This is a genomic window from Actibacterium ureilyticum (assembly GCF_002285435.1).
Lineage (GTDB): Bacteria > Pseudomonadota > Alphaproteobacteria > Rhodobacterales > Rhodobacteraceae > Actibacterium_C > Actibacterium_C ureilyticum.
Genome location: NZ_NSBT01000006.1, coordinates 113,490 through 167,873 on the forward strand (window position 1 = coordinate 113,490; position 54,384 = coordinate 167,873).

Below are 54,384 nucleotides of genomic sequence, written 5' to 3' on the forward strand. Positions count from 1 at the left end.
GGCGGTGTTCAGCGCCGCCGACCCCTGATTGTCGAGGTTCGAGTTCGGCTCGTCCAGCACCAGCAGGACCGGATCGCCATACATCGCACGGGCCAGGCCGATGCGCTGGATCTGGCCGCCGGACAGTCGCCCGCCCGACGCGCTGACGCGGGTGTCATAGCCCCCCGGCAGGCGCACGATCATGTCATGCGCGCCAGCCTTCTTGGCGGCGGCGACGACCGCCTCGGGATCGGGTTGCAGCGACAGTTTGGCGATGTTTTCGGCAATGGTGCCGTCAAACAGCGTCACCCGCTGCGGCAGATAGCCGATATGCTGGCCCAGCACGTCGGGGTCGTATTGATCCAGCGTTGCACCGTCCAGGCGAATGCGCCCGCCCGCGGGCCGCCAGACCCCGGTCAGCGCGCGTGCCAGCGTGGATTTGCCCGCGCCCGAGGCGCCGATGACACCGATCGCCTGTCCGGGGTCCAGATTGAACGACACCATCCGCAGCGCGGCCTGTTGTTCGCCCGGCGGCACCACGGTCAGCTGCGACACGTCCAGCTTGGCCTTGGGTTTGGGCAGCGGCATGCGTTCGGGCTCTTCGGGGATCTCGGCCAGCAATTCGCCCAGATCGCGCCAGCCACGGGTTGCCCGTTGCAGCATTTCCCACTGGCCGATGGTCTGTTCGACCGGCGCCAGGGCGCGGCCCATCAGGATCGAGCCCGCGATCATCGCACCCGGTGTCAGCTGGTTCTGCAGCACCAGCCAGGCCCCCAGCGCCAGCATCGCCGATTGCAGGAACAGCCGGAACGTCTTGGACATGGTCATGAAGCTGCCGGCATTGTCGGCGGCGGCCAGACGGTTGTCCAACGCCTCGACCCGGGCCTTTTCCCAGCGGGCAAACGCGGCGCCCTGCATACCCAGGCTGCGCACCATCTCGGCCTCGGACCGCAATTGTTCGGCCATATGCTCGGCCCGGGCCGAGCTGACATTGGCCTGTTGCATCGGGGCGCGGGTGCGCCATTGGTTCAGGATCGCCACCGCGATCAGCAGCCCGCCGCCCAGAACCGCAAGCGACCCCAGGAGCGGGTGGAAGATGAAGATCCCGAACAGGAAGAAAGGCGTCCAGGGGATATCGAAAAACGCCAGCAGCACCGGCGAGGACAGCAGCCGCTGCACCGCTTCCAGGTCGCGCAGGCCGGTTGGCGGCGCCTCGGGGCCCTTGGCCAGCGACGCTTTGCGCAGCACGGCGGAAAACACGCGGCTGTCCAGCAGGGTCTGGAACCGGGCGCCCGCCCGCGCCATCACGCGGCCCCGGGCGTAATCCAGCAGACCCATCATCAGATACAGGAACGCCACCAGCGCAAACAGGGCGGCCAGCGTCTCCTCGCTTCGGCTGCCCAGAACCCGGTCATAGACCTGAAGCATGAAGAGCGGTCCGGTCAGCATCAGCAGGTTCGTGAAGATGCTGAAGACGAAAACCGATCCGAACAGGCTGCGGCTGGCCTTGCGCGCGTCGCGCAGTTCTGTCAGGCCTTTATCAAGCTCAGATTGTCGCATCGCCATGGCTGGCGCTTCCTTTCAACGTCGGGCCGGTGCCCGGGGATGTCGCTTCTTCGCCACAGGGGGCAACATAGAGTCGTGAAGCCGTCTGGGTTTCCTTGGCGTCTCTACTATGTTGCAGTCGCGGAATGAAGACTATCTTAGGAACCGGATTATCTGTTCAGGGTCAATGATCAATGAATTTTGTGAATTCAAAACTTTGTTTAATTGCGGTTTGCGTGCTGACGGCTTGCGGCGCGCCCCAAGGCCCCGATGGTGTCTATGATCCGATCGAGCCCGTGAACCGCGCCGTGCACGGCGTGAATAAAGGGCTGGATACGGTGATTGTAAATCCCGTGGCGCAAACTTATGGCACGGTTCTGCCGCAGCCCGCCCGTCAGGGTGTGCGGAACTTTGCCGACAATCTTGGCCTGCCCTCGGCGGTTCTGAACAATCTGCTTCAGTTCAAGCTGCAGGACGCCTTCGTCAATTCCGCCCGTTTCCTCTTCAACAGCACCATCGGCATCGGCGGGCTGTTCGATCCCGCCAGCACGATCGGGGTCGAGGAACGCGATACGGATTTCGGCGAAACCCTGCATATATGGGGCGTGGGCGAGGGGGCCTATCTGGAATTGCCGCTGCTGGGGCCGTCGACCAGCCGCGATGCGGTGGGCACGCTTGTCGATTTCGTGACCGACCCGCTGAATGCCGTCGGATCGCATCCCGAAGCCGATGCAATCGTGGGCGGACGGGTCGGCGCACGCGTTGGTGATCGATATACCTACTCGGATTCCATAGATTCGGTCCTATATGAGAGTACGGACAGCTATGCCCAAAGCCGGTCGATCTATTTGCAGAATCGCCGGTTCGAGCTTGGCGGTGCCAGTGATGATGCGTATTTTGACCCGTATGAGGACTCCTATGCAGAATAATCTGAACAGACGTTCCGTTCTGGCCGGTATCGGTGCCGGAGCCGCGACCCTGGCCGTTTCCGGCCCGGCCCTGGCGTTGAACACCGATCAGGCGCGGGTGCTGATCGACCGGCTTGTCGGGGAAATCAACGGGGTCATCAATTCCGGCAAATCCGAATCCGCCATGCTGCGCGATTTCGAAAGGGTCTTTTCCCGCTATGCCGATGTGCCGATCATCGCACGCTCGGCGCTGGGTGTGGCCGCGCGCTCGGCCAGTTCCGCGCAGCTGCGGGCGTTCACGTCGGCGTTCCAGGGCTATATCTCGCGCAAATACGGGCGCCGTTTCCGTGAGTTCATCGGTGGCCGGCTCGAGGTGCAGGAGGCCCGCGCGGTCAAGAGCTTCTACGAGGTCAAGACCACCGCCTTCCTGCGCGGCTCGTCCCCGTTCGAGGTGATCTTCCTGGTCTCGGACAAAAGCGGGCGGGATCTGTTCTTCAACCTCTATATCGAAGGCGTCAACATGCTGGCGACCGAGCGCACCGAGATCGGTGCGATGCTGGATCGCCGCAAGGGTGACATCGATGCGGTGACACAGGATCTGGCCAAGGCGGGCTGATCGCCCGCCCGGCCGGGCATCAGTTCCGCCGCCCCAGCAGATTTTCCAGAACGTCGATCAGGATCTGTTCCGCATTGTTCTTGCGGCGCGGTTGTTCGCGCCGTTGGGCCTGTGCCTGGGGTTGTTGCTGCCGCACCGGGCGCGGGACCAGCATGGGCAATTCGTGCACCGGCTGGTCCTGATGGACGCGCAGCATGGTCTCGTGCCAGATATCGGCGGGCAGCCCGCCCCCCGTCACACCGGTCAGGGGCGTGTTGTCGTCATACCCCATCCAGACCCCGGCGACATAATCGGCGGTAAAGCCGATGAACCACGCATCGCGCGCCGCCGATGTGGTGCCCGTCTTGCCCGCGGCCGGACGCCCCGGCAGCTTGGCGCGATGGCCCGAGCCCTGTTCGACCACCTGGTTCATCATGTAAACCAGACTTTGAGCGGCGGTTTCGGTGATCACGCGCTCGCCCATCCCGCCTTCCTGGCCGATCAAGGGGGTATCGTCCCCCTGCAGCCGCAGCTCGATCAGGCCATAGGGCGTGACCGACCGTCCGCCATTTAGGATCCCGGCATAGGCGCCCGTCATTTCCAGCAGCGTCGATTCCGATGCGCCCAATGCCAGCGCAGGGCCCGCCGCCAGATCGCTTTCGATCCCGAAATCGGCGGCGATCTTGCGGACATTCTCGCGCCCGACCTCTTCCGAGATCTTGACCGCCGGCACGTTCAGCGAATCCGCCAGTGCCTTGGTCAAGGTGACCCGGCCATAGTGTTTCTTGGTATAGTTCTGGGGGCAATACCGCCCCGACCCCGGCACATTCATGCACCACGGCTCGTCCACCACCGTGGCGTTGGGGGTAAAGCCCAGATCCAGCGCGGCGGCATAAACGAAAGGCTTGAACGCCGAACCGGTCTGGCGCTTGGCCATGGTGGCCCGGTTGAAGGCACCCGCCACCTTGGATTTGCGCCCGCCCACCATTGCGCGCACCGCGCCGTCGGAGGACATCACGATGATCGCCGCCTCGGCCTTGGAACCGGCCTTGACCTTGGTCTCGAACACATAGGCCAGCGCGGATTCCGCCGCCTTTTGCAGCCGCCGGTCCAGGGTCGAGCGGATGATCACATCCTCGGTCGTGTCGCGGGTCAGAAAGGCCGGGCCGCTGTCCATCACCCAATCGGCGAAATAGCCGCCTGCGCGGGCCTCGGCCGCGGCTGAAAGCTGTGCGGGATTGGCGCGGGCCGACTTGGCCTCGGCCGCAGTCAGATAGCCCTGATCCTGCATCAGCCCGACAATCAGATCGGCGCGGTCCTGCGCCAGTTGCAGATTGTTGGTGGGGGCATAGGTCGTCGGCGCCTTGAGCAGGCCGGCCAGCATCGCGCCTTCGGCGATCGAGACCTTGTTGGCGGATCTGCCGAAGTAACGTTGTGCCGCGGCCTCGAACCCGCGCGTGCCGGCGCCCAGATAGGCGCGGTTCAGATAGATCGTCAGGATCTCGTCCTTGGAGTATTTCAGCTCCATCGCCATCGCAAAGACGGCTTCCTTGGCCTTGCGCCACAGGGTGGTGCGGCGGCAATCTGCCTCGTACTCGGCCTCGTTCTTCCAGGTGGCGGCGTCAAAGGGCACACCCAGGCACAGCAGCTTGGCGGTCTGCTGGGTGATGGTCGAGCCGCCATGGCCCGACAGCGGCCCGCGCCCCTCGCGCAGGTTGATGCGCACCGCGCTGGCGATCCCGCGCGGGCTGACGCCGATATGGCGATAGAACCGCTTGTCCTCGACCGCGACAACGGCGTTTTTCAGGGCAGGCGCCACGGTATCGGCGCTGATCTGGCCGCCAAACTGGTCGCCGCGCCAGGCAAAGACCTTGCCGTCGCGGTCCAGAATCGTCACCGACCCGCGGGTCCGGGCATCCAGCAATTCGGTGACCGGCGGCAGGGTCGATTGAAAATACAGCACCGCCCCGCCCACGACCAACGCGATGACGGTGGTAAAGGCCACCCCCGCCCGCAGGCCAAGCCGCAGAATCCAGCCGATCAGGCGCCTGATGCTGCGAAACAGGAAATTTCCCTTTGGGCGTTGCGGCTTGCGCGGTTTCGACCGTTTTCGGGGCGGCGCCTTTTTGGGCGCTGCCTTTTTCGGATACCGCCGCTCGGCAACCAGAGGGGGCCGTTTGCCACCGGTTCTGCTCATGTCTGGTCCAATGTCGGATACTGCTCTTTTTTCCCACAATAGCGCGGGCGAGTCGGAATGTTGAGCGCTTCGAAGCCCAAGTGCTGCCTTTTTTATTTGCTTATTTTTTAGGCTCAATGAGTAGTTTGTGCAATTTTTGTGCAAAAATGTCGGATTTGCGGCGGTATTTTAGGCCATGCTTTCTTGAACCCCAGGCGGCTTGGTCCCCTTAGTGCGGTCATTCCCGCAGTCGTAAACTGCCAACTTCGAGGGGACAGACGTGAAACTAATCATAGCAGCAATCAAGCCGTTCAAGCTGGAAGAGGTCCGCGAAGCGCTGACCTCCATCGGCGTGCGCGGCATGATGGTAACGGAAATCAAGGGTTTCGGCTCGCAATCAGGCCACACAGAGATCTATCGCGGCGCTGAATATGCCGTGAACTTCGTACCGAAGGTGAAGCTGGAAATCGTTGTTTCAGCTGCGATGGCCGACCAGGTCGTCGAAACCATCCAGACAACGGCCAAGACCGACAAGATCGGCGACGGCAAGATCTTTGTTCTGGATGTCGAACAGGCCGTGCGGGTGCGTACCGGCGAAACCAACGGCGACGCGCTGTAAGGCGTAGCGGGAAAGGAAAGAGATTAATGAAACGCTTCACCAAATATGGTCTTGCTGCGGCCGCGATCGCGCTTCCCAGCGTGGGTCTTGCACAGGAAGCCGAGGCCGTCGCGCCCGGGTTCGATGAGATCGGCCCCTATATCATGACCACCCTGCTGTTCTGCATGGCAGGTTTCCTGGTTTTCTTCATGGCCGCTGGCTTTGCCATGTTAGAAGGCGGCTTGGTCCGTTCCAAAAACGTCACCATGCAGATGACCAAGAACATCGCGCTCTACTCGATTGCAGCGATCATGTATTGGCTCATCGGTTTCAACCTGATGTATCCGGGCGATTTCAACGGCTATATCGGCAGCTTCTTCGTGCCGACCGTTCTTGATCCGGTTGGTGTTGCTGCTGCGGACGCCGCGCTGGACTATGCCTCGATCGGGTCGGACTTCTTCTTCCAGCTGGTATTCGTTGCCGCGACGGCCTCAATCGTTTCGGGTGCGCTGGCAGAACGTATCAAACTTTGGCCCTTCCTGATCTTCGTTGTCGTTCTGACCGGTATTCTGTATCCGATCTCGGGATCTTGGCAGTGGGGCGGCGGTTGGCTGTCCGAGAAAGGTTTCTCGGATTTCGCCGGTTCGACCGTCGTGCACTCTGTCGGTGGCTGGGCCGCTTTGGCGGGTGCGATCATCTTGGGACCGCGTATCGGCAAGTACAAGGACGGCAAGGTCACGCCCATGCCGGGCTCTAACCTTGCGCTGGCAACCCTGGGTACGTTCATCCTGTGGCTGGGTTGGTTCGGCTTCAATGGCGGCTCTCAGCTGGCCATGGGAACTGTGGGTGACGTCTCGGATGTATCGCGCATCTTTGCCAACACCAACATGGCAGCGGCTGCGGGTGCAGTTACCGCACTTATCCTGACGCAGGTCATCTACAAAAAGCCCGACCTGACCATGGTGCTGAACGGCGCGCTGGCCGGTCTGGTGTCGATCACTGCCGAACCCCTGGCGCCCAGCCTGTTCGGATCGCTCTGGATCGGTGCCGTCGGTGGCGTGATTGTAGTCTTTGCAGTGCCTCTGCTGGACAAGTTCAAGATTGACGATGTCGTGGGTGCCGTTCCGGTCCACCTGTTTGCCGGGATCTGGGGCACCATCGCGGTTGTGTTCTACAACTCCGACGCAAGCCTTGGCACTCAGCTGCTGGGTATTGTCGCCTACGGCGTGTTCACCTTCGTGGCATCGGCCATCGTTTGGTTCATCCTCAAGGCGATCATGGGCATCCGTGTCAGCGAAGAGGACGAGGTCAACGGTCTGGACATGTCCGAACTGGGCATGGAGGCCTATCCCGAGTTTACCAACGGCTGATTTCCTTCCTATCAGCCGCTGACAAACTGCCCGGGCGTTCGCGCCCGGGTTTTTTCATGCGCGGGGCACAAAAGAAAACGCCCGCGTCATCGGCGCGGGCGTTCGGAATTTCACTTGCGCGGCGGGGTTGGGTCAGCCGGTCGCCACCTTCAGATCGCCATACATTCCCCATTCGGCCCAGGACCCGTCGTAAAGCGTGTGGTCGGTCTTGCCCAAACGCTCCATCGCCAGGTTCAGGATCGCCGCCGTCACGCCCGAGCCACAGGTGGTGATCGCGGGTTTGGCGAAGTCGAGGCCGATGGCGTCGAAAGCCGCGCGCAGACCTTCGGCGTCCTTCATCGTGCCATCGTCGTTCAGCAGATCGCCAAACGGCAGGTTCAGTGAATTCGGGATATGGCCCGCGCGCAGGTTGGGCCGGGGTTCGGGCACCGCGCCACGGAACCGGTCGGCGGCACGGGCATCCACGATGGTATAGTCGCCCAGTTTCGATGCCGCGGCCACCTGTGTCACGTCCTTGACCAGATGCGCCTGTCGCTGGACGGTCATGTGCCGGTCCTTGATCACCGGCGGCAGATCCTCGATCGGGTGGCCTTCGGCCTGCCATTTCGGGAAGCCACCGTCCAGAACGGCGACATCGGTCTTGCCCATCAGGCGGAACAGCCACCAGACGCGGGCGGCCGAAAACAGGCCCATGCCGTCATAGATCACGACCTGATGCCCGTCGCCCACGCCCATGGCGCGCAGGCGGCTCATGAACTTTTCGACCGGCGGGGCCATGTGCGGCAGATCCGACCGCTGGTCGCTGATATCGTCGATGTCGAAGAACCGCGCGCCGGGGATATGGGCGGCGTCGTATTCGGCACGGGCATCGCGGTTCATGTCGGGCATGTACCACGATGCATCCAGGATGCGCAGATCGGGATCCGACAGATGCTTTCTCAGCCAGTCGGTCGAAACCAGTGTTTTGGGATCGTCCTGCATGCACACCTCGGCAGTTGAATGGTCTTTCTTCAATAGAAGCAGCCGTGCCGGGTGGCAAGTCCGGGGCGCTGCGGGGAGGAGGGTGCGCGCGCCCCGGGATCTGTCACGTTTTCACTCGTTACGCGGTTTCCGGCCTTTGTATCGCGGGTCAAACCGACCGCCGCCGGAAACATACCGCCCGGTGCAAACCTTTCGCATCCGGAACAAGGCAACCATAGCGGGAATCGCTGACCGGGTTGAGGGGATAAAACGGCGGCTATTCCCCGTGCCGCAACAGGCGCTGCTTTTCGCGGCCCCAGTCGCGCTTGGCCTCGGTCGCGCGCTTGTCGTGGGATTTCTTGCCCTTGGCGATGCCGATCTTCAGCTTGGCCCGGCCGCGATGGTTGAAATACAGCACCAGCGGCACCAGGGTCATGCCCTTGCGCTGGGTGTCCGACCAAAGCCGCGCCAGTTCCTTTTTCGATACCAGCAGCTTGCGCTTGCGCCGTTCCTCGTGCCCCCAGGTCTTGGCCTGTTCATAGGGCGCTATATAGCTGTTGATCAGCCACAGCTCGCCGTCTTCGACGCTGGCATAGCTTTCGGCGATGTTGGATTGCCCTTCGCGCAGGGACTTGACCTCGGACCCCATGAGCACGACCCCGCATTCGAGGTCGTCCTCGATCGCGTAATCGTAACGTGCGCGCCGGTTTTCGGCGATAACCTTGTAATTCGGATCTGATTTGGGTTTGGCCATCGCCGTTATGTATGGGGTGCCGGGGCGGCTGTCCAGTGGTGGCGGGGGAAGGGGCGTTGCCCCTCTGGGCCGTTGGCCCATTCACCCCAGAGTATTTGTGGAGCAATGAAGCCCGCGCCGTTTGTCAGGGCGCTCCGGGGGCACATCGACGCTGGGCAGCCACGGTTTGATGTCAATGAGCGGGGTGCCGTCGAAACAGTCGATGGCGTCGATGCCGATCTCGCCGGTTTCGGGGTTCAGCGCGGTGATGTGAACGGTGGACAACGCCACCGGGTTGGGCCGCACGGGCGAGCGCAGGGCAAAGGTGCCACGGGGGCCGTCCGCGTGGCGCGGGGCCTGTACGATCAGGTCGCGGCGGCCCTGGTCCATCCAATAGAGCAGGATGACCGGCTGGCCCACCTGCAACCCGGTCAGGCCGGGGGCATAGCGCGGGTCGAGCTCTATGCGGGCGGCTTGCCCGGTTTCGCGGGCGCGGCCGATGTTGCGGGGGGCCGTGCCCTTGGCCCAAGGGGTGCGGATACGCCCGATGAAGGCCACGCGGGGGCCATCGCTTTCGGCCGGATCGAAATCCAGCGCGACCTCGCCCGGGCGTATCGCGGTGCTCATCGGCCTAGTTCAGCAGCCCGGCGTGGCGCATGGCCGCGTCGATCATCTGGGCCGTGCCCTCGGTCACGGTGGTCAGGGGCGAGCGGACCTCGTTCCCGCATTTGCCCAGGCGTGACATGGCGTATTTCGCGCCCGCGACGCCCGGTTCGGCAAAGATCGCCTTGTGCAGGGGCATCAGGCGGTCGAGCTGTTCCAGCGCCCTGGCATAGTCGCCCGACAGGGTGCTTTCCTGGAACTCGGCGCAGAGCTTCGGCGCCACATTGGCGGTGACCGAAATGCAGCCGACCCCGCCATGGGCGTTGAAGCCCAGCGCGGTCGCATCCTCGCCCGACAGCTGGATGAAATCCGTGCCGCAGGTGATGCGCTGTTGCGGCACGCGGCTGAGGTCGCCGGTGGCGTCCTTGACCCCGATCACGCGCGGCAGCTTGGCCAGTTCGCCCATCGTGGCGGGGGTCATGTCGACCACCGACCGGCCGGGGATGTTGTAGATGATGATCGGCAGCTCGCAGCAATCATGTGCGGCGGTGAAATGCGCGATCAGCCCGGCCTGGGTGGGCTTGTTGTAATAAGGCGTGACCACAAGCGCGGCATCGGCGCCCACGCGCGCGGCGTGCTGCATCAGGCGCACGGTTTCGGCGGTGTTGTTGGAGCCTGCGCCCGCGATCACCGGCACGCGGCCCGCGACGGTTTCCACCACGGCTTCGACCACCTGTTCATGCTCGGCATGGCTGAGCGTCGGGCTTTCGCCCGTCGTGCCCACCGGCACCAACCCGTGCGAGCCTTCGGCGATGTGCCATTCGACCAGGCGTTTGAGCGCATCGAAATCCACTGCGCCGTCCTTGAACGGCGTCACCAGGGCTGGAAGGGACCCTTTGATCATGACACGCTCCTTTTCTGGTTGCCGGGCGCGACTCGCCCGTTGATAAACGCGGCGCAACGTAACGGTGTGAAACCTTATTGCCAAGTTTGTGTATTGCGGCCTGATACGCGCGGGCTAGTCTTTTGGCAATCGGGAATGGATACGGCTTGTGGAATGCGCACCTTATTGTGCTGTCTGACATTTTGGCTTGGGGCATTGCCGGGTCTGGCGGTGGCCGAGGACCTGCGCGCGGTGATGCGTGCGGTGCGGGCCGACCAATGGGACAACGCGCGCGATCTGGCCCGTCAGGCCGGCGCGCTGGAACAGGACATCGTCACCTGGCGCTGGTTGCGCGCGGGCGAGGGGGCGTTTGACGATTACCGCACGTTCCTGTTGCGCCATGGCGACTGGCCAGGGCTGGACCGGGTACGCGCGCGGGGCGAGGCCGCAATCCGCGCCACCGACGATCCGCGTCATGTGATTGCCTATTTCGACGGGCGGCAACCGGTGACAGGGGCGGGCGGGCTTGCATTGACGCGCGCCTATGACACGCTGGGCATGACTGCGGATGCCGAGGCGCAGGCGGTGCTGACCTGGCACACGCTGCCGCTGGCCGCGCCGGCGCATGGCTGGATGATGGATCGCTTCGGGCATCATCTGGCGCCGCATCATGTCACCCGTCTGGATGCGATGCTGTGGCAGGGCGAATCCGATTCGGCACGGCTGATGCTGGATCTGGTGCCGCGCGACTGGCGCGCGCTGGCTGTGGCGCGGCTGACCCTGCGCGCCACCGGGCCGGGCGTGGACAAGCTGGTGGCCGCGGTGCCCCCGGCGCTGGCTGACGATCCGGGGCTGGCGCATGAGCGCTTCCAGTGGCGGGCGCGCAAGGGGCTGGAGGAAAGCGCGATCGCGCTGCTGGATGCGCAGAGCGTATCGGCCGCGATGTTGGGCGAACCCGCGCACTGGGCCGGGCGCCGCCGCAGCTATGCGCGCGAGATGATGCGCGAAGGCCAGAGCGAGCTGGCCTATAGGCTGGCGGCGAACAATTTCCTGACCGAGGGGTCGGATTACGCCGATCTGGAATGGCTGGCGGGGTTCATCGCCTTGCGGCAGCTGAACGAACCCGCTGTGGCGCTGGCGCATTTCGACCGGTTCGCGGCTGCGGTCGAAACCCCGATCAGCCTGGGGCGGGCGGGCTATTGGCGGGGCCGCGCGCTGCGTGCGCTGGGACGGCCCGAGGCGGCGCGTGACGCTTTTGCCCAGGGCGCCGAACATCAGACCAGCTTTTATGGCCAGCTTGCCGCCGAAGAGCTGGGCGCGCCGATGTCACCCGACCTGATCGCGGGGCGTGACCCAGCGGCGTGGAGCAATGCGTTGTTCCCCGAATCCGACGTTCTGCGCGTCGCACGGCTGTTTCATGACGCGGGCGAGCGCAACCTGACCGAATGGTTCCTGACCCATCTGGCCGAAACCGGCGATGCGGCCGGGCGGCGCGGCCTGGTCGAGCTGGCGCTGTCCTGGGATGAGCCGCATATCGCGCTGCGGATCGCCAAGGCCGCGGCGGGGTTCGGGCAGGTGGTGCCGCAGGGGTATTTCCCCGTTACCGATGTGGCGCAGCTGGATCATACGGTCGCGCCCGAGCTGGTGCTGGCCATCGCGCGGCGCGAAAGCGAATTCGACCCGGTCGTCGTCAGCGGCGCGGGCGCGCGCGGGCTGATGCAGCTGATGCCCGGCACGGCGCGGGACATGGCGCGCACCCTGTCGGTGCCCTATTCCCCGGCGGCGCTGCTGTCGGACCCGGCCTATAACGCGCGGCTCGGCACCGCCTATCTGGCCGAACTGATCGCCGAATTCGGCCACAACTATGTGCTGGTCGCCGCTGCCTATAACGCCGGGCCCAGCCGGGCGCGGCGGTGGATCCAGGCCTATGGCGACCCCCGGTCGGCCGGTGTCGATGTCGTGGACTGGATCGAGATGATCCCGTTTCGCGAAACCCGCAACTATGTGATGCGGGTGACGGAATCGCTGGTGGTGTACCGCGCGCGGCTGGCGGGCCGGACGGTTGCGTTCGATCTGGCGGATGAACTCAAAGCCTATTGAGCGACCCGTTCGCGCCACAGCGTGAAGATCCCCGCCGCCGTGACGACCGCCGCGCCGATGGCGACATTGGCGTGCAGGTCCTCGTTGAAGACCAGCATCCCCAGGCCCGAGGCAAAGACCAGCTGCAAATAGGCAAAGGGCTGCACCGCGCTGGCCTCGGACACCTCATAGACCTTGATCAGCAGGAAATGACCGAAGGCGCCCGTGATGCACAAAAGCGCCATCCAGCGCCAGTCGGCGGCGCTCATCGGTTCCCAAGCCCAGACCCCGATCAGGGTCATGACCGCGGCCCCCACGGTACCGGTCCAGAAAAAGCTGGTGGCCGCGCTGTCGCGCCGGGCGACATAGCGCGTCAGCAACCCGTAAAGCGCGAACATCAGCGCCGCCAGCAGCGCGATCAGCGCAGCGGGGGAAAACACCCGCAGTCCCGGTTGCAGGATGATCAGGATCCCGATGAAACCCACGCCAATCGCCATCCAGCGCAGCCGGCCCACGCGCTCGCCCAGCACCGGGCCGGACAGCGCGGCGATGATCAATGGGTAACAGGCAAAGATCGCGTGGCTTTCGACCAGCCCCAACAGGACAAAGGCCAGGACGGTCACGCAGATTTCCAGCGCCAGCAGGGCGCCGCGAAACGCCTGTATCAGCGGCTGGCTGGTCTGCGCGGCCGCCTTGACGCCGCCCGCCTTGTAACTGGCCACCGCGATGACGAAGGCCGCGAAGAACCAGTACCGGATCATCACGATCATCAGCACGTTGTATTCGCCCGCCAAATGGCGCGAGATCCCGTCCTGCATGGCAAAGACAAACGTCGTGGCGACCATCAGCGCGATGCCAAGGCGCGGGTTGGACGGGCTCATACGGGCATCCTTGCGGTGGTCATGTGGCGTTTGCGGCCATGGCCCGGCACGCGGGTCACGTCGAACCCCGCATCGGCCAGCGCCCGCCGCACGAAGCCCGCGGCGGTATAGGTCGCGGCCGTGCCGCCCGGTGCGGTATGGCGGGCGACCTGGCGCAACAGGTCGGTATCCCACAGCTCGGGGTTCTTGGCCGGGGCAAAGCCGTCCAGGAACCACGCATCGGCCCGCCCGGCCCAGTCGGGCAGGGTGGCGCGGGCGTCACCCACGATGATCTCGGCGCTCAGGTCGTCCAGCGTGATCTGCCGCGCGCCGGTGGCCCATTGGTCCAGAAACGGATCGGCGATGGCGCGGGCTTCGGGAAATGCCTGAAGCGCGCGGTCGATATCGGGGGCGGTCATCGGAAAAGCCTCGAAACTGGTGAAGTGCAGCCGCCCCGCGATGCCCGCCTGCCGCCAGTCCAGCAGCGCGGCCAGCATGTTCAGCCCGGTGCCAAAGCCCAGCTCGGCAATGTGGAACCCGTCGCGGAACCGCGCGGGCAGGTCATTGCCGGTCAGGAACACATGGCGGGTTTCGGCCAGCCCGTCGGTGATCGAGTAATAGGGGTCATCGAACTGCGTCGATACCGGGATGATGCCGTCTTTCCAGTCAAGCGCGGCTGTCTGGTCACTGGCCATGACTTGTCCTATGAGCTTGGGTGAACGCAGCGACTTTGGAAGAGGCGCCGTCGAATGGCAATGGCAGAAGTGACCGTGATGGGCGCCGGGATTTTCGGCCTGTCGGTGGCCTATGCCTGTGCCAGGGCGGGCGCGCGGGTGCAGGTGATCGACCCGCATGGCGTGGGCGCGGGTTCCAGTGGCGGGCTGGTCGGCGCGCTGTCGCCGCACACGCCGGAAAACTGGAACCCCAAGAAGGCGTTTCAACTGGAAAGCCTGTTGATGGCCGAGGGGTATTGGGCCGCCATTGCCGACCTGACCGGGCTGTCTGCGGGCTATGGCCGCGTCGGGCGGCTGCAAGCCATCGACACACCCCGCGCGCTGGAGCTGGCGCAGGCGCGGGCCGGGGGTGCGGCGACGCTGTGGCAGGGCAGGGCCGAATGGAACGTGGTCCCGGCGGGGCAGTTCGCGGGCTGGGCGCCCGAGGCCGCGACCGGGTATCTGATCCACGACACGCTCAGCGCGCGGATGCACCCGCGCCGGGCTTGTGCCGCGCTGGCGGCGGCAATCCGGGAATTGGGTGGTCGCATCGACACTGATGCCACGCCGCGCGGTTCGGTCGTCTGGGCCACGGGCCATCGGGGGTTGCTGGAGCTTTCGAAGGCACTGGCCAAGCCGGTCGGCAACGGGGTCAAGGGGCAGGCGCTGTTGCTGGACCATGACGCGGCGGGTGCGCCGCAGATCTATGCCGATGGGCTGCACATCATCCCGCATGCGGATGGGACGGTTGCCATCGGCTCGACCTCGGAACGTGATTTCGACGCGCCCGATACGACCGATGCGCAGCTTGACGCGCTGCTGGTGCGGGCGGCGCGGATCCTGCCCGCGTTGCAGGGCGCGCAGGTTCTGGAACGCTGGGCGGGCGTGCGGCCCCGCGCCAAATCCCGCGCGCCGATGCTGGGCGCTTGGCCCGGACGGCCGGGGCATTTCATCGCCAATGGCGGGTTCAAGATCGGCTTTGGCATTGCGCCCAAGGTCGGGGCGGTGATGGCCGATCTGGTGCTTCAGGGGGTCGATGCGATCCCCGATGGCTTTCGGGTCGAAGACAACCTGTAAGCGTTTCAGGCGGCTTCGGCCTCTGCCGTCATGCAGAGCCGGTTGTCCGGCCCTTCGACCCAGAATGCATTGCCGGACTGGCACAGCGCGGCGTCCTCGGTATCGATCAGCGGGGCGGTGCCGCGAAACCGGAACCGGCGCAGCGGGCCCAGCCGGTCCTGCGCCAACAGCATCAGCCGTTGCGCCAGAAGTGGGCCATGCACGACCAGCCCGCCATAGCCCTCGACCGATTGGGCATAGTCGCGGTCGTAATGGATGCGATGCCCGTTGAAGGTCAGCGCGGAATAGCGGAACAGCACCACCGGATCGAAGCTGACCGGCGCGCGGTGTTCGGCCACCGGCGCCTGCGGCGGTATTGGCGTGGGCGCACCGGGATCGGGGTCGGCGCGATAGACCAGATCCTGCCATTCGGTCGCGCACAGCGCGCCGTCCTGCGATACCTCGTGCCGCAGGGTGACAAAGCCCAGCGGCCCGCTGCGGCCCCGTTTCCGCGCGACATCCTCGATCACGGTTGTTTTCCGCGCGGGCAAGCCGGCGCGCAGGTCGCGAGTGAATTCCAGCCGCCCGCCCGCCCACATGCGGCGGGACAGGCCCAGGTCGGGGATGAAATCGCCGATCCGGGGATGGCCATCGCGGCCCAGTGCCACCGGCGGCAGCGCGTCCCAGAAATAGATCTGATGGGCAAAGGGCGGCAGCGGGTCGCCCGACCGGGGCGGCGGGCCGGGCAAGTCCAGCACCGCGTGCAGGGCGGCGGCGCGGGCCGTGTCCATCATGTCGTCGCTGACGCGGCTGCGCCCGATGGCGGGGTGTCCGCTCACGCCGCGATCTTGGCGCGCAGGGCCTCCATCAGGTCGCTCAACGACTGAAGGTTCTGTTCGTTCGTCAGCCGCCCGTCATCGTCGAACTGCTGCGCCGCGCCCGCGACCCAGACACCGGGACCGTAGAGCATCTGGGGGGTGAAGGGCGTCATGCAATGCCGCAGCAGCGCCTGTGTCTGCTCGCCGCCCGCGCGGCCCGCCGCCGCCGACATGACCGCAACCGGCTTGCCCGCCCACGGGTTGGGCTTGGTCCGGCTGATCCAGTCCAGCGCGTTCTTCAGTACACCTGAAATCGCCTTGTTGTATTCCGGCCCGGAAATCACCACCGCATCCGCTGCGGCGATCTGGTCGGCCAGTTTGGCGACCGGGGCCGGGATGCCCTCGGCCTCCTCGATATCGCCATTGTAAAGCGGCAGGTTCAGGTCGGCTTCGGTGAAGCTTTCGGGATCGAACAGCCGCGCGGCCTCGCGGATCAGTTTCGAGTTGAAGGACCCTTTACGCAGGGAACCCGAAATCCCCAGAAGTGTGTGTGCCGGCATCCTGACCTCCTGCCTTGGTACGAAAGGGTACACTAAGGCAGCGGGCGGCTATGACAAGGGGGCGGTGCCCGCCCCCCTGTGCAGCGTGCGGTCATTCGGCCGGAACGGGTGCCGCGGGGCTGGGTTTGCCGAAATGCTGCCGGTTCAGGCGGAAGACCAGCCAGATCATCGAAACCTGCAACGCCAGCGCGATGGCGGTCAACGCCCAGAACCCGGCACCGAACTTGTCGATCAGCCCGTTGGCGACCAGCCCCTTGTTGACCCAGAAATGCACCATCACGCTAAGCGCGACACCGGGACAGACCAGCGCATAGGACCCGGCCGAGGTTTCGCGGCCAAGCACGAAGCTGTCGAAATACCCCTGCCGGCGCAGCACCAGCAGGCCCAGCAACAGAAACACCACCTGCACCGCAAGCATCCGGCTGAGGAACACCAGATTGGCGATCGCATCGGTGTGGCTGTCGAATGTCACGTGCATGCCGTGTTCCTGGCGCAGGAACATGATGCCCAGCACAGTCAGGATCGGTATGACGACCATCAGCGTGGGCCCGGATGCCCGCGCGGTGCCATAGTGCAGCATCGAGTTGAAACCGATGATCGCGGCGACCAACGCATAAAGGATCGCCGTCACCCCGAAGAAGGTCGACCCGATCAGACTTACGCCCACGGTCATTGCGGTCGTGCTCATCGCCGCGGGTGCGGCAAAGCCCACGGCCACCATCGACAGGGCAAAGGCTGGCAGCAGTTGCGCGAACGAGTTGTTGGCGGTCACGTCGAATACCCCGCCCTCGGGCAGGACGCGGCCAAAGAAGCGGCCCAGTTGCCGGAACGCCAGAACACCGATCAGGCCGAATGCGATCAGCGCCATCGGGAACAGGTATTCCACGATCCCCCACAGGCCGGGTACGAACACCAGACCCAGGATGAAGCCCACATTCACGCTCATCGCCAGCGCCAGTGGCATCGCCAGAAGCTGCGTCTCGCCATTGCTGGCGGCCAGCGTGTCGAATTCGGGTGTTTTCGCAAAGGCGCGGTATTGGCTGATGTTCCAGATCAGCGACCGGATGTTCAGAAACGCAAAGACCGCGATCCCCAGCGCCGCGATCACGATGGCGGCTTGCAGGCCGAGGCCCCCGGTCGCGAAGCTTTGGGCCAGATCCTCGAACACCGGGACGGGGCGGTCGGGATGGGGCACCCAGAACATCAGGTACATGAAAAAGGTCACGGCCAGCCCGCCCGCGCCGAGCGATGCCAGCCAGTAAAGCGGCGAATAGCGATCCGCCGGTCGTTGGAGCCGAGGTTGCATCTGCGATCCTTTCATATTCAATAACATGAATATAATGGAGCGCCGCCCATCTGCCCATGCGACACTTCGTTCCAATCCGCAGGCCCGGTTAAGCCCCTGTTAACCACAAGGGGCCAAAGATCGCAGGAGGTGGAAGGAGGGCAAGATGCGCCTGTATGTTCTGATCCTGGGCACGGTGCTTGCGGCCTGCAGCGGCCCAAGCCTGTCGATGCGCGGTGCGATCCGGCACGAGGTTCAGGTGGGCCATAGCCGCTTTGTCGTCCACCAGCTGGGTGACCGGGCCGAGGCGGTGCGCACCAGCTTTGAAACCCCGGCCCAGCAACAGGGCGTGATGCATCGCGGCCACGCGGCCATCGAACAGGCCACCGGCTGCCGCATCATCGCGGGCAGTTTCGATGGCGACCCGGCCCTGATGCGCGCCGACCTGATTTGCCCGCCTGGTGACATCCCGGTCTGGGCGGCGAAAATCCGCAATATATTGTGGATAACTGTGCCCGCAATTCCAGATACGGTGTTCCGCGCTTGACTTGCGCCGTCAGGACGCAAAGGATTTGAGACCTGTTGGAATCATGGCGGCGCGCAATTGCGGTTTACCCGGCTCAGACTGAACGGCTTCAAAAGCTTCGTTGACCCGACCGATCTGGTGATCGCGGACGGGCTGACCGGCGTTGTGGGCCCCAATGGCTGCGGCAAATCCAATTTGCTTGAGGCGCTGCGCTGGGTGATGGGCGAAAACCGCCCCACGGCGATGCGCGGCGGCGGGATGGAGGATGTGATCTTCGCCGGCGCCTCGACCCGGCCCGCGCGCAATTTCGCCGAGGTCAGCCTGCAGATCGACAATACCGAGCGGCTGGCGCCCGCCGGGTTCAACGATCAGGACATGATCGAGATCGTGCGCCGGATCACTCGCGATGCCGGGTCTGCGTACAAGGCCAACACCAAGGACGTGCGCGCGCGCGACGTGCAGATGCTGTTTGCCGACGCCTCGACCGGGGCGCATTCGCCCGCGCTGGTACGGCAGGGGCAGATCAGCGAGCTGATCAACGCCAAGCCCAAGAACCGGCGGCGCATTCTTGAGGAAGCGGCGGGGATCTCGGGCCTCTATCAGCGGCGGCACGAGGCCGAGCTGAAGCTGAAAGGCGCGGAAACCAACCTGACCCGCGTCGATGACGTGATCGAGCAGCTGGCGGGGCAGTTGGCGCAACTGGCGCGTCAGGCCCGACAGGCAGCGCGGTATCGCGAGATCGGCGAGCAGCTGCGCCGGGCCGAGGGGATGCTGCTGTACCGCCGTTGGAAAGAGGCCGACGTGGCCCGTGCCGCCGCCGAAGAGGCGCTGCGCGGTCAGACCACTGATGCCGCCCAGGCCGAGGCCGCCGCGCGGCAAGCTGCCAAGACCCGAGAAGAGCTTGAGACCGCGCTGCCCCCCCTGCGCGAGGAAGAGGCGATTGCCGCTGCCGTTCTGCAGCGCCTTCAGGTGCAGCGCGACACGCTGGCCGATGCCGAAACCCGCGCCCAGGAGACCATTGCGGCATTGCAGGCGCGGATCGAACAACTGACCCGCGACATCGACCGCGAGACCGGGCTGAACCGCGATGCGGGCGACACGATCGACCGGCTGAAACAGGAACAGGCCGAGCTGGAGAGCGCAGGCGAGGGTTTCGCCGATCTGCTGGAGGCCGAGTATCAGGCCGCGCACGAGGCCGCCGCGATCCTGTCGGAGCGCGAAAATGCGCTGGCCGAGATGACCGAGGATGTCGCCCGCCTGGCCGCGCGGCACCAGTCGGCGCACCGCTTGCTGGAAGACGTGACCAAGACGCTGGAACGCAACGAGGCCGAGGCCGGCCGCGCCCGCGATGCGGTGGCAACGGCACAGGCCGCGCTGGATCAGGCGGCGGCCGATGTGGCAGCGGCGCAAGAGGATCAGTCCGCCGCGATGGCGACCGCCGAGAACGCGGAAGAAACCCTGAAAGAGGCCGACGATGCCCGCGCCGATGCCCAGGCGCGCGAGGCCGAGGCGCGCGCCGAGCATTCCGAGGCCGAGGGCGAGGCCAATGCCCTGCGCGCCGAGGTTGGCGCGCTGGCCCGTCTGGTCGAACGCGACACCGCCGAGGGTGGCCAGATCCTGGACAAGCTACGTGTCGATCCCGGTTTCGAAAAGGCGCTGGGCGCGGCACTGGCCGACGATCTGCGCGCGCCCGAGGTAGGTGGCGATGCGGCTTCGGGCTGGGCGCTCTTGCCAGATTACAACCAGGTGCAGCCGCTGCCCTCGGGCGCGGTGCCGCTGTCGAAACATGTTCAGGCGCCGGGCGTGCTCAGCCGCCGGATGCACCAGATCGGTGTGGTCGATGCGGCCCAGGGCAGCACGTTGCAGCCGCAGCTGAAACCCGGCCAGCGGCTGGTCAGCGCCGAAGGCGATCTGTGGCGCTGGGACGGGTTCCGCGCCGGGGCCGAGGACGCGCCGTCGGCGGCGGCCTTGCGCCTGCAACAGCTGAACCGCCTGGTCGAGCTGAAGCGCGATCTGGAAGAGGCGAACGCCCGCGCCGAAGGGGCCGCCCGGGCGCACACGTTGCTGAAAACCCGTCTGGCCGACCTGACCGAGGCCGACAAGATGGCCCGCCAGGCGCGGCGCGATGCCGACCGGCTGGTCGCCGATACCGGCCGTGCCCTGACCCGGGCCGAGGCCGACCATTCCATTGCCGCGACCAAGCTGGAAAGCGGGCAACTGGCCGTCAACCGCCACGAGGAAGAGGCGATGTCCGCCCGCACGCGCCTGAAAGAGGCGCAGGCCGCGGTCGAGGATCTGGACGATCTGGACGAAGTGCGCGCCGAGGTCGAAGACGTCAAGATGACGGTCGAAGCCGCGCGCATGACGATGCTGGCCAAACGGTCGGCCCATGACGAGCTGCGCCGCGAGGGCGAGGCGCGCGACAAGCGGCTGAAAGACGTGGCCTCGGACATGAACCGCTGGCAGTCGCGGCTGGACACCGCCGAAAAGCGCATGGGCGAGCTGCTGCAGCGGCGCGATGGCGCGCAGTCCGAACTGGACCAGGCCATTGCCGCGCCACAGGATCTGGCCACCCAGCGGGCCGAGCTGACCGATGCGCTGGAAACGGCCGAGGAGCGCCGCCGCGCCGCCGCCGATGCCCTGGCCGAGGGCGAGACCGGGTTGCGCGACGCGGTGGATGCTGAACGCAGCGCCGAACGCCGGGCGTCCGAAGCCCGCGAAAGCCGCGCCGCCGCCCAGGCCCGCGCCGAAGCCGCGCGCGAGACCGTGCAGTTGTGTGTCGAACGCATCGACGAAGAGCTGGAAACCACCCCGGCCGCGCTTCTGGAAAAGATCGACGCCGACCCCGAAAAGATGCCCGGCGCCGAGGCGATCGAGGCCGATGTGAACCGCCTGAAACGCCAGCGCGACGCGCTGGGCGCGGTGAACCTGCGCGCCGAGGAAGACGCCAAGGAAGTGACCGAGGAACACGAGACCCTGCTGGCCGAGAAGCAGGACCTTGAGGATGCGATCCGTGCCCTGCGCAACGGCATTGCCAGCCTGAACAAGGAAGGGCGCGAGCGCCTGCTGACGGCGTTCGAACAGGTGAACTCGAATTTCGGGCTTCTGTTCACGCACCTGTTCGGCGGCGGCGAGGCGAAGTTGGTGATGGTCGAATCCGACGACCCGTTGGATGCCGGGCTGGAAATCATGTGCCAACCGCCGGGCAAGAAACTGTCGACCCTCAGCCTGCTGTCGGGCGGCGAACAGACCCTGACCGCGCTGGCGCTGATCTTTGCCGTATTCCTGGCAAACCCCGCGCCGATCTGTGTGCTGGACGAGGTCGACGCGCCGCTGGACGATGCCAACGTGACGCGGTTCTGCGACATGCTGGACGAGATGACCCGCCGCGCCGACACGCGGTTCCTGATCATCACGCACCACGCGGTGACCATGAGCCGTATGGACCGGCTGTTCGGTGTGACCATGGCCGAACAGGGCGTCAGCCAGTTGGTGTCGGTGGACCTGAAGAAGGCCGAGCAGATGGTGGCCTGAGCGCTCGCCCGATCGTGACTTCGGGGTGATCGCGGATCGGCTAGGGTGGTGGCGACCGCAACCACCGGAGCCCGCCATGCGCCTGATGACCCTGTTCCTGTGCCTGCCCGTGATGGCATCCGCGCAATCCCTGAGGCCCGGCGACACACGCCTGAGCGCGGCAGAGCTGTCCAGCCACCTGTCCGGGCAAGAGGTCGAGTTCTTCGACGGCAGCACCGCGCGTTTCGGGGCGGGGGGCGATTATGCCTATCGCTATGTGCCCGATGGGCCGGTCTGGGCGGGCACCTATCAGACCGATGACGACAGCGCGGTTTGCATCACCTTCGACAACGGATCGGCGCGCTGCGACACCTTTGTCCGCAACGGCACGCGGCTTTACCTGATCACGGCGGACGGGCTGCGGTTTCCGGTCCGGGCGCAGCGGCCGATCGAAAACTAGCAGCGCACGGCATGGTTAGCGGTTGTTAACCAGAATCGGCCAGAACATTGAGGGAACATTTTGGAATGGAGCCTCAAATGACCGAACTGCTCTTGGCCTCTGTGCTGATCTTTACCCTCGCCTTTGCCGACACGATTGGCGAACTGGCCTCGCCCGGCAAGCAATGCCGGGTCGGCTCCCCGATATCGGCGGTGATCGGCTGCTAAGGCGTCACAGCGCGTTCAGCAGACGCGCCGTGGGCCAGGCATCGGCGGGCAGGCCAAGCCGTTTCTGTTCGGCCTGAACCGCCGCCCGGGTCTTGGCCCCGAGGATGCCGTCGATCTTGCCCACGTCATGACCGCGTGCCGTCAATTTCTGTTGCAGCGATTTCATCTGCGCCCCGCTCAGGCCCTTTCCAGGTGAACCTGCATCATAGACCGGTGCTCCCTCCAGCCGGGTCGCGAAATAGGCCGCGGTCGTGACGTAAACGAAGCTTTTGTTCCATTCGAAATAGACGTCGAAATTGGGATAGGCGAGGAACGCCGGCCCCTTGCGCCCCATCGGCAGCAGGACCGAGGCCGGAAGGTTCGATGGCCCCAGGTTGCCCGCCCGGGGCCGTACGCCCATCTTGGCCCAGTCACCCACGCGCTTCTTGGTGGTCAGACCGGTTTGCGACCAGTCCAGATTGTCGGGCACCACGATTTCCTGCAACCACGGCTCGTTCGGGCGCCAGCCCAGCCCGCGCAGCATCTTGGCCCCCGACAGCAGCGCATCGGGGGGCGAGGATTTCAGGTTCACATGCCCATCCCCATCGCCGTCGACGCCATTGGTCAGGATATCCTCGGGCAGCATCTGCACCATGCCGATCTCGCCCGCCCAGGCGCCGGTGGTCTTGGTGGGGCTGAACTCGCCCCGCTCGTAAAGCTCCAGCGCGGCGAAGATCTGCGGCCGGAACAGCGCCGGGCGGCGGCAATCATGGGCCAGCGTTACCAGCGCGTTAAGCGTGTTGAAATTGCCCTGTACCGCGCCATAGTCGGTTTCCAGCGCCCAGAACGCCAGAAGCACACCCGGCGATACGCCGTATTCGCGCTGTACGCGGTTGAACACGCTGGACCATTTCCCCGCATTGCGGCGCCCGTTGTCGATGCGGTTCTGGCTGATGATCCGCCGGGAAAAGGTGATGAAGTCCAACTGAAACACACCCTGCGACCGGTCGGCCTTGATCACCTTCGGATCAGACCGGGCCGAGGCCAGGAATTTGTCCACCGTTCCCGGCGCGTGCCCCTTGGCAACCGCCTCTTTCTTCACCCCGGCCAGAAAAGATGAAAAACTGCCGCCACAGGGCGTTTTGGCCAGGGCCGGGGATGTCAGGCCGATGATCGTGGCCAGGGTCAGGGCGATGCGCATGGGGTCCTCCGTGTCGCGTTGCGGGCGACCTTATCAGGCCCGGCACCGGGCACAAAGTCCGGAAACTCAGGCCGCCGCCAACCGCGCCCGCCCATGCGGGGCGTCCCAGTCGATCACCGGGTTGATCGGGATGATCCGGTGCGGATTGATGGTTTCGTGGCTATAGTGATAGTGCCGCACGAAGTGGTCGGGAAACACCGTATCGGCCACGCCCGGCCATTGGTACAGCTCGCGCGCATAGGGCCACAGGTGGTCGTAATCGATCAGCCGCCGCCGGTTGCATTTGAAATGCAGGTGATAGACCGCGTCGAACCGCAACAGCGTCGGCAACAGGCGCCAGTCGGCCTCGGTCACGCGATCGCCCAGCAGATAGCGGTTGCAGCTCAGGTGATCGTCTAGCCAGTCCAGCGTGTCGAACAGCGTCCCGACAGCCTCGTCATAAGCGCTCTGACTGGTGGCGAAACCGGATTTGTAGACCCCGTTATTCACGTCGGAATAGACGCGGGTGTTCATCGCCTCGATCTCGTCGCGCCGGGCTTCGGGCCAGAAATCCTGATCGTCGCCGGTCAGCCCGTCGAAGGCCGAATTGAACATGCGGATGATTTCCGAGGATTCGTTCGACACGATGGTGTTGCTGCGGCAATCCCACAGGATCGGCACGGTCACGCGGCCCGACATGTCGGGCTTGGCCTTCAGATAAACATCCCGCAGATAGGGCAGGGCGAACAGCGTGTCGCCGGTCGCCCCGGGGAAATCGGCATCGAAGGTCCAGCCCTCGGACAGCATGTCGGGATGCACGACCGAGATGCCGATATGGTCCTGCAACCCCTTCAGCGCGCGAAAGATCAGCGTGCGGTGCGCCCAGGGACAGGCATAGGAAACATAAAGGTGATAGCGGCCGCTTTCGGCGGCGAATCCGCCGTTGCCCGTGGGGCCCGGTGCACCATCGGGGGTGATCCAGTTGCGAAACTCGGCCTGGCTGCGCACGAATTTGCCACCGCTTTTTTCGGTGTCGTACCAGTCGTCATGCCATGTGCCGTTGATCAATTGTCCCATCGTTTCCTCCTCTGTTCCCCAATGACATAAGGCAACATGCCCCATGGGCGTAGTCCGCATGCGCGCGCAGATTTTCTGCGGTGACGCAGTGCGGAAACGATATGTTAACGCGGTCCCCCTTGATTTCGGACGGCATTCGCGGCGTCATGGGGTGGGAGGGATTTTGATATGACGGATTATTTGCCCAAGGATATTTCCGATGCTCTGGCGCTGGCACGCGCCAATGCCCTGCGCCGCAACAAGCGCCTGCGTGTTGTCGCGGGGGATCAAAGCTGGCCGATCCTGCGGATCTGGCAGGGGGGCTTTGCGCTGGACGCCGAAACCGCGCCGCATCTGCGCGGGCTGGTGCAGGTGCAGGACGGCACGCGGCTGATGTTCGAGGCGTTGATCGTGACCGCGTCGGAGGAAGGGCGCGAGCTGTGTTTCGAATACAAACGCAGCACCGCGGCCCGCGATAGCGCACCGCTGGATTACCCACGCGCCGACAATGCGCCGATTGCGCTGCTCGGCCGTCAACCCACCGCTTACTGAAGGTCGCTGAACGCCTCTTGCAGGCGTGCGACCGCCTCGGCCACCCGCGCGCGCTGCGTGCCCAAGTTGAACCGCATACAGGTCTCGCCCCCGGTGCCCAGCGTGTGGCCCGGCGTTGCGGCGATGCGGGCCTGGCGATAGACCCGGTCGTGTATCTCGTCGCGGTTCATGCCGGTGCCTGCGAAGTCCACCCAGGCCAGATAGGTCGATTGCATCGGCATCGCCGACAGGCCGGGAATGGCGTTGACCCCATCGTTGAACAGCTGCGCGTTGCCGGCGATATAGGGCATCAGCTGATCGACCCAATCCGCGCCCGCCTGTGAATAGGCGGCCCGCGTCAGGGTCACGCCCAGCAGGTTCGGGCTGATGTCCAGCGACCGGTGAAACGTCCCGAACCGGGCCCGCAGATCCGCATCGGGGATCGTCACACAGCCCGTGCGGCTGCCCGCGATATTGAAGGTTTTCGAGGCCGAGGACATCATGATCAGCCGGTCCGCGATCTGCGGCGCGGCAAGGTGCATGGGCAGGTGTTTGTGCCCCGTCAGGATCAGGTCGCAATGGATCTCGTCCGAGACCAGGATCAGGTCGTGACGGGCGCAGAACGCGGCCAGATCCGACAGTTCCGCCTGCGTCCAGATACGCCCCGCGGGGTTGTGCGGCGCGCTGAGCAGCAGCATCTTCTCGCGCCCGGTCATCAGCCGGTCGAACCGGTCGAAATCCAGCACGAAAACGCCGTCCTCGGTCCCCATCGGCAATTCGGTGACAACGCGGCCGGTCCGGCCGATCTTGGCCGCGAATTCGTGATAGACCGGCGTCAGGATCGCGACGTGATCGCCCGGTGCGCTGAAGGTCTGGATCGCCATCGCGAGCCCGTTGCCCAGGCCAAAGGTCGTAAAGACCCAATCGGTATCGATCGTCCAGCCATGCCGGGTCTGCATCCACCATTGCACGGCATCCAGAAACGTCTCATAGCCCGCGAAATAGCCGTAATTCGCCTTGGCCAGCAGCCCCTTGACCGCGTCCTGCAGAAAGTCCGGCGCAGGGAAGTCCATATCGGCGACCCACATGGCCAAGCCATCGTCGGGCGACACGCCAAAGGCGCGCTCCATCATGTCCCATTTCGAGGAGTCGGTGCCGCGCCGATCGACCGGCGCATCGAAATCATATACAGGGGTGGCTGGCATGGTGTTCCGTTACGGTTTTCTGTTTCGGGCGAGGTTATCAGGATAACATGCCAAATCAATCTGAATTTACGGGACAACATCCCAAATACGGGTCTATTATCGGGCCATTTTCCCAAATGACCTACCCGAAATCTGCGCCCGCCCCATTGCGCCGGAAAATCCGATGCCCTAAATCAGCCGCATGACTGTGCGCCCCATCCTGATACATCCCGATCCCAGGCTCAAGAAGATTGCGGACCCCGTCGACGGGATCTCGTCTGAGCTGCGCGCGCTGGCTGACGACATGCTGGAAACGATGTATGACGCGCCGGGCATTGGTCTGGCCGCACCGCAGATCGGCGTGTCCAAGCGGCTGATCGTGATGGATTGCGTCAAGGAAGAGGGCGCCGCGCCCCGGCCCATGGCGCTGTTCAATCCACAGGTCACCTGGACCTCGGACGACACCAGCGTCTACGAGGAAGGCTGCCTGTCGATCCCCGATCAATATGCCGAGGTCACCCGCCCCGCCGAGGTCCGCGTGCGCTGGACCGATCTGGATGGCCAGCAGCAGGAAGAGGAATTCGCCGGGCTGTGGGCCACCTGTGTCCAGCACGAGATCGACCATCTGGATGGCAAGCTGTTCATCGACTACCTCAAGCCGCTGAAACGGCAGATGATCACGCGCAAGATGGTCAAGCTCAAGCGCGAGCGCGCCCGCGCGTGACGGCCCGGCCCTTTGTCCCCTGGCCCGACAAGCGGCTGAAAACCCCGGCCGAACCGGTGGCCGGCATCACCGATGACATCCGCGCGATCTGGGACGACATGGTGGAAACCATGGATGCGATGCCGGGCTATGGCCTGGCCGGGCCACAGATCGGCGTGATGCTGCAACTGGCCGTCGTCGATTGTTCCGAAGAACGCGGCCAGGCGATCCGGCTGGCCAATCCGCGTATCCTGCATGCCTCGGCCAAGCTGCGCACGCACGAGGAAGCCAGCCCGAACCTGCCCGGCGTGTCGGCGGCCATCGACCGCCCGCGCGCGGTGACGGTGGCGTACCTGAATGCCGATGGCCAGATCGAAGAGCGGGATTTCGTGAACCTCTGGGCCACCTCGGTTCAGCATCAGATCGACCATCTGGCGGGGCGGATGTATTTCGACCGCCTCAGCCGGCTGAAGCGCGAACGCCTGATCAAACGCGCCGACAAATTGCGGAGGGGCTGATGCGCGTCATCTTCATGGGAACGCCCGAGTTTTCCGTGCCGGTGCTGGATGCGCTGGTGGATGCGGGGCATGACATCGCCGCCGTCTATTGCCAGCCGCCGCGCCCCGCGGGCCGTGGCAAGAAGGAACGCCCGACCCCCGTCCATGCCCGCGCGCTGGAACTGGACCTGCCGGTGCGCCATCCGCGCACCTTGAAATCACCCGAAACACAGGCAGAATTCGCCGCGCTGGACGCCGATGTGGCGGTGGTCGTGGCCTATGGCCTGATCCTGCCGCAGGCGGTGCTGGACGCGCCGCGCCACGGTTGCCTGAACATCCACGCCTCGCTTCTGCCGCGCTGGCGCGGGGCCGCGCCGATCCATCGCGCGATCATGGCGGGCGACGCCGAAACCGGCATCTGCATCATGCAGATGGAGGCCGGTCTGGACACCGGCCCGGTCCTGCTGCGCGACGCCACCCCCATCGGCGCCGAGGAAACGACGCAGGACCTGCACGACCGGCTGTCGGCGATGGGCGCGGAGCTGATCGTCCGGGCGCTGCAGCGCCCGTCCGACCTGACGCCCGAACCGCAACCCGATCAGGGCGTCACCTATGCCGACAAGATCGCCAAGGCCGAGGCACGCATCGACTGGACGCAACCGGCGGCACAGGTCAGCCGCCAGATCCGCGGCCTGTCCTCCTTCCCGGGGGCGTGGTCGGTGCTGAACGGCGAGCGGATCAAGTTCCTGCGCTGCCGCATCGTGCCCGGCAGCGGCCAGCCGGGGCAGATCCTGAACGGCCTGACGGTCGCCTGCGGTGACGGCGCGGTTGAAATCACCGTCGCACAGCGCGAAGGTAAACGCGCGATGCCGACGATCGAGGTCCTGCGCGGCCTCGACCTGCCGGCCGGCGCCGCATTCGACTAGGAGGTCACCCATGTTCCCCACAATGATCGGCACGGTCGTGATCGCGGGCATCGTGGGGTACCTGTCGGAAAAGTCGGGCTTCACCCGTAACGGCATCCTGCAAAGCATCATCATCTGCGTCGGCGGCGCCTTCCTGGCCTATTTCGTCCGGCTGATGTTCGGTATTGGGTTCGGCAGCCCGGGCGTGAACGCCATTGTGTCGTCGCTGGGCGCGCTTATCATCGTGCCGACCCATTGGCGGAAATAGGGGGGCGGGGATGTCCATCATCTATCTGATCATCATCGGCGCGGCGGCGGGGTTCCTGGCCACACGGCTGATGCGGGTCGAGGCCGATACGATCACCACCATCGCCATCGGCATCTTCGGCGCGCTGATCGGCGGTCTGATCCTGCGCTTCATCCTTGTCGTCGGCGGGCTGCTCGCGGGCCTCGTCGGCGCGGTCCTGGGCGCGGCGCTGTTGATCTGGCTGTACCAGACCTATATCGCCCGGCGCTGAGCGCCCCTTTCATCTTGGCATAAATACCGCGCGGGGGTCCGGGGGCGCGAAGCCCCCGGCCTAGCCTGTCCTGCGCGCCGGTTTGAATGGCGCCATGCCGGCGCGGGCCAGCTCGTCGGCGCGCTCGTTCTCGGGGTGCCCGGCATGGCCCTTGACCCATTCCCAGCGCACATCGTGCTGCGCCTGCGCCGCATCCAGCCGCTGCCACAGCTCGGCATTCTTCACCGGCTTCTTCGCCGCGGTCTTCCAGCCGTTGCGCTTCCAGCCGTGGATCCAGCCGGTGACCCCGTTCTTGACATAGGCGCTGTCGGTCACAACCGTCACCGCCGTCGCGCGGGTCAGGCTTTCCAGCGCGTGGATCGCCGCCAAAAGCTCCATCCGGTTGTTGGTCGTCTCGGCCTCGCCGCCCGACAGCTCCCGTTCCTTGACGACCGTTTCGCCGTCCTTGGCCTGCAACAACACGCCCCAGCCCCCCGGGCCGGGATTGCCCGAACAGGCGCCATCGGTGAATGCGAAAAGCTCAGGCATGGGCGGTCAGGATCGCGAATGTATCGTCGGTACCGGCCAGGCCCTTGCCATGGCCGCGCCGGGTGCGGGTGGTGGTGAACCCGGCCTGTGACAGCAAAGTCTTCAACTCGTCTTCCTCGTAATAGGCATAGAACCGCCCCAGGTGATCGCGGCCCTCATCCGTGCCAAGCTTCATGCCGATGTGAAACATGCCGCCGGGTTTCAGCGCGCGATGAACACGCGCCAGATGCCCGGGGAAGGCGGCGCGCGGGGCGTGCAGCAGGCTGAAATTGGCCCAGACCCCGTCATAGCGCGCAACCGCCGATAGCGCATCGAACGGCTCGACCCGCACGTCGATCCCGAACCGCTGGGCGGCCAGTTCGGCCATGGCCGTCGTGGCATCCGTCGCCTCGACCACATAGCCCTGATCGCGGATCGCTGCCGCCCATTGCCCGGGACCGCAGCCCAGATCCAGCACCAGCCCGCCGTCCGGGATCGGGCCCAGAAACGCCGACAGATCAGCGGCCTGATCGACATCGGTGATCTCGGCAAACCCCTTGGCATAGGCATCGGCGGATCTGGTATAGACGGCGATGGTCTCGCTGTCGGTGCGGGGGGGCGTGCCGGCCATCCTAGGCCCCCCGCTCGAACGCCAGCCGCAGGCCCAGACCGGCAAAGATCGCCGCAAAGCTGCGGTTGAGCCAGCGCATCGCCCGTTCCGAGGACAGGATCAGGTCCCGCGCCGCGGCCGCGAACACGCCATAGAGAACAAAGACCGCAAAGGTCATGGCCATGAACACCCCGCCCAGCAGGGCCATCTCGGCCCCGGCGGTGGCGGGATTGCCCGACAGGAACGGCGGCAGAAGCGCCAGAAAGAAGATCGACAGTTTCGGGTTCAGGATGTTGATCAGCGCCCCGCGCCGGGCAATGCGCCAACCGGGTTCGGACGTGCCTTCGCGGCTGACAGCTAGCGCGCCGCCCGCGCGCAGCGATTGCAGCGCCAACCACAACAGATATGCCACGCCCGCGAATTTCACGATGTTGAACAGAACCGCGCTGGTATGCAGCAGTGCCGCCAAACCCAGCGCCGCCGCCAACAGGTGCGGCACGATCCCGAAGGTACAGCCAAGCGCGGCCCAGACCGCCGAGAGGCGCCCCTTGCCCAGACCGATGGCCAGCGTATAGATCACACCGGTTCCGGGCGCGATCACCACCACGAAGGCGGTCAGCAGGAATTGCAGGCTGATCATCGCTCCGCCCTCCTCAGGCCGGTTCGCGCAACACGCGCGGGACCTTGAATTCCACGTTTTCCTGTGCGGTTTCGACCAGCTTGACCGTCACGTCATAGCGGTCGCGAAACGCATTCACGACTTCGTCGATCAGCACCTCGGGGGCCGAGGCCCCGGCGGTGATCCCCAACGCCCCGATCCCGTCCAGCGCGCGCCAGTCGATATCGGTGGCCCGCTGCACCAGCTGGGCATAGGCGCAGCCGGCCTTGCGGGCGACCTCGACCAGACGTTTGGAGTTGGACGAATTCGGCGCCCCCACCACCAGCAGCGCATCGCAATCGGGCGCGATGGCCTTCACGGCCTCTTGCCGGTTGGTGGTGGCGTAACAGATGTCTTCCTTGTGGGGGCCGACGATGGCGGGAAAGCGCGCCTGAAGCGCGGCCACGATATCGGCGGTGTCATCGACCGACAGTGTGGTCTGGGTGACAAAGGCCAGCCGCGCGGGATCGCGCACCTGCACATCGGCCACGTCATCGACGGTTTCGACCAGCAGCACCTCGCCCGGGGGCAGCTGTCCCATGGTGCCGATGGTTTCGGGGTGGCCCGCATGGCCGATCATGATCATCTGCAACCCGTTCGCGGCATGACGCTCGGCCTCGATATGGACCTTGCTGACCAGCGGGCAGGTGGCGTCGACATAGACCATCTCGCGCTGCGCGGCCTCGGCGGGCACCGCTTTGGGCACGCCATGGGCCGAAAACACCACCGGCCGGTCGTCGGGGCATTCGTCCAGCTCTTCGACAAAGACCGCGCCCTTGGCCTTCAGCCCGTCGACCACGAATTTGTTGTGCACGATCTCGTGCCGGACAAAGACCGGCGCGCCCCATTTCTCCAGCGCCATCTCGACGATCTTGATCGCACGATCCACGCCCGCGCAGAACCCGCGCGGTGCCGCCAGATAAAGTATAAGGGGGGATCGGGTCATGAAAGCTCCTGCTGCCTATCTTCAGGTAGGCCTTCGCGCCCGGCACGTCCAGCGCTTTCCGGGAACCGGTCGGATGTTCAGGGGGATCGGGGGGGGCAGGCTGGCGGGCATGGGTCGGGACCGCCCGCCGGGGCAGGGCCACAATGAAAAGGGCACCGCGTGGTGCCCTTTCCCTCAATCGTCTGCGGAATATTCCATCGGCGCGTCGGCGCGCGGTTCGCGCGGCGGGCGGCCGATCACTTCCTTCAGCTCGTCAAGCTCGATGAAATTGTCGGCCTGACGGCGCAGTTCATCGGCGATCATCGGCGGCTGGCTGCGGATGGTCGACACGACCGAAACGCGGACGCCCTGACGTTGCAGGCTTTCCAGCAGGGGCCGGAAATCGCCATCGCCCGAGAACAGCACGATGTGATCGACATGGGGGGCAAGCTCCATCGCGTCGACGGTCAGCTCGATATCCATGTTGCCTTTCACCTTACGGCGGCCCTGGCTGTCGGTGTATTCCTTGGCCGGCTTGGTGACCATGGTAAACCCGTTATAGTGCAGCCAGTCGACAAGCGGCCGAATGGGCGAATAGTCGTCGTTTTCCAGCAGGGCTGTATAGTAAAATGCGCGCAGCAACTTGCCCCGTCGCATGAACTCCTGACGCAAGAGCTTATAGTCGATATCAAACCCGAGCGCTTTGGCCGCCGCATATAGGTTTGAACCGTCTATGAACAGCGCAAGCCGTTCGTCTCTATAGAACATTTAATTTCCTTCCGGTAATCCGAACTGTGCCAATTGGTCTTGTTGAGTGGTGGTTGGTGTGCTGGCACAGAACATTTGCGCGAATTTAGGGGAAAAAAATCGTGTCGCAACCCTTACGTCGTCACGGAAATGATACAAAAGTGCTTGTCGCGCTGGGTGGTAACGTAACGTCATCTTTCGGCTCGCCGGCTCAGACGCTTTTGAAAGCGTTAGAGAAACTTGAAAACGAATCTTTCCAAGTTTCTACCCAAAGTGGATTCTTTACCACCCCTAGTTTTCCGCCCGGCTCCGGTCCTGACTTCGTGAATGCGGTCGCTTGCTACGTAACGTCATTTTCCGCGCCCCGGGTTCTGGCGCATTTGCACGCGGTGGAAAAGGCGTTCGGGCGGGACCGCAAGACGCGCTGGGCGCCGCGAACACTGGACCTGGATCTGCTGTTTTACGGCGACACGATCCTGCCCGATGCCGCCACTGTTCAGGCCTGGATCGACATGCCGATCGCGCGCCAGACCCAAGAGGTCCCGCCCGAGCTGCTGCTGCCGCATCCGCGGATTCAGGATCGCGCCTTCGTGCTGGTGCCGCTGGCCCAGGTCGCCCCGGATCTGCGCCATCCGCTGACCGGAAAGACCGTGCAGGAGATGCTGAGCGCGCTGCCAGCGGAAGACAAAGCGCAAATTCGGCCCATGTAGCGCGCTTTTCAGTTATTCCGCTCTTGTCAAGACCTTTGCGAACGAATAGGTGTTGCGTTCAACTTCCCAGTTGGATCGGAGAATTTCATGGCCCGCGTGACGGTAGAAGATTGCGTTGACAAGGTACCGAACCGGTTCGAGCTTGTTATGCTTGCCGCACATCGTGCGCGCGAGATTTCCGCTGGCGGCGCGCTGACGGTGGATCGCGACAACGACAAGAACCCGGTGGTCGCCCTGCGCGAAATCGCCGAAGAGACCCAATCGGCCGACGATCTGCGCGAGCGCATGATCGAAAGCAACCAGACCCAGATCGAGGTCGACGAACCCGAAGAGGATTCGATGGCGCTGCTTATGGGTGGCGGTGCGGCGGCGGACAAACCCGCCGACGACGATCTGAGCGAAGAGAAATTGCTGCGCGCCCTGATGGAAGCTCAGCAGCAGCGCTAATCGGGCACTGAACCGCCCCGGAGTTTGCGGACCGCATGGCCAAGATCGACGTCGAAGACCTGATCACTCTGGTCCGCAACTACAACCCCCGCACCAATGAAGCCCTGATCCGCCAGGCCTATGCCTATGGCGAGGCCATGCACGAGGGGCAGTTCCGTCATTCGGGCGAACCGTATTTCACCCATCCCGTTGCCGTCGCCGCGATCCTGACAGAGATGCGGCTGGACGATGCAACGGTGATCACCGCGCTTTTGCACGACACGATCGAAGACACCAAATCGACCTATACCGAGATCGCCGAGATGTTCGGCGCCGAGGTGGCCGAGCTGGTGGATGGCGTGACCAAGCTGACCAACCTGCAGCTCAGCTCGTCCCAGACCGAACAGGCCGAGAATTTCCGCAAGCTGTTCATGGCGATGTCCAAGGATCTGCGGGTGATCCTGGTCAAGCTGGCCGACCGTCTGCACAACATGCGCACGATCCGGTCGCTGCGCCCAGAAAAGCAGGCCCGCAAGGCGCGCGAGACGATGGATATCTTCGCCCCGCTGGCTGGCCGGATGGGCATGCAGTGGATGCGCGAAGAGCTGGAGGATCTGGCCTTTCGCGTGCTGAATCCCGATGCACGCGCGTCGATCATCCGCCGCTTCATCACCTTGCAGCGGGAAACCGGCGACGTGATGCATCAGATCACCAACGACATCCGGCTGGAGCTGGACAAGGAGGGGATCGAGGCCGACGTGTTCGGCCGCGCCAAGAAGCCCTATGGGATCTGGCGTAAGATGCAGGAGAAGGATCAGGGGTTCTCGCGCCTGTCCGACATCTATGGCTTTCGGGTCATCACCCGGGACGAGGCCGATTGCTATCGCGTGCTGGGTGCGATCCACCAGCGCTGGCGCGCGGTGCCCGGGCGGTTCAAGGATTATATCAGCCAGCCGAAATCGAACGGCTACCGGTCGATCCACACCACCGTTTCGGGCCGCGACGGCAAGCGGGTCGAGGTTCAGATCCGCACCCGCCAGATGCACGAGGTCGCCGAAAGCGGCGTGGCCGCGCACTGGTCCTATCGCGATGGGGTGCGGGCGGAAAACCCGTTCGCGGTCGATCCGGCGAAATGGCTCGCCTCGCTGACCGAGCGGTTCGAGAATGCCGAGGATCACGACGAGTTCCTGGAACACGTCAAGCTGGAGATGTATTCCGACCAGGTGTTCTGCTTCACGCCCAAGGGGGACGTGGTGAAGCTGCCCAAGGGGGCGACGCCGCTGGATTTCGCCTATGCGATCCACACCCGGATCGGTGACAGCTGTGTCGGGGCCAAGGTCGACAATGTGCGCGTGCCGCTATGGACCCGGCTGAAGAACGGCCAGTCGGTCGAGATCATGACCGCCGAGGGGCAGCGCCCCCAGGCCACATGGATCGACATCGTCGTCACCGGCCGCGCCAAGGCCGCGATCCGCAAGAGCCTGCGCGAGGAAGACCGCGAGCGGTTCATCAAGCTGGGCCGCGAACTGGCCCGTGTGGCGTTCGAACATATCGGCAAGAAAGCCACCGACAAGGCGCTGAAAACCGCGGCCAAGCAACTGGGCCTGCCTGACGGGGAAGAGGTCCTGGCCCGCCTGGGCAGCGCCGAGCTGCGCGCGCAGGACGTGACCGAAACACTTTACCCCGATGTCATCAGCCCGACCACGGACGAGATCGACCCGTCCCGCGCGGTTATCGGCCTGTCGCCCGAGCAAAGCTTTACCCGCGCGCCCTGTTGTCAGCCGGTGCCGGGCGAAAGGATCGTCGGCATCACCTATCGCGGGCAGGGCGTGATCGTGCACGCCATCGATTGCCCCACACTGTCACGGTACGAGGATCAGCCGGAACGCTGGATCGACCTGCATTGGCACAGCGGCCAGCACCCTGCGATCCATTCCGTCGGGCTGAAGCTGACCATTCGCAACGATGCGGGGGTTCTGGGCCGTATCTGCACGTTGATCGGCGAGCAGAAAGCCAATATCTCGAACATGGTGTTCCTGGACCGGAAACCCGATTTTTACAGGCTTTTGGTGGAAGTGGATCTGCGCGACGTCGAACATCTGCATGCGTTGATGACGGCGCTCGAGGCCGAGAACGACGTGGCGGAACTGGAACGGACGCGCGATGCACAGCAAAGCACGTCCTAGCAGGCGGAAGGGGTAGACGGCTTGGTCTTCAAGCGGCGCGATAAACGGTCGGTGGGGCAGATCCTGCTGGACCTGATCTATCCGCGTGGCGGTTGGGCCCGGGCGATCCGCTATGTCCGCCACCGCATCCACCGCTTGCCCGATAGCCCCGAAAAGATCGCCCGCGGAATATTCGCCGGGGTGTTCACCACGTTCAGCCCGTTTTATGGCCTGCACTTCTTTGTCGCAGCACTGATCGCGCGGATCATGAACGGCAACATGCTGGCCGCGCTTCTGGCCACGTTTTTCGGCAACCCGTTGACCTATATCCCGATCGGGGTGATCTCGCTGAAGGTCGGGCATTTCCTGCTGGGCACCGATTTCGACGAATCCGTGGACAAGTCGCTGGTGGACAAGTTCCTGGGCGCCGCGCGCGATCTGTTCGACAATGTCTGGGCGCTGTTCACCCATGCCGATGCCAACTGGTCGAAGCTCGAGCTGTTTTATCACGATGTTTTCTTCCCCTATATGGTGGGGGGTGTCCTGCCCGGGATCATCGCGGGCACGATCGCCTATTACCTCAGCGTGCCGGTGATCGCGGCCTATCAGAAACGCCGCCGGGGCAAGTTGAAGAAGAAGCTGGACAAGCTGCGGGCCAAGGCCGCGGCGAAGCCGGCGCGCGAACAGGGCTAGGAGAAGCGCGATGAGCAAGCAATCAGAACGGGCGCTGCGCCTGGGGGTGAATATCGACCACGTGGCCACCGTTCGCAATGCACGTGGTGGCGACACCCCCGATCCGGTCCGCGCCGCGCTGATGGCACAGGCCGCCGGGGCCGACGGGATCACCGCCCACCTGCGCGAGGATCGCCGCCACATCACCGATGCCGATATCGACGGTCTGATGGGCGGGCTGACCGTACCGCTGAACTTCGAGATGGCCGCAACGACCGAGATGCAGCAGATCGCCCTGCGCCACAAGCCGCACGCGGTCTGCATCGTGCCCGAACGGCGCGAGGAACGCACGACCGAAGGCGGGCTGGAAGTCGCGCGCGAGGAAAACCGCCTGGCCCATTTCATCGCGCCCCTGCGCGAGGCCGGCTGCCGCGTGTCGATCTTCATCGCCGCCGACAAGCGCCAGATCGAAGCCGCCCACCGCATCGGCGCCCAGGTGATCGAACTGCACACCGGCGCCTATTGCGATGCCCATGCCGAGGGGCGCTTTGACGACCGCGACCGCGAGTTCGAAGCCCTGCGCGAGATGTCGGGTTTTGCCCATGACCTGGGGCTCGAGGTGCACGCGGGCCATGGCCTGACCTATGACACGGTGCAGCCCATCGCCGCCTTTCCGGAAATCAAAGAGCTGAATATCGGCCATTTCATCATTGGCGAGGCGATCTTTCGCGGGCTGGAACCGGCCATTCACGAAATGCGCCGCCTGATGGACGAGGCGCGCGGATGACACACGCCGCCATCGACCTGGTGGAGCGGGTGCCGCCCGACACGCTTTATCACGCGGCGGATGCGGTTTCCGCAACCGCGATCCTGACCCGTGGGCTGGAACCCGATGCCCGGCACCATGTGCGCCTGTCGGCGGATCCCGAAACCGCCCGCCGGGCCGTGGAACACGACGGCAAGCCGGTGGTCTTCACCGTCTATGCCAGGGCCGCCCATGACGATGGCCAGCCCTTTTGGATGACGGAAAGCGGTGTCTGGCTGACCCGCGCGCTGGCCGCGGATTTCCTGTATCTGCCGCCGGTACGCGGGGCGGAATGACCATGGTTCCGGGGCTGTGAAATGCGCATGCAAGTTGCACAGATGACAAAGATCGGGATGCAGGAATGATCCTGGGTATCGGCACGGACCTGGCGAATATCGACCGCATCCAGGGCACGCTGGACCGGTTCGGCGACCGGTTCCGCAACCGCGTCTTCACCGACACCGAACAGCACAAGGCCGAGGCCCGCGCCGACACCGCCGGTACCTATGCCAAGCGCTGGGCCGCGAAAGAGGCATGCTCCAAGGCGCTGGGCACCGGCTTGCGCATGGGCATCGCGTGGAAGGACATGGCCGTCACCAACCTCAAGACCGGGCAGCCGGTGATGCAGGTCACCGGCTGGGCCGCCGAACGCCTGACCGAGATGACGCCCCCCGGTCACGAAGCCATCATCCACGTCACGTTGACCGACGACCACCCCTGGGCGCAGGCCTTTGTGGTGATCGAGGCGCGGCCTTTGGCTTGACAGTTTCAGCCCCGCCGCCCATGTAGCGCCCAAACCCATAAAAGGCAGGACATTATGGCCAAGGAAAAAGCCGAAGACGGCATCATGGAAACGGTCAAGACGATCGTTTATGCGCTGTTGATCGCGGGCGTTTTCCGGACGCTGTTCTTCCAGCCGTTCTGGATCCCCTCGGGCTCGATGAAGGACACGCTGCTGATCGGCGATTTCCTGTTCGTGAACAAGATGGCCTATGGCTATTCGAAATATTCCTGCCCGTTCTCGATGTGCCCGATTGACGGTCGCATCCTGGCGCGCGAGCCCAAGCGCGGCGATGTCGTCGTGTTCCGCCATCCCGTCAATGGCAGCGACTTCATCAAGCGCCTGATCGGCCTGCCGGGCGACCGGGTGCAGATGCAGGATGGCGTGCTGTTCATCAATGGCACGGCGGTGAAACTGGACCCCGCCCCCGATTTCATCGAAACTTTCCACAAACAGGGGCCGGTGGGCTATTATCCGAAATGCGCCAACGGCCCGGTGGGCGAGGGCGGCGATTGCATCAAGCAGCGCCAGACCGAGACCCTGCCCAACGGCGTCAGCCATTCGATCCTGAACGTGCGCGACGGTTTCTTCTCGGACAATTCCGAGGTCTATACCGTGCCCGCCGATCACTATTTCTTCATGGGCGACAACCGCGACAACAGCCAGGACAGCCGCTATCCGCAGGTCAATGGCGGCGTCGGCTATGTCCACCGCGATTACCTGATCGGCCGTGCCGACCGGATCATGTTCAGCTCTGCCGGGCGGTCGCTGTTCTTCTTCTGGACCTGGCGCCCGGATCGGTTCCTGAAGGGGATCGAGTGAAGCTTTCCGCCGATATAAGCGCCTTTTGCGACCGGTTGGGGTATCGTTTCAAACGCCCCGAACTGATCCTGACCGCGCTGACCCATCCGTCCATGTCCTCGCCCACGCGGCCCGACAACCAGCGGCTGGAATTCCTGGGCGACCGGGTGCTTGGCCTGACCATGGCGGGCGCGCTGCTGCAGGCCGACAAACAGGCGGCCGAGGGGCGGCTGGCGCCGCGCTATAACGCGCTGGTCCGGCGCGAGACCTGCGCCGATGTCGCGCGTCAGATCGGGTTGGGCGACGCGCTGAAACTCGGCCGGTCGGAAATGGTCTCGGGCGGGCGCCGCAAAGAGGCGCTTCTGGCCGACGGGATGGAGGCGGTGATCGCCGCGATCTACCTCGATGCCGGGTTCGAGGCCGCCCGCGATGCGGTGTTGCGCCTGTGGGGCGACCGGATCGCCCGGGTCGAAGATGACGCGCGCGACGCCAAGACCGCGCTGCAGGAATGGGCACAGGCCCGTGGCCAGCAGCCGCCGCAATATCTCGAGGTCGCGCGCAGCGGCCCCGACCACGCGCCGGTCTTCACCATCGTGGTGAAACTGCAATCGGGCGAGGAAGAACGTGCCGAGGCGCATTCGAAGCGCCAGGCAGAGCAAGCCGCCGCCAAGGCGCTGCTACAGAAACTGGAGGCCAAGGATGGCTGAGACACGCGCGGGCTTCGTGGCCCTGATCGGCGAACCCAATGCCGGGAAATCCACCCTTCTGAACCGCATGGTCGGCGCCAAGGTGTCGATCGTGACCCACAAGGTTCAGACGACACGCGCGCGCATAAGGGGCGTCGCACTTGAGGGCGACGCGCAGATCGTATTCGTCGACACGCCGGGCCTTTTCCGCCCGCGCCGCCGGCTGGACCGCGCCATGGTCGCCGCCGCCTGGGGCGGGGCGGCGGATGCTGATATCGTCGTGCTGCTGGTCGAGGCGCATCGCGGCCTGACCGAAGGGGTCGAAACCATCCTTGCGGCGCTGCGCGAGCGGATCAGCGACACCCAGACCGTCGCGCTGGCCATCAACAAGATCGACCGGGTCGAAGCCAAGGCGCTGCTGGCGCTGACCGAACAGCTGAACGAGGCCTATCCCTTCGCCCAGACCTTCATGATCTCGGCCGAAAAAGGTTACGGCGTCGACGATCTGCGCGACTGGCTGGCCGAACACCTGCCCGAAGGCCCGTGGCTCTACCCCGAGGATCAGATCGCCGATCTGCCGATGCGGATGATCGCGGCCGAGATGACGCGCGAAAAGCTGACCCTGCGCCTGCACCAGGAACTGCCCTATCAGCTGACCGTCGAGACCGAGAAATGGGATGAGCGCAAGGATGGCTCGGCCCGGATCGAGCAGGTGATCTATGTCGCCCGCGATGGACACAAGGGCATCGTGCTGGGCCACAAGGGCGAAACGATCAAGGCCGTCGGCAAGGCCGCGCGCGAAGAGCTCGAGGAATTCCTGGGCCGCAAAGTGCACCTGTTCCTGCAGGTCAAGGTGCGCCCGAACTGGCTGGAAGAATCCGAACGCTACGACGAAATGGGCCTCGACTTCCGCGATGGCAACTGATCGCCGCCCCCTTCTTCTTGGTGAAAATACTCCCGGGGGTGCGGGGGCTGGCCCCCGCTGCCTGCGCCAGCCATGACGCGCCTGACCAGCGAATTCTGGGTGCAAGCCTATCTGACCCGTCTGCGGCTGGCCGACATTCCCGCTTTCGTCACGGCCAAGGGCGACCTGACCGCCGGGGCGGTTCTGATCAAATTGAACACGCTGGACGGGCAGGCACAGGTATTCCAGCGCAGCTTCGATCTGATGACCGGCGATCGCCAATGGGTGGTTCTGGCCGAAGGGGACGAGGCGACGGTCGATGCCTCGATCACCGCGCAGCGTGGTTTCGACCCCGATCTTTGGGTGATCGAGGTCGAGGATCGCGGCGGGCGGCATTTGCTGGACGAACCGGGGCTTTCCTGACTTTAATGCCTCCGGCGGGAGTATTTGAGGAACAATGAAGCCCCGATGGAGTGGCGTGACCAAGGCATTTTGCTGTCCGTGCGCAAGCATGGCGAAAGCTCGGCGATCATCGATGTTTTCACCGAGGGTCACGGCCGCCATGGCGGGGTGGTGCGCGGCGGGACCAGCCGCAAGATCGCGCCGATCCTGCAACCCGGCGCGCAGCTCGATCTGACCTGGCGCGCCCGGCTCGAGGATCACCTGGGCGCTTACACGGTTGAGCCGGTGCAGTCGCGCGCGGCGCTGATGTCGGACCGGGTGGCGCTGGCCGGGCTGAACGCGGTGACGGCGCTGTTGCAGTTTTCCCTGCCCGAGCGCGCGGCGCATCTGCCGCTTTACCGCCGCACGCAGGCTTTGCTGGATATGCTGGGGCCGTCGGCGTATTGGCCGCTGGCTTATCTGCGGTGGGAGCAGGCGTTGTTGGATGAGATGGGCTATGGTCTCGACCTGTCGGCTTGTGCGGTGACCGGGGCGATTGACGATCTGGCCTATGTCTCGCCGAAATCGGGGCGCGCGGTCAGTGCCGAGGGCGCGGGGGAGTGGGCCGACCGCCTGTTGCCGCTGCCCGCGGAATTGCTGGGGGGCGGCGATGGATCACGCGAAAATGTATTGGAGGGGTTGGCCGTGACCGGGCATTTTCTGGCCCGATGGCTGGCGCCGGCGTTGGGCGACAAGCCCCTGCCCGAGGCGCGGGCGCGCCTGATCGAACGATTGCGAAAGGATATGTCGTGAAAAGCTTTGCCGAGATGCGCCAGATGGCCGAGGCCCGCAAGGGCGCCGCGGTCATCGCCCAATCCATCGCCGACGTGGCCGATCCGGATATGTCGGGGCTGACCGATGACCGGATCCTGGCGGAATTCACCAAGCGGATCTTTCAGGCGGGTTTCAACTGGCAGGTCATCGAAAACAAGTGGCCGGAATTCGAGGCCGCGTTTCATGGCTTTGACATCGGGCGCAATGCGATGATGTCGGATGCCGATCTGGACGTGCATTTGCAGAACACCGATATCGTGCGCAATCCACAGAAGATCCTGACCATTCGTGACAATGCGATCTTCCTGTCCGACCTGGCGCGTGAGCATGGAAGTGCTGCGGGTTTTCTGGCCGATTGGCCGCAAAGCGACACGGTGGGGCTGTTTGATCTGTTGAAGAAACGCGGGTCGCGGCTGGGCGGGGTGACGGGACAATATGCGCTGCGCTTCATGGGGTATGGCAATTTCATCCTGTCGCGCTCGGTCGTGACGGCGCTGAATGTGGCGGGGGTGATCGATGGGGCGGCCACGTCGAAATCGGCGCAGAAAAAGGTGCAGGCTGCGTTCAACGGCTGGGCTGCGGAAAGCGGGCTGAACCACGCCGCGATCAGCCGGGTTCTGGCGCAATCGGTGGATGACTAGGGCGCCTGGAACAGCATCTGGCGCCCGGCATCGTTGCTGAGGATCAGCAGCTTCCCCGAAACCTCGGCCAGGGTCATCTGGGACAGGGCCGCGAAGAACGCGGTTTCCTGCGCCAAATCGGGGCAGGCGCGTTCGGTGGCCATGATCGCGCCGGTTTCGAACCAGGGATAGGGCGCGGTCAGGGTACCGGAATAGCTGTTGCAGGGCGCTGTGCCCGCGATGCGGCCCGGTTCGGGGAAGGTCAGCGTGGCGCGAGCGGTGAAACGGGTGCCGTCGATTTCGCGCAGGGCAAAGGCCTGATCGGGCGCGACAAAGCCGCTGAGGGATTCGTCGCGGCAGGCGGGCAGCGCCAGAAGCGCAAGCAGGGCAAGAGCACGGGTCATGCGGCCAACATGCGCCGGTTGCCCGTGCCGTGCAAGCGGGCCGGGCGCTTTGCCCGATTCTTGCCGGAGTTCGCGGATATCAGAACCGGATGAGACATTTGCGCGAACTTGGATGGCTGGATCTGGGCGTGGTTCTGGCCGCTCTTGCGGCTTTGGCGTTGGTCGGGTCGGCCCGGCCTGGTCAGACCCCCGAACCCGCCCTCGCCCTGTTGTCCGATCAGACGGTTATTGTCCGGCGGCACGATCTGGTATTGGAGGGCGGCACCCTGGACGCCTGGCAAGAGGCGTTCCAGACAGCGGAGTATTTCGGGGCGTTCGCCGCAGCACCGGATGGCGGGTACGGCTGGGTTGCGGCCTATAGCACCATGGAGGCGGCGCGGCAGTCCGCCCTGGCCCGGTGCGCGCGGCGCTCGCCGGGATGTGTGATCGTGGCCGAAGCGATGCCGGTGGATCCGGTGCCCGACCACAGCCGGACCCTGCGCCACCGCGAGGCGCAAAATTTCCAGCGCTATCGTACCCTACCGGGGGCCAAGGCCTTTGCCATATCGGAAAACGGTGCCTATGGCATGAGCTGGCGCGCGATGTCGCCGCAGATCGCCCGGCGCAAGGCGCTGGCCAATTGCGAGAATGCAAATGAAAGGGACCAGACCGGCGGTCTGCCGGACTGGCCCTGTTTCGTCATTCATGCGACGGCCCGCTAGGGATCAGCCCAGCAAGCGGCGCGCGATCACCTGTGCCTGAATTTCAGCGGCACCTTCGAAGATGTTCAGGATACGCGCGTCGCACAGGATGCGGCTGACCTGATATTCCAGCGCGAAGCCGTTGCCACCGTGGATCTGCAGCGCGTTATCGGCGCTGGCCCAGGCGACGCGGGCGCCCAGCAGCTTGGCCATCCCGGCCTCGAGGTCGCAGCGCTGGTCGTGGTCCTTTTCCCAGGCCGAGAAATAGGTCAGCTGCCGTGCGACCATGATTTCCACCGCCATCATCGCCAGCTTGCCCGCGACACGGGGGAAGTTGATCAGCGATTTGCCGAACTGCTTGCGGTCCTCGGCATATTGCATGCCGACCTCCAGCGCGTTCTGCGCCACGCCGATGGCGCGGGCGGCGGTTTGGATGCGGGCGGCCTCGAAGGTTTTCATCAGCTGCTTGAAGCCCTGACCCTCGACCCCGCCCAGCAGGTTGTCGCCCTTGACCTTGAACCCGTCAAAGCCCAGCTCGTATTCCTTCATGCCGCGATAGCCCAGAACCTCGATCTCGCCGCCGGTCATGCCTTCGGTCGGGAAGGGGTTCTCGTCCGTGCCGGGGGTCTTTTCGGCCAGGAACATCGACAGGCCCTTATGGTCGGTCGTGTTCGGATCGGTCCGCGCCAACAGGGTCATGACATGGGTCCGGGCGGCGTGGGTGATCCAGGTCTTGTTGCCGGTGATCTCCCAATTGCCATCCTCGGTCTTGACCGCGCGGGTGCGCAGGCTGCCCAGGTCCGAGCCGGTATTGGGTTCGGTGAAGACGGCGGTCGGCAGGATCTCGGCGCTGGCCAGTTTCGGCAGCCACTCTTCCTTTTGCGCGTCGGTGCCGCCGGCCAGGATCAGCTCGGCCGCGATTTCCGAACGGGTGCCCAGCGAGCCGACGCCGATATAGCCGCGGCTCAGCTCTTCGGACACCACGACCATGGCGGCCTTGGTCAGACCCAGCCCGCCGAATTCCTCGGGAATGGTCAGGCCGAAAACGCCCATCTCTGCCAGTTCCTCGATGATGTCCATCGGGATCAGCTCGTCCTTCAGGTGCCATTCATGGGCGTTGGGCACCACGCGATCCTCGGCATAGCGGCGGAACTGCTCGCGGATCATTTCCAGCTCTTCGTCCAGCCCGCTGGCGCCAAAGGTGGCGTGCCCGGCATTGTCGCGCATCAGCGCCACCAGGCGCATACGTGCGGCCTGTGTGTTGCCCTGGTTGCACAGCGTCATCACCGCGTCGGTCATCAGGCCGCGCTGGTCGTCCTGGCTCAGGCCGATATCCTGCAGCCGGGCCATTTCGCCCTGGCTCATCGGGATGCCGCCATAGATCTGCCACAGGTATTCGCCGAAGCCGATCTGCAGGATCAGCTGTTCCATCTCGCCAAAGCGTCCGGCGGTGTTCAGGTCGTCGGCCCATTTCTGCATCTGGCGCAGGGATTCGACATAGGTTGCCAGCCACGCCAGCGCATGGGCGCCGTGCTGGTTCTGTTCAAGCGCCGCGCCCGAGATGCGGCCGTCGACGGTGACGGTCTCGCGCATCTTGGCGATTGCGGTTTCCAGCAGCTTTTCTGCAGGTGCAACCGCCGCGCCGGTCAAGCTCAGCAGATCGGGCAAAATTCCGGATTCCATCGCAGCCACGGGCATTTCCTGTCCATCATGGGGCATGAGTCGGCTCCTATACTATGGGTTCTGGCTGGCATAGACATTTTGCAAGCGCAGCGCAATTAAAATTCCCTTTGCGGGGCGCTGGCGAACAATAATGTCGCGCTCGAAATTGTGTTTCTTGTGGCTGGTCATTCCAATCCCCCCTGCGTTAGATCAAGGCATGAGCATGGGGCTGCTTTCCGATCTATCAAGTCTGACGCTGATTTTAGCGTTCGCGATCGCGTTGCTGGCGGGGCTGGTCAAGGGGGTGGTGGGGTTCGCGCTGCCGCTGATCCTAGTGTCGGGTCTGGGCAGCATCATGGACCCCAAGCTGGCGCTGGCCGGGATCATCGCCCCGGTCTTGCTGAGCAACCTGTTGCAAACATTGCGAAAAGGCGCGGCCGTTGCGGTTCTGGCGGCACGGGATTTTTGGCGCTATCTGCTGATCGTGTGCATCGCGATCCTGATCGCGGCGCAGGGTGTGGCGCTGGTATCCAGCCAGGTCTTTTACCTGATCCTGGGGGTGCCGGTGGTCGGGCTGACGCTGTTGCAGCTGGCCGGCTGGCGGCTGAATGTCGCACCCCATAACCGCAAGCGGGCCGAATGGGTTGTGGGGCTGGTCTCGGGCATCTTCGGCGGGCTTGCGGGGACCTGGGGGCCGACGACGGTTCTGTACCTGATGGCCATCGACACGCCGCGCGACCGCCAGATGGTCGTGCAGGGGGTGATCTATGGCGTGGGGTCGCTGGCGCTGTTCCTGGGGCATCTGCAAAGCGGCATCCTGAACAGTGCGACGGCGCCGTTTTCGGTGGCGCTGATCGTTCCGTCGCTGCTGGGCATGGCGATCGGGTTTCGCCTGCAGGACCGGCTGGACCATACCAGGTTCCGCAAGGTGACGCTGGCGGTGCTGTTGCTGGCCGGGGTCAACCTGATCCGCAAGGGGCTGATGGGCTGAGCCCAGACAGCAAAAGGCCGCCCGAAGGCGGCCCTTTTCATCCGTTTCGCACCGCGATCAGCCGATTGCGGCGGCTTTCACGTCCTCGTCGATGAAGGGGACGTATTGCGCGAAATTGTCGGCGAACATGGTCACCAGCTTGCGCGCCTGGGTGTCATAGGCGTCCTTGTCTTCCCAGGTGCGGCGCGGGTCCAGCAGAACCTCGGCCACGCCTTCGACCTTGACCGGGACCTCGAAGCCGAAATTGGCGTCCTTGCGGAATTCGACATCGTTCAGCGACCCGTCCAGCGCGGCGTGCAGCAGGGCGCGGGTGGCCTTGATCGGCATCCGGCTGCCGGTGCCATAGGCGCCACCGGTCCAGCCGGTATTGACCAGCCAGCAGGTCGCGCCGTGCTTGGCGATCTTTTCGCGCAGCAGGTTGCCATAGGCTTCCGGGCGGCGCGGCATGAAGGGCGCGCCGAAACAGGTCGAGAATGTCGGCTCGGGCTCGGTCACGCCCTTTTCGGTGCCCGCAACCTTGGACGTGAAGCCCGACAGGAAGTGATACATCGCCTGCGCCGGTGTCAGCCGCGCGATGGGGGGCAGCACGCCGAACGCATCGCAGGTCAGCATGATGATGTTCTTGGGATGCCCGCCCAGCGAGTTCGGCGAGGCGTTCGAGATGTATTCCAGCGGATAGGCGCACCGCATGTTGGCGGTCAGGCTGTCATCATCGAAATCCAGTTCCTTGGTCTCGGGGTCGAACACCATGTTTTCGATCACCGTACCGAACTTGGTCGTGGTGGCATAGATCTCGGGCTCGGCCTCGGCGCTCAGGTTGATGGTCTTGGCATAGCAGCCGCCTTCGAAGTTGAAGGTGCCGCGGTCGGACCAGCCATGTTCGTCATCGCCGATCAGCACACGGCTGGGGTCGGCCGACAGGGTGGTCTTGCCGGTGCCCGACAGGCCAAAGAACACGGCGGTGTCGACCGGGTTGTCGATGGCGTGGTTGGCCGAGCAGTGCATCGCCATGATGCCCTTGCCGGGCAGGATGTAGTTCAGCAGGGTGAATACGGATTTCTTGTTCTCGCCCGCATATTCGGTGCCGCCGATCAGGATCAGCTTCTTGTCGAAGTTCAGCGCGACGACGGTCGACGACCGGCAGCCGTGCTTTTCGGGGTCGGCCTTGAAGCTGGGGCAGTTGATGATGGTGAATTCCGGTGCGAAATCGTCCAGCTCGTCCCGCGCGGGACGGCGCAGCAGGTGCCGGATGAACAGACCATGCCAGGCCAGCTCGGTGACCATGCGCACATCCAGCCGGTGCGCCGGATCGGCCCCGCCGTACAGGTCCTGCACGAAATAGTCGCCGCCCTTCATGTGTGCCAGCATGTCGGCATAAAGCGCATCGAACGCTTCGGGCGTCATCGGCTTGTTGTTTTCCCACCAGATGCTGTCTTCCACCGACGGGGTGCGCACCACGAACTTGTCCTTGGGGGACCGACCGGTATGCTCGCCGGTACTGACGAGGAAGGCGCCGCCATTGCCCAAGGTGCCTTCGTCACGTTTCAGAGCCTCTTCGATCAAAGCCGGCTCCATGAGGTTGTAATAGACGTTTCCCAGCCCCGAAATGCCCTGGTCCTCCAGGCGTTGCTTTGGGTTAACCCGTCCAGTTGTCATCTGCTTGCTCCTGACGCGACCCGCGATGGCGGCTCGAATTAACTTTGCGGTGGCAGCAACCACCGAACCCGCCATGGCGGGCGGCACGCGCCGATATAACATGTCGCTTCGGATGGGGAACAGGCGCGGTGTCGCAGTTAGCGCAACCATCGACAGATAAATTTCCGGAGCGCTTACGAACTGATGTATAATCGCAATTGTTGACGATATTTGGGGGTCGTCACATGCGAAACAGTCGGGTGATTCGCAGTTAGTTGTTGATTCTGTGAGCGCAACCGGCAGAAAATGGCCGAAATCGGAAATGAGCAGGAAATAGGTGTAGACAAATGTCAAGGATTGCTCTGGTCGACGATGACCGAAACATTTTGACTTCGGTCTCGATGACGCTCGAAGCGGAAGGTTTCGAGGTCGAAACGTATAATGACGGTCAGTCCGCCCTTGATGCCTTTAACAAGCGCCTGCCGGACATGGCGGTGCTGGACATCAAGATGCCGCGCATGGACGGCATGGACCTGTTGCAGCGCCTGCGCCAGAAGACATCGATGCCGGTGATCTTCCTGACCTCGAAGGACGACGAGATCGACGAGGTTCTGGGCCTGCGCATGGGCGCGGACGACTATGTGAAGAAGCCGTTCTCGCAACGTCTGCTGGTCGAACGCATCCGTGCCCTTCTGCGCCGGCAAGAGGCGCTGGCCGCCGACGACGCCGGAACCCCCACCGAAGAGACCAAGGTGATGGAGCGCGGCTCTTTGTCGATGGACCCACTGCGCCATGCGGTGACGTGGAAAGGGCTGGACGTGTCCCTGACCGTGACCGAATTCCTGCTGCTGCAGGCGCTGGCGCAACGTCCGGGCTTTGTGAAGTCCCGCGACCAGCTGATGGACGTGGCCTATGACGACCAAGTTTACGTCGACGACCGCACCATCGACAGCCACATCAAACGTCTGCGCAAGAAAATGCGCCAAACAGACCCTGATTTTGCCGCGATCGAAACGCTATATGGGATCGGCTATCGCTATAACGAAGAATAGGGCAGGTTCTGGGGAAGGAATTGGCTTACACGCGCGCGACACGAAACGCTGATGTACTGCTAGGCGAGGATTGGGTTGCCCCTGACGGGGCGACGGAAACCGCCATGCGCCAGGAGCGACAGAAGCGGAATGTCATTGCGCTGAACCGGTCGCCTTTGGCGCGCAAGATCGTCACGTTCAACCTGGTGGCGCTGTTGGTGCTGGTGGCGGGTATCCTGTACCTGAACCCCGGTCGCGACAGCCTGGTCGAACAGCACGAAAACGCCTTCGTCACCCAGACAGAGCTGATCGCCAACGTCATCTCGGCCCAGTTGCCGATGTTGCAGGCCGCGGTTGCCGTCGATGATGCGGTTCCGGCCGATGGCACCGTCCCCACGTCCGAACCCGCGCCGGCGCCGGTTCTGCTGCCGCCTGCCGAGCTGAGCAGCGTGCTGGCCCAGATCAAGCTGCCGACAACGGTCGAGGCGTATATCTATGACCCCGCGGGCACGGTCGTCGCCTCGTCCGAGGGGTCGGAAAACCGGGTGCCCCCCATCGTGCAAAGCGGTGAGGATTCGACGATGATCACCGATTTCCTGAACGGGGTCTGGGAAACGCTTGCGGCCATCGTCACCCCGAATTCGGATCGCGGCAACGTGCTGCCGCCGGTTGCGCGTGTCGAACAGCTTGCCCCGCTGACCTTCGAGGATGGCCAGACCAAGGCCGAGATCAGCGTCGGAACCGGTGGCGCGACGATCTTTGCCGTGACGACCCCCATCATGCAGAAGGGCGCCGTGCTGGGCGTTCTGGCCATGACCAGCGCGGGGGGCGAGATCGACCTGCTGGTGCGGTCCGAACGCGAACAGGTGTTGCAGATGTTCGTGATCGCCATTCTGGTGTCCATCGGCCTGAGCCTTGTTCTGGCCTCGACCATCGCCAACCCGCTTTCGGATCTGGCTGCCGCCGCCGAAATCGGCCGCGACAAGAACGCCCGCAAGATGAGCCCAAGCCGCGTCCGCATCCCCGACCTGACCGCCCGCCCGGACGAGATCGGGCGCCTGTCGGGGGCGTTGCGCGGCATGGTCACCGCGCTGTACGACCGGATCGACGCCAACGAACAATTCGCCGCCGATGTCGCGCACGAGATCAAGAACCCGCTTGCCAGCCTGCGTTCTGCAGTCGGGTCGCTGCGCATGGTCAAGAAGGACGAACACCGCGCCAAGCTGCTGGATGTGATCGAACATGACGTGCGCCGTCTGGACCGTCTGGTCAGCGACATCTCGAACGCCTCGCGGCTGGACAGCGAACTGGTCAAGGAAGAGGAAGAAAGCTTCAACCTGCGCCAGCTTCTGGAAAACCTGTCCGAACATCTGGGCGAGGACGCGCGCGAAAAGGGGGTCGATTTCATTTCCGACCTGCCGTCCGAACCGGTGGTCATCCAGGGGCTGGAGCCGCGCCTGGCGCAGGTCTTCGTCAACCTGATCACCAACGCGATTTCCTTCTGCGAAGAGGGCGACGCGGTGCGGATCTGGGCCCGCAAGCGTCAGAACCGCGTGCTGATCGTGGTCGAGGATACCGGCCCCGGCATCCCCGAACAGGCGCTGACAAAGATCTTCAACCGGTTCTATTCGGAACGCCCCGAACGGCAATTCGGCGATCATTCGGGGCTGGGCCTGGCGATTTCCAAACAGATCGTCGAAGCCCATGGCGGCGTGATCTGGGCCGAGAATATCCGCCCCACCGATGCCGACATCACCTCGGAACCCCTGGGGGCCCGCTTCGTGGTGGGTCTGCCGATCTGAGCGCGCGCCATGGTCGCGGGCGAATCCGGACCTGTGGACGCGCCGCGCATCCTGCATGCCAGCTGCGTCGCGCTGCACGGGCAGGGGGTGCTGATCACGGGCAAATCCGGATCGGGAAAATCCACGCTGGCGCTGGAATTGATGGCGCGCGGTGCGATGCTGGTCGCCGATGACCGCACCTGCCTGACCGCGTCGGCCGATGGGCTGATCGCCACGTGCCCGCCCGCATTGGCCGGCCGGATCGAGGCGCGCGGCATCGGCATCCTGGCCGCCGATTGCGCCCCGGCCGCGCGGGTCCGTCTGGTCGTCGATCTGGATGTGACGGAAACCGACCGCCTGCCGCCGCGTCACCAGACCCGGCTGGCAGGCATCGCGCTGCCCTTGCTTCGCCGCGTGAACGGACCACATTTTCCCGCAGCGATCCTGCAATACTTGAAAGGTGGCCGATGCGCGTGACCCCGCCCGCCCCCGACACGACCGAACCCGCCCAGGTGCACCGGGTCGTTCTGGTGACCGGTCCGTCCGGCGCGGGCCGTTCGACCGCGCTCAAGGCGCTCGAGGATCTGGGGTACGAGACCATCGACAACCTGCCGCTGCGCCTGATCCCGCGTCTTCTGGACGGGCCGCCGCATGGTCAGCCCCTGGCGCTGGGCGTCGATACCCGCAACCGCGATTTCAGCACCGCCCTGCTCGAGGAACGGATCGCCCAGACCCGCGCCATGCCCGCGGTCGAGGTCGAGCTGGTCTATCTGGACAGCGCCGCTGACGTTCTGCTGCGCCGCTATTCCGAAACCCGCCGCCGCCACCCGATGGCGCCCGCCGAAAGCCCGGTCGAGGGGATCGCGCGCGAACGCGACCTGCTGACGCCCATCCGGGCGCTGGCCGATGTGCTGATCGATACCTCGGACATGACCCCGCACGACCTGCGGGCCGAGATCGACCGCTGGTTCGGAGCCCCCGATTCGCCGCGCCTGGCAGTGTCGGTCCATTCGTTCTCGTACAAGCGTGGCGTGCCGCGCGGGGCCGATATGGTCTTTGACTGCCGGTTCCTGAACAACCCCTATTGGCAGGCCGACCTGCGCGAGCTGAACGGCCAGGATGCGCGCGTGGCCGACTATGTCGCCGGCGACCCGCGCTTCGCGGTTTTCTTCGACAAGGTCCTTTCGTTGACCGAATTCCTGCTGCCCGCCTATCGCGATGAGGGAAAGTCGCATCTTTCAATCGCGTTTGGGTGTACCGGCGGACAGCATCGTTCCGTCACAGTCGCAGAAAAACTGGTTCAGGCGCTTGCAGCGGCCGGATGGCGGGTGTCTAAAAGACACCGGGAACTGGAACGCAAGGCGCCTGCGCCTGATGGGTCGCTAACGGGGAAAACCGCGTGATCGGTATCGTGATTGTCGCACATGGTGGTTTGGCCAGGGAATACCTGGCGGCGGTCGAACACGTGGTTGGCGAACAGAATGGCATCCGCGCCATCTCGATAGAACCCGATCATGACCGCGGTGTGAAACAGGCCGAAATCTGCGCTGCCGCGGACGAGGTCGACACCGGCGACGGCGTGGTGGTGGTGACCGACATGTTCGGCGGTTCGCCCTCGAACCTCAGCCTGCGCGCCTGCAACCCCACCGATCGGATGATCATGTATGGCGCCAACCTGCCGATGCTGATCAAGCTGGCGAAATCCCGGAACCTGCCGGTCACGACGGCGGTGGAATCCGCCCTGGCCGCGGGCCGCAAATACATCAACAGCTTCGATGGCCCCGCAGGATAACCACGCATGAGCGACGACACACACCGCATTCTTCAGATCATCAACGAAAAGGGCCTGCACGCGCGGGCCTCTGCGAAATTCGTGGAATGCGTCGAGGAATTCGATGCCGAAGCCGAAGTCAGCCGCGACGGGATGAGCGCCTCGGGCGACTCCATAATGGGGCTTTTGATGTTGGCAGCGTCGAAAGGAACCTCTATTGAGGTTCAAACCAGCGGGCCACAGGCCCTGGAACTGGCCGATGCGCTGGATGCGCTTGTCGCCGACAAGTTCGGGGAAGAATACTGAAGGCATCTTCGTGAAAGAAGACGGGGGCCATTTGGTCGAAAGCACTCATCATAAACATGTGACTGCGCAACGCTCGGACGCCGATACGCCGGCAAGCGAACCCTATGACCACCGGCGCCTGTCCTACGCCAACACCTTCGCCAACCCGTGGAAGGCCAACACCATCCGCACGATGGAATGGGTGACCGGCAAATGGCGGCTGTTGCGCCTCATTCGCCGGTTCGAGGCAATGGGCGCCCCCTTTGGCCAAGCTTTCTGGCCCCAGGCGCTCGACGTGATGGGCATCGCGCTGAACACCCCGGCCGACCAGATCGCGCGCATCCCCGAAACCGGCCCGGTGATCTTCGTGGCCAACCACCCGCACGGGCTGATCGACGGCATGGTGATGGCCGAACTGATCGGCCGGGTGCGCACCGATTACAAGATCCTGACACGGTCGCTGCTGACCGGCGTCCCCGAGATCGACATGTTCATGATCCCCGTGCCCTTCCCGCACGAAGACGGCGCGCTGCAAAAGAACCTGGAAATGCGCAAACGCGCGATGGAGCATCTGAACGGCGGCGGCGCGGTGGTGCTGTTCCCGTCCGGCGTCGTCGCCTCGTCCGACAGCTGGTTCGGCCCGGTGATCGAACGCGAATGGAACCCCTTCACCGCCAAGATGATCCAGCGCTCGGGCGCCCGGGTGGTGCCGATCTATTTCCCCGGCCAGAATTCCCGCGCCTATCAGATCGCCAACCGTCTTTCGGCCACGCTGCGCCAGGGGCTGCTGCTCTACGAGGTCGTGCACGCCCTGAACCGTCCCCAGGCCCCGGTGATCGGTGCCCCGATCGAACGTCAGATCATCGACGACTGGTCGGGCAATCCGCGCGGCTTCATGGCATGGCTGCGTGACCAGACCCTGTCGCTGAAACAGGGCTGAACCGCCCCTTCTTCTTGGCGACAATACTCCGGGGGGTCCGGGGGGCTGGCCCCCCGGCCGGTTGCCGGCTCAGCGGGTCGGCACCGGGCTCTCGCCGCGATAATCGTAAAATCCGCGCTGCGTCTTGCGGCCCAGCCAGCCGGCCTCGACATATTTCGTCAGCAGCGGGCAGGGCCGGTACTTGGTGTCGGCCAGCCCGTCATGCAGCACGTTCATGATCGCCAGACAGGTGTCCAGCCCGATGAAATCGGCCAGCTCCAGCGGCCCCATCGGATGGTTCGCGCCCAGCTTCATCGACTGGTCGATCGACTGCACGTTGCCCACACCCTCATACAGCGTATAGACCGCCTCGTTGATCATCGGCATCAGGATGCGGTTGACGATGAAGGCCGGGAAATCCTCGGCGCTGGCGGCGGTCTTGCCCAGCTTTTCCACCACGCCCAGACAGGTGCGATAGGTCGGCTCGTCGGTGGCGATGCCGCGGATCAGCTCGACCAGCTGCATCACCGGCACCGGGTTCATGAAATGGAATCCCATGAATTTCTCGGGCCGGTCGGTGCGGCTGGCCAGCCGGGTGATGGAAATCGACGACGTGTTGCTGGTCAGGATCGTTTCGGGTTTCAGATGCGGAAGCAGATCCTCGAAGATCGCCTGCTTGACCGTCTCGCGCTCGGCCGCGGCTTCGATGACCAGATCTGCCTGGCCCAGATCGGTCAGGGTCAGCGTGGTCCGGATCCGCCCCATCGCGGCGGCTTTCTCCTCGGCAGAGATCTTCTCGCGGCTGACCTGGCGTTCCAGGTTCTTGTCGATCCGCCCCAGCGCCGCGTTCAGCGCATCCTGCGAAACGTCGTTCAGCAACACCTCGTACCCGGCAAGCGCCATCACATGCGCGATGCCGTTGCCCATCTGACCTGCCCCGACAACACCGACCGTATTGACGTCCATGATCTGTCACCCCGTTCTTGTCTGGTTCAGACAATAGGCAGGCGATTG

The 54,384-nt window shown here is 64.5% G+C and carries 61 protein-coding genes (1 of these 61 cut by a window edge); 38 read left to right on the forward strand and 23 right to left on the reverse strand.

Translation table 11 applies throughout. The features are described 5' to 3' along the window. Positions 1 to 1,539, reverse strand: partial view of a type I secretion system permease/ATPase gene (locus CLM60_RS00605; protein ID WP_095587400.1) — the 5' portion only. Its footprint begins 201 nt before the window's first position; only the first 1,539 of its 1,740 coding nucleotides appear in the window; its start codon is at positions 1,537 to 1,539; its stop codon lies off the left edge, out of view. 221 nt (positions 1,540 to 1,760) lie between these two features. Between CLM60_RS00605 and CLM60_RS00610 the strand changes: the two genes are divergently transcribed. Next, the gene (locus CLM60_RS00610) at positions 1,761 to 2,453 is read left to right on the forward strand and encodes an MlaA family lipoprotein (protein WP_245848089.1); all 693 of its coding nucleotides are present in this window, start codon (positions 1,761 to 1,763) and stop codon (positions 2,451 to 2,453) included. Next, positions 2,443 to 3,048 (forward strand): MlaC/ttg2D family ABC transporter substrate-binding protein, encoded by a 606-nt coding sequence (locus CLM60_RS00615; protein WP_095587325.1) that lies wholly within the window; start codon positions 2,443 to 2,445, stop codon positions 3,046 to 3,048. The genes CLM60_RS00610 and CLM60_RS00615 overlap by 11 nt, the downstream gene beginning before the upstream one ends. A gap of 19 nt (positions 3,049 to 3,067) precedes the next feature. On the opposite strand, the gene CLM60_RS00620 is transcribed toward CLM60_RS00615, so the two are convergent. Further along, complete coding sequence (locus CLM60_RS00620; protein WP_095587326.1) at positions 3,068 to 5,224, reverse strand: transglycosylase domain-containing protein; 2,157 nt, start codon at positions 5,222 to 5,224, stop codon at positions 3,068 to 3,070. Positions 5,225 to 5,483: 259 nt separating this feature from the next. Between CLM60_RS00620 and CLM60_RS00625 the strand changes: the two genes are divergently transcribed. Beyond that, entirely contained in the window at positions 5,484 to 5,822 is a 339-nt protein-coding gene (locus CLM60_RS00625; RefSeq protein WP_036556718.1) for a P-II family nitrogen regulator, read from the forward strand. 26 nt (positions 5,823 to 5,848) lie between these two features. Continuing rightward, positions 5,849 to 7,171 (forward strand): ammonium transporter, encoded by a 1,323-nt coding sequence (locus tag CLM60_RS00630; protein WP_095587327.1) that lies wholly within the window; start codon positions 5,849 to 5,851, stop codon positions 7,169 to 7,171. Positions 7,172 to 7,303: 132 nt separating this feature from the next. Here CLM60_RS00630 and sseA read toward each other — a convergent pair whose 3' ends face one another. The 4 genes from sseA to dapA form a co-directional block, all read right to left on the reverse strand. Beyond that, positions 7,304 to 8,152, reverse strand: a complete 849-nt coding sequence (sseA, locus tag CLM60_RS00635; RefSeq protein ID WP_095587328.1) for a 3-mercaptopyruvate sulfurtransferase — start codon at positions 8,150 to 8,152, stop codon at positions 7,304 to 7,306. Positions 8,153 to 8,408: 256 nt separating this feature from the next. Further along, on the reverse strand, positions 8,409 to 8,885 hold the full coding sequence (smpB, locus tag CLM60_RS00640) for an SsrA-binding protein SmpB (RefSeq protein WP_095587329.1): 477 nt from the start codon (positions 8,883 to 8,885) through the stop codon (positions 8,409 to 8,411). An 81-nt stretch (positions 8,886 to 8,966) separates the two neighbouring features. Beyond that, positions 8,967 to 9,491: an SAM-dependent methyltransferase gene (locus CLM60_RS00645; protein ID WP_095587330.1), complete on the reverse strand. Its 525-nt coding sequence runs from the start codon at positions 9,489 to 9,491 to the stop codon at positions 8,967 to 8,969. Between the two features lie 4 nt (positions 9,492 to 9,495). Then, positions 9,496 to 10,371 (reverse strand): 4-hydroxy-tetrahydrodipicolinate synthase, encoded by an 876-nt coding sequence (gene dapA / locus CLM60_RS00650; RefSeq protein WP_095587331.1) that lies wholly within the window; start codon positions 10,369 to 10,371, stop codon positions 9,496 to 9,498. A 153-nt stretch (positions 10,372 to 10,524) separates the two neighbouring features. Between dapA and CLM60_RS00655 the strand changes: the two genes are divergently transcribed. After that, entirely contained in the window at positions 10,525 to 12,450 is a 1,926-nt protein-coding gene (locus CLM60_RS00655) for a lytic transglycosylase domain-containing protein (RefSeq protein ID WP_176473749.1), read from the forward strand. Here CLM60_RS00655 and CLM60_RS00660 read toward each other — a convergent pair. Together CLM60_RS00660 and mnmC2 are read right to left on the reverse strand one after the other, a co-directional pair. Beyond that, positions 12,444 to 13,310 carry a DMT family transporter gene (locus tag CLM60_RS00660; RefSeq protein ID WP_095587333.1) on the reverse strand — a complete coding sequence of 289 codons (867 nt, stop codon included), beginning with the start codon at positions 13,308 to 13,310 and terminating at the stop codon, positions 12,444 to 12,446. The genes CLM60_RS00655 and CLM60_RS00660 overlap by 7 nt on opposite strands. Continuing rightward, entirely contained in the window at positions 13,307 to 13,984 is a 678-nt protein-coding gene (mnmC2, locus tag CLM60_RS00665; protein WP_095587334.1) for a tRNA (5-methylaminomethyl-2-thiouridine)(34)-methyltransferase MnmC2, read from the reverse strand. Before mnmC2 ends, CLM60_RS00660 begins: the two co-directional genes overlap by 4 nt. 54 nt (positions 13,985 to 14,038) lie before the next feature. Between mnmC2 and CLM60_RS00670 the strand changes: the two genes are divergently transcribed. Beyond that, complete coding sequence (locus tag CLM60_RS00670) at positions 14,039 to 15,079, forward strand: NAD(P)/FAD-dependent oxidoreductase (RefSeq protein ID WP_095587335.1); 1,041 nt, start codon at positions 14,039 to 14,041, stop codon at positions 15,077 to 15,079. A gap of 5 nt (positions 15,080 to 15,084) precedes the next feature. Here CLM60_RS00670 and CLM60_RS00675 read toward each other — a convergent pair whose 3' ends face one another. From CLM60_RS00675 to CLM60_RS00685, 3 genes are all read right to left on the reverse strand, one after another. Next, positions 15,085 to 15,852, reverse strand: coding sequence for an HTD2 family dehydratase (locus tag CLM60_RS00675; protein ID WP_095587401.1), 768 nt, complete (start codon positions 15,850 to 15,852; stop codon positions 15,085 to 15,087). A gap of 41 nt (positions 15,853 to 15,893) precedes the next feature. Further along, complete coding sequence (locus CLM60_RS00680; protein ID WP_095587336.1) at positions 15,894 to 16,436, reverse strand: NADPH-dependent FMN reductase; 543 nt, start codon at positions 16,434 to 16,436, stop codon at positions 15,894 to 15,896. A gap of 91 nt (positions 16,437 to 16,527) precedes the next feature. After that, the gene (locus CLM60_RS00685) at positions 16,528 to 17,742 is read right to left on the reverse strand and encodes a TsoY family (seleno)protein (protein ID WP_095587337.1); all 1,215 of its coding nucleotides are present in this window, start codon (positions 17,740 to 17,742) and stop codon (positions 16,528 to 16,530) included. Positions 17,743 to 17,887: 145 nt separating this feature from the next. Between CLM60_RS00685 and CLM60_RS00690 the strand changes: the two genes are divergently transcribed. The 4 genes from CLM60_RS00690 to CLM60_RS21280 all read left to right on the forward strand — a co-directional run bounded on the left by CLM60_RS00690 (position 17,888) and on the right by CLM60_RS21280 (position 22,426). Beyond that, the gene (locus tag CLM60_RS00690; protein ID WP_095587338.1) at positions 17,888 to 18,268 is read left to right on the forward strand and encodes a hypothetical protein; all 381 of its coding nucleotides are present in this window, start codon (positions 17,888 to 17,890) and stop codon (positions 18,266 to 18,268) included. 57 nt (positions 18,269 to 18,325) lie between these two features. Continuing rightward, positions 18,326 to 21,781, forward strand: coding sequence for a chromosome segregation protein SMC (gene smc / locus CLM60_RS00695; protein WP_095587339.1), 3,456 nt, complete (start codon positions 18,326 to 18,328; stop codon positions 21,779 to 21,781). Between the two features lie 76 nt (positions 21,782 to 21,857). After that, positions 21,858 to 22,220, forward strand: a complete 363-nt coding sequence (locus CLM60_RS00700; protein ID WP_095587340.1) for a hypothetical protein — start codon at positions 21,858 to 21,860, stop codon at positions 22,218 to 22,220. A gap of 77 nt (positions 22,221 to 22,297) precedes the next feature. Further along, positions 22,298 to 22,426, forward strand: coding sequence for a hypothetical protein (locus CLM60_RS21280; protein WP_281256648.1), 129 nt, complete (start codon positions 22,298 to 22,300; stop codon positions 22,424 to 22,426). A 4-nt stretch (positions 22,427 to 22,430) separates the two neighbouring features. Here the strand turns inward: CLM60_RS21280 and CLM60_RS00705 are convergent, their stop codons facing one another. Then, positions 22,431 to 23,606 carry a lytic murein transglycosylase gene (locus CLM60_RS00705; RefSeq protein ID WP_095587341.1) on the reverse strand — a complete coding sequence of 392 codons (1,176 nt, stop codon included), beginning with the start codon at positions 23,604 to 23,606 and terminating at the stop codon, positions 22,431 to 22,433. A 66-nt stretch (positions 23,607 to 23,672) separates the two neighbouring features. After that, positions 23,673 to 24,662, reverse strand: a complete 990-nt coding sequence (locus CLM60_RS00710; RefSeq protein ID WP_095587342.1) for a glutathione S-transferase family protein — start codon at positions 24,660 to 24,662, stop codon at positions 23,673 to 23,675. 168 nt (positions 24,663 to 24,830) lie between these two features. Between CLM60_RS00710 and CLM60_RS00715 the strand changes: the two genes are divergently transcribed. Beyond that, entirely contained in the window at positions 24,831 to 25,193 is a 363-nt protein-coding gene (locus CLM60_RS00715; protein WP_095587343.1) for a hypothetical protein, read from the forward strand. On the opposite strand, the gene CLM60_RS00720 is transcribed toward CLM60_RS00715, so the two are convergent. Continuing rightward, positions 25,187 to 26,377 (reverse strand): MalY/PatB family protein, encoded by a 1,191-nt coding sequence (locus tag CLM60_RS00720; RefSeq protein ID WP_095587344.1) that lies wholly within the window; start codon positions 26,375 to 26,377, stop codon positions 25,187 to 25,189. The two genes, CLM60_RS00715 and CLM60_RS00720, sit on opposite strands and share 7 nt — an antisense overlap. 181 nt (positions 26,378 to 26,558) lie before the next feature. On the opposite strand from CLM60_RS00720, the gene def (CLM60_RS00725) reads away from it, so the two are divergent. Genes def (CLM60_RS00725) through CLM60_RS00745 form a run of 5 tightly spaced genes read left to right on the forward strand, consistent with a single transcriptional unit; the run spans position 26,559 to position 28,979 of the window. After that, entirely contained in the window at positions 26,559 to 27,080 is a 522-nt protein-coding gene (def, locus tag CLM60_RS00725) for a peptide deformylase (protein ID WP_095587345.1), read from the forward strand. Further along, positions 27,077 to 27,577: a peptide deformylase gene (def, locus tag CLM60_RS00730; RefSeq protein WP_095587346.1), complete on the forward strand. Its 501-nt coding sequence runs from the start codon at positions 27,077 to 27,079 to the stop codon at positions 27,575 to 27,577. The genes def (CLM60_RS00725) and def (CLM60_RS00730) overlap by 4 nt, the downstream gene beginning before the upstream one ends. After that, complete coding sequence (gene fmt, locus CLM60_RS00735) at positions 27,577 to 28,482, forward strand: methionyl-tRNA formyltransferase (RefSeq protein ID WP_095587347.1); 906 nt, start codon at positions 27,577 to 27,579, stop codon at positions 28,480 to 28,482. The genes def (CLM60_RS00730) and fmt overlap by 1 nt, the downstream gene beginning before the upstream one ends. Before the next feature lie 10 nt (positions 28,483 to 28,492). Then, positions 28,493 to 28,729 (forward strand): hypothetical protein, encoded by a 237-nt coding sequence (locus CLM60_RS00740; RefSeq protein WP_095587348.1) that lies wholly within the window; start codon positions 28,493 to 28,495, stop codon positions 28,727 to 28,729. Positions 28,730 to 28,739: 10 nt separating this feature from the next. After that, positions 28,740 to 28,979, forward strand: a complete 240-nt coding sequence (locus CLM60_RS00745; RefSeq protein ID WP_095587349.1) for a GlsB/YeaQ/YmgE family stress response membrane protein — start codon at positions 28,740 to 28,742, stop codon at positions 28,977 to 28,979. A gap of 60 nt (positions 28,980 to 29,039) precedes the next feature. On the opposite strand, the gene rnhA is transcribed toward CLM60_RS00745, so the two are convergent. The 5 genes from rnhA to CLM60_RS00770 form a co-directional block, all read right to left on the reverse strand. Beyond that, a complete protein-coding gene (gene rnhA / locus CLM60_RS00750) occupies positions 29,040 to 29,507 on the reverse strand; it encodes a ribonuclease HI (protein WP_095587350.1) in 468 nt (155 codons plus the stop codon). Beyond that, positions 29,500 to 30,117 (reverse strand): class I SAM-dependent DNA methyltransferase, encoded by a 618-nt coding sequence (locus CLM60_RS00755; RefSeq protein WP_095587351.1) that lies wholly within the window; start codon positions 30,115 to 30,117, stop codon positions 29,500 to 29,502. Before CLM60_RS00755 ends, rnhA begins: the two co-directional genes overlap by 8 nt. A 1-nt stretch (position 30,118) precedes the next feature. Further along, positions 30,119 to 30,736, reverse strand: coding sequence for a LysE family translocator (locus CLM60_RS00760; protein ID WP_095587352.1), 618 nt, complete (start codon positions 30,734 to 30,736; stop codon positions 30,119 to 30,121). A gap of 13 nt (positions 30,737 to 30,749) precedes the next feature. Beyond that, positions 30,750 to 31,700 (reverse strand): 4-hydroxy-3-methylbut-2-enyl diphosphate reductase, encoded by a 951-nt coding sequence (ispH, locus tag CLM60_RS00765; RefSeq protein ID WP_095587353.1) that lies wholly within the window; start codon positions 31,698 to 31,700, stop codon positions 30,750 to 30,752. Positions 31,701 to 31,874: 174 nt separating this feature from the next. After that, positions 31,875 to 32,447 (reverse strand): LabA-like NYN domain-containing protein, encoded by a 573-nt coding sequence (locus CLM60_RS00770; RefSeq protein WP_095587354.1) that lies wholly within the window; start codon positions 32,445 to 32,447, stop codon positions 31,875 to 31,877. A gap of 140 nt (positions 32,448 to 32,587) precedes the next feature. On the opposite strand from CLM60_RS00770, the gene folK reads away from it, so the two are divergent. From folK to CLM60_RS00835, 13 genes are all read left to right on the forward strand, one after another. Next, positions 32,588 to 33,136 (forward strand): 2-amino-4-hydroxy-6-hydroxymethyldihydropteridine diphosphokinase, encoded by a 549-nt coding sequence (gene folK, locus CLM60_RS00775; RefSeq protein ID WP_245848091.1) that lies wholly within the window; start codon positions 32,588 to 32,590, stop codon positions 33,134 to 33,136. A gap of 87 nt (positions 33,137 to 33,223) precedes the next feature. Next, positions 33,224 to 33,583 (forward strand): DNA-directed RNA polymerase subunit omega, encoded by a 360-nt coding sequence (gene rpoZ / locus CLM60_RS00780; RefSeq protein ID WP_095587356.1) that lies wholly within the window; start codon positions 33,224 to 33,226, stop codon positions 33,581 to 33,583. Positions 33,584 to 33,618: 35 nt separating this feature from the next. Beyond that, the gene (locus CLM60_RS00785; protein ID WP_095587357.1) at positions 33,619 to 35,748 is read left to right on the forward strand and encodes a RelA/SpoT family protein; all 2,130 of its coding nucleotides are present in this window, start codon (positions 33,619 to 33,621) and stop codon (positions 35,746 to 35,748) included. A 21-nt stretch (positions 35,749 to 35,769) separates the two neighbouring features. Continuing rightward, positions 35,770 to 36,420: a DUF2062 domain-containing protein gene (locus tag CLM60_RS00790; protein ID WP_095587358.1), complete on the forward strand. Its 651-nt coding sequence runs from the start codon at positions 35,770 to 35,772 to the stop codon at positions 36,418 to 36,420. 10 nt (positions 36,421 to 36,430) lie between these two features. After that, positions 36,431 to 37,186 (forward strand): pyridoxine 5'-phosphate synthase, encoded by a 756-nt coding sequence (locus tag CLM60_RS00795; protein ID WP_095587359.1) that lies wholly within the window; start codon positions 36,431 to 36,433, stop codon positions 37,184 to 37,186. Next, entirely contained in the window at positions 37,183 to 37,500 is a 318-nt protein-coding gene (locus CLM60_RS00800; protein ID WP_095587360.1) for an RNA 2'-phosphotransferase, read from the forward strand. The genes CLM60_RS00795 and CLM60_RS00800 overlap by 4 nt, the downstream gene beginning before the upstream one ends. Positions 37,501 to 37,565: 65 nt before the next feature. Further along, a complete protein-coding gene (gene acpS / locus CLM60_RS00805) occupies positions 37,566 to 37,967 on the forward strand; it encodes a holo-ACP synthase (protein ID WP_095587361.1) in 402 nt (133 codons plus the stop codon). Positions 37,968 to 38,018: 51 nt separating this feature from the next. Then, entirely contained in the window at positions 38,019 to 38,807 is a 789-nt protein-coding gene (gene lepB, locus CLM60_RS00810) for a signal peptidase I (RefSeq protein ID WP_176473752.1), read from the forward strand. Beyond that, positions 38,804 to 39,493: a ribonuclease III gene (rnc, locus tag CLM60_RS00815; protein ID WP_095587363.1), complete on the forward strand. Its 690-nt coding sequence runs from the start codon at positions 38,804 to 38,806 to the stop codon at positions 39,491 to 39,493. Before lepB ends, rnc begins: the two co-directional genes overlap by 4 nt. Then, positions 39,486 to 40,397, forward strand: a complete 912-nt coding sequence (gene era / locus CLM60_RS00820) for a GTPase Era (RefSeq protein WP_095587364.1) — start codon at positions 39,486 to 39,488, stop codon at positions 40,395 to 40,397. Before rnc ends, era begins: the two co-directional genes overlap by 8 nt. 72 nt (positions 40,398 to 40,469) lie before the next feature. Further along, positions 40,470 to 40,799, forward strand: a complete 330-nt coding sequence (locus CLM60_RS00825; protein ID WP_095587365.1) for a DUF1491 family protein — start codon at positions 40,470 to 40,472, stop codon at positions 40,797 to 40,799. Positions 40,800 to 40,844: 45 nt separating this feature from the next. Then, positions 40,845 to 41,570 carry a DNA repair protein RecO gene (gene recO / locus CLM60_RS00830; protein WP_095587366.1) on the forward strand — a complete coding sequence of 242 codons (726 nt, stop codon included), beginning with the start codon at positions 40,845 to 40,847 and terminating at the stop codon, positions 41,568 to 41,570. Further along, positions 41,567 to 42,232 (forward strand): DNA-3-methyladenine glycosylase I, encoded by a 666-nt coding sequence (locus tag CLM60_RS00835; protein ID WP_095587367.1) that lies wholly within the window; start codon positions 41,567 to 41,569, stop codon positions 42,230 to 42,232. The genes recO and CLM60_RS00835 overlap by 4 nt, the downstream gene beginning before the upstream one ends. Here the strand turns inward: CLM60_RS00835 and CLM60_RS00840 are convergent. After that, positions 42,229 to 42,615 carry an META domain-containing protein gene (locus CLM60_RS00840; protein WP_095587368.1) on the reverse strand — a complete coding sequence of 129 codons (387 nt, stop codon included), beginning with the start codon at positions 42,613 to 42,615 and terminating at the stop codon, positions 42,229 to 42,231. The genes CLM60_RS00835 and CLM60_RS00840 overlap by 4 nt on opposite strands. 98 nt (positions 42,616 to 42,713) lie before the next feature. Here CLM60_RS00840 and CLM60_RS00845 point away from each other — a divergent pair, with 98 nt between their 5' ends. Further along, entirely contained in the window at positions 42,714 to 43,316 is a 603-nt protein-coding gene (locus CLM60_RS00845; protein ID WP_141246435.1) for a DUF4189 domain-containing protein, read from the forward strand. A 3-nt stretch (positions 43,317 to 43,319) separates the two neighbouring features. Here CLM60_RS00845 and CLM60_RS00850 read toward each other — a convergent pair whose 3' ends face one another. Continuing rightward, positions 43,320 to 45,014 carry an acyl-CoA dehydrogenase family protein gene (locus CLM60_RS00850; protein WP_095587370.1) on the reverse strand — a complete coding sequence of 565 codons (1,695 nt, stop codon included), beginning with the start codon at positions 45,012 to 45,014 and terminating at the stop codon, positions 43,320 to 43,322. A 166-nt stretch (positions 45,015 to 45,180) separates the two neighbouring features. Here CLM60_RS00850 and CLM60_RS00855 point away from each other — a divergent pair, with 166 nt between their 5' ends. After that, positions 45,181 to 45,948 (forward strand): sulfite exporter TauE/SafE family protein, encoded by a 768-nt coding sequence (locus CLM60_RS00855; RefSeq protein WP_095587371.1) that lies wholly within the window; start codon positions 45,181 to 45,183, stop codon positions 45,946 to 45,948. A gap of 57 nt (positions 45,949 to 46,005) precedes the next feature. On the opposite strand, the gene CLM60_RS00860 is transcribed toward CLM60_RS00855, so the two are convergent. Then, positions 46,006 to 47,604, reverse strand: a complete 1,599-nt coding sequence (locus CLM60_RS00860; protein ID WP_095587372.1) for a phosphoenolpyruvate carboxykinase — start codon at positions 47,602 to 47,604, stop codon at positions 46,006 to 46,008. A 326-nt stretch (positions 47,605 to 47,930) separates the two neighbouring features. Here CLM60_RS00860 and CLM60_RS00865 point away from each other — a divergent pair, with 326 nt between their 5' ends. From CLM60_RS00865 to CLM60_RS00895, 7 genes are all read left to right on the forward strand, one after another. Next, positions 47,931 to 48,635: a response regulator transcription factor gene (locus CLM60_RS00865; protein ID WP_036556763.1), complete on the forward strand. Its 705-nt coding sequence runs from the start codon at positions 47,931 to 47,933 to the stop codon at positions 48,633 to 48,635. Positions 48,636 to 48,739: 104 nt separating this feature from the next. Further along, positions 48,740 to 50,416: a sensor histidine kinase gene (locus tag CLM60_RS00870; protein ID WP_095587373.1), complete on the forward strand. Its 1,677-nt coding sequence runs from the start codon at positions 48,740 to 48,742 to the stop codon at positions 50,414 to 50,416. Between the two features lie 9 nt (positions 50,417 to 50,425). Then, the gene (locus tag CLM60_RS00875) at positions 50,426 to 50,872 is read left to right on the forward strand and encodes an HPr kinase/phosphorylase (RefSeq protein WP_095587374.1); all 447 of its coding nucleotides are present in this window, start codon (positions 50,426 to 50,428) and stop codon (positions 50,870 to 50,872) included. Continuing rightward, entirely contained in the window at positions 50,863 to 51,798 is a 936-nt protein-coding gene (gene rapZ, locus CLM60_RS00880; protein WP_095587375.1) for an RNase adapter RapZ, read from the forward strand. The genes CLM60_RS00875 and rapZ overlap by 10 nt, the downstream gene beginning before the upstream one ends. Continuing rightward, the gene (locus CLM60_RS00885) at positions 51,795 to 52,187 is read left to right on the forward strand and encodes a PTS sugar transporter subunit IIA (protein WP_095587376.1); all 393 of its coding nucleotides are present in this window, start codon (positions 51,795 to 51,797) and stop codon (positions 52,185 to 52,187) included. The genes rapZ and CLM60_RS00885 overlap by 4 nt, the downstream gene beginning before the upstream one ends. A gap of 6 nt (positions 52,188 to 52,193) precedes the next feature. Further along, positions 52,194 to 52,472, forward strand: coding sequence for an HPr family phosphocarrier protein (locus CLM60_RS00890; protein WP_095587377.1), 279 nt, complete (start codon positions 52,194 to 52,196; stop codon positions 52,470 to 52,472). 31 nt (positions 52,473 to 52,503) lie between these two features. Continuing rightward, positions 52,504 to 53,391 carry a lysophospholipid acyltransferase family protein gene (locus CLM60_RS00895; protein ID WP_425427191.1) on the forward strand — a complete coding sequence of 296 codons (888 nt, stop codon included), beginning with the start codon at positions 52,504 to 52,506 and terminating at the stop codon, positions 53,389 to 53,391. Positions 53,392 to 53,460: 69 nt separating this feature from the next. Here CLM60_RS00895 and CLM60_RS00900 read toward each other — a convergent pair whose 3' ends face one another. Continuing rightward, on the reverse strand, positions 53,461 to 54,336 hold the full coding sequence (locus CLM60_RS00900) for a 3-hydroxybutyryl-CoA dehydrogenase (protein ID WP_095587378.1): 876 nt from the start codon (positions 54,334 to 54,336) through the stop codon (positions 53,461 to 53,463). Positions 54,337 to 54,384 lie beyond the last annotated feature (48 nt).

Excerpts from the sequence above, each read along its gene's own strand:
- CLM60_RS00615 (WP_095587325.1), top strand. The coding sequence starts at position 2,443 with ATGCAGAATAATCTGAACAGACGTTCCGTTCTGGCCGGTATCGGTGCC.
- CLM60_RS00620 (WP_095587326.1), bottom strand. The coding sequence starts at position 5,224 with ATGAGCAGAACCGGTGGCAAACGGCCCCCTCTGGTTGCCGAGCGGCGG.
- CLM60_RS00630 (WP_095587327.1), top strand. The coding sequence starts at position 5,849 with ATGAAACGCTTCACCAAATATGGTCTTGCTGCGGCCGCGATCGCGCTT.
- sseA (WP_095587328.1), bottom strand. The coding sequence starts at position 8,152 with ATGCAGGACGATCCCAAAACACTGGTTTCGACCGACTGGCTGAGAAAG.
- smpB (WP_095587329.1), bottom strand. The coding sequence starts at position 8,885 with ATGGCCAAACCCAAATCAGATCCGAATTACAAGGTTATCGCCGAAAAC.
- CLM60_RS00645 (WP_095587330.1), bottom strand. The coding sequence starts at position 9,491 with ATGAGCACCGCGATACGCCCGGGCGAGGTCGCGCTGGATTTCGATCCG.
- dapA (WP_095587331.1), bottom strand. The coding sequence starts at position 10,371 with ATGATCAAAGGGTCCCTTCCAGCCCTGGTGACGCCGTTCAAGGACGGC.
- CLM60_RS00655 (WP_176473749.1), top strand. The coding sequence starts at position 10,525 with ATGCGCACCTTATTGTGCTGTCTGACATTTTGGCTTGGGGCATTGCCG.
- CLM60_RS00660 (WP_095587333.1), bottom strand. The coding sequence starts at position 13,310 with ATGAGCCCGTCCAACCCGCGCCTTGGCATCGCGCTGATGGTCGCCACG.
- mnmC2 (WP_095587334.1), bottom strand. The coding sequence starts at position 13,984 with ATGGCCAGTGACCAGACAGCCGCGCTTGACTGGAAAGACGGCATCATC.
- CLM60_RS00670 (WP_095587335.1), top strand. The coding sequence starts at position 14,039 with ATGGCAATGGCAGAAGTGACCGTGATGGGCGCCGGGATTTTCGGCCTG.
- CLM60_RS00675 (WP_095587401.1), bottom strand. The coding sequence starts at position 15,852 with ATGATGGACACGGCCCGCGCCGCCGCCCTGCACGCGGTGCTGGACTTG.
- CLM60_RS00680 (WP_095587336.1), bottom strand. The coding sequence starts at position 16,436 with ATGCCGGCACACACACTTCTGGGGATTTCGGGTTCCCTGCGTAAAGGG.
- CLM60_RS00685 (WP_095587337.1), bottom strand. The coding sequence starts at position 17,742 with ATGCAACCTCGGCTCCAACGACCGGCGGATCGCTATTCGCCGCTTTAC.
- CLM60_RS00690 (WP_095587338.1), top strand. The coding sequence starts at position 17,888 with ATGCGCCTGTATGTTCTGATCCTGGGCACGGTGCTTGCGGCCTGCAGC.
- CLM60_RS00700 (WP_095587340.1), top strand. The coding sequence starts at position 21,858 with ATGCGCCTGATGACCCTGTTCCTGTGCCTGCCCGTGATGGCATCCGCG.
- CLM60_RS21280 (WP_281256648.1), top strand. The coding sequence starts at position 22,298 with ATGACCGAACTGCTCTTGGCCTCTGTGCTGATCTTTACCCTCGCCTTT.
- CLM60_RS00705 (WP_095587341.1), bottom strand. The coding sequence starts at position 23,606 with ATGCGCATCGCCCTGACCCTGGCCACGATCATCGGCCTGACATCCCCG.
- CLM60_RS00710 (WP_095587342.1), bottom strand. The coding sequence starts at position 24,662 with ATGGGACAATTGATCAACGGCACATGGCATGACGACTGGTACGACACC.
- CLM60_RS00715 (WP_095587343.1), top strand. The coding sequence starts at position 24,831 with ATGACGGATTATTTGCCCAAGGATATTTCCGATGCTCTGGCGCTGGCA.
- CLM60_RS00720 (WP_095587344.1), bottom strand. The coding sequence starts at position 26,377 with ATGCCAGCCACCCCTGTATATGATTTCGATGCGCCGGTCGATCGGCGC.
- def (WP_095587345.1), top strand. The coding sequence starts at position 26,559 with ATGACTGTGCGCCCCATCCTGATACATCCCGATCCCAGGCTCAAGAAG.
- fmt (WP_095587347.1), top strand. The coding sequence starts at position 27,577 with ATGCGCGTCATCTTCATGGGAACGCCCGAGTTTTCCGTGCCGGTGCTG.
- CLM60_RS00740 (WP_095587348.1), top strand. The coding sequence starts at position 28,493 with ATGTTCCCCACAATGATCGGCACGGTCGTGATCGCGGGCATCGTGGGG.
- CLM60_RS00745 (WP_095587349.1), top strand. The coding sequence starts at position 28,740 with ATGTCCATCATCTATCTGATCATCATCGGCGCGGCGGCGGGGTTCCTG.
- rnhA (WP_095587350.1), bottom strand. The coding sequence starts at position 29,507 with ATGCCTGAGCTTTTCGCATTCACCGATGGCGCCTGTTCGGGCAATCCC.
- CLM60_RS00755 (WP_095587351.1), bottom strand. The coding sequence starts at position 30,117 with ATGGCCGGCACGCCCCCCCGCACCGACAGCGAGACCATCGCCGTCTAT.
- CLM60_RS00760 (WP_095587352.1), bottom strand. The coding sequence starts at position 30,736 with ATGATCAGCCTGCAATTCCTGCTGACCGCCTTCGTGGTGGTGATCGCG.
- ispH (WP_095587353.1), bottom strand. The coding sequence starts at position 31,700 with ATGACCCGATCCCCCCTTATACTTTATCTGGCGGCACCGCGCGGGTTC.
- CLM60_RS00770 (WP_095587354.1), bottom strand. The coding sequence starts at position 32,447 with ATGTTCTATAGAGACGAACGGCTTGCGCTGTTCATAGACGGTTCAAAC.
- rpoZ (WP_095587356.1), top strand. The coding sequence starts at position 33,224 with ATGGCCCGCGTGACGGTAGAAGATTGCGTTGACAAGGTACCGAACCGG.
- CLM60_RS00785 (WP_095587357.1), top strand. The coding sequence starts at position 33,619 with ATGGCCAAGATCGACGTCGAAGACCTGATCACTCTGGTCCGCAACTAC.
- CLM60_RS00795 (WP_095587359.1), top strand. The coding sequence starts at position 36,431 with ATGAGCAAGCAATCAGAACGGGCGCTGCGCCTGGGGGTGAATATCGAC.
- CLM60_RS00800 (WP_095587360.1), top strand. The coding sequence starts at position 37,183 with ATGACACACGCCGCCATCGACCTGGTGGAGCGGGTGCCGCCCGACACG.
- acpS (WP_095587361.1), top strand. The coding sequence starts at position 37,566 with ATGATCCTGGGTATCGGCACGGACCTGGCGAATATCGACCGCATCCAG.
- era (WP_095587364.1), top strand. The coding sequence starts at position 39,486 with ATGGCTGAGACACGCGCGGGCTTCGTGGCCCTGATCGGCGAACCCAAT.
- CLM60_RS00825 (WP_095587365.1), top strand. The coding sequence starts at position 40,470 with ATGACGCGCCTGACCAGCGAATTCTGGGTGCAAGCCTATCTGACCCGT.
- recO (WP_095587366.1), top strand. The coding sequence starts at position 40,845 with ATGGAGTGGCGTGACCAAGGCATTTTGCTGTCCGTGCGCAAGCATGGC.
- CLM60_RS00840 (WP_095587368.1), bottom strand. The coding sequence starts at position 42,615 with ATGACCCGTGCTCTTGCCCTGCTTGCGCTTCTGGCGCTGCCCGCCTGC.
- CLM60_RS00850 (WP_095587370.1), bottom strand. The coding sequence starts at position 45,014 with ATGCCCCATGATGGACAGGAAATGCCCGTGGCTGCGATGGAATCCGGA.
- CLM60_RS00855 (WP_095587371.1), top strand. The coding sequence starts at position 45,181 with ATGGGGCTGCTTTCCGATCTATCAAGTCTGACGCTGATTTTAGCGTTC.
- CLM60_RS00860 (WP_095587372.1), bottom strand. The coding sequence starts at position 47,604 with ATGACAACTGGACGGGTTAACCCAAAGCAACGCCTGGAGGACCAGGGC.
- CLM60_RS00865 (WP_036556763.1), top strand. The coding sequence starts at position 47,931 with ATGTCAAGGATTGCTCTGGTCGACGATGACCGAAACATTTTGACTTCG.
- CLM60_RS00870 (WP_095587373.1), top strand. The coding sequence starts at position 48,740 with ATGCGCCAGGAGCGACAGAAGCGGAATGTCATTGCGCTGAACCGGTCG.
- CLM60_RS00875 (WP_095587374.1), top strand. The coding sequence starts at position 50,426 with ATGGTCGCGGGCGAATCCGGACCTGTGGACGCGCCGCGCATCCTGCAT.
- rapZ (WP_095587375.1), top strand. The coding sequence starts at position 50,863 with ATGCGCGTGACCCCGCCCGCCCCCGACACGACCGAACCCGCCCAGGTG.
- CLM60_RS00890 (WP_095587377.1), top strand. The coding sequence starts at position 52,194 with ATGAGCGACGACACACACCGCATTCTTCAGATCATCAACGAAAAGGGC.
- CLM60_RS00900 (WP_095587378.1), bottom strand. The coding sequence starts at position 54,336 with ATGGACGTCAATACGGTCGGTGTTGTCGGGGCAGGTCAGATGGGCAAC.